Raw genomic sequence first — 57,671 nt, forward strand, 5'->3', positions numbered from 1 at the left:
ATGGTGGCAAAGGCCAAGCCCGCCAGCGCCACGCGCCGCCAGTCGACGCCGGGCGCGGTGAGCGCGATAAAACCCGCGACGGCCGCGCAGAGCGCCGCGACATGATGCGGCACCCACATCACGCTGTTGAACCAGGAGGTGACCTGCTCGTCCCAATCGCTGAAATGCAGGAAGAGAAAGTCCGCGCTTCCCCCGCCCGCGACATAGACCGTCATGAGCGGCAGGAAATCGAGGCCCGTCGCAAGGAGCAGCGCCAGCAGCAGCGCATTGCGCGCGCGGGGCCGCGTCTCTGCGGCTCCGATTGCCGTTTCGGCGCCGCTCTGCGCAAGCGCCGCCCGCGCGAGCGCGAAAAGCGCGAAACCGATCAGCGGCGCGCTGGCGTAGACGGCATGACGCGCGGCGACGCCGAGCGGCGCGCCGATGACGGCGACCAAGGCGGGCAAGGTGTAGAACAGGTAGTAATAGGCCATCGCCCGGCCCGGATCGTAGAAGGTTGGGTTCCAGGGCGGCGCGCCGGACTGGGCCAGAGACCAAGTCGCCGCGGCGTGCTTCACATAGTCGACGGCGAGCAGCGAATGCTGCAGCTTGCCGACGCCCGGCATGTCCACGATGAGCGTCGTCGCAAAGACGATCCAGAGCAACCCGGCGACGACCCAAGCGGGATGCAGCGCAGAGGGCGTCGCTCCCGGCCGCGACAGCGCCGCCCAGCCGAGCGCCGCCAGGGCGAGGGCGGCGGCGGTCATTGACCCCGGCCCCAGGCGGGCGGCGAGATCGAGGATCACGGGGACGCAGCCGAAGCCGCAGATCAGCGACAGGCGGAGACGCTCGAGCCGCGAGCCTTCCGCAAATCCGGGGAAACGCAGCCGGTCGGCAATGGCCGCGCCGGCGCCGCTTACGATGAGCGACAGGAGCGCGAAGGCTTCGAGGGTGGCGCAAATTTCACTCAAGGCGATGCCCATGCGCGTCCCGAAGCGTCCATTTTTCCGCAAAAACCGCGCCTATTATGACGGCGACAGCTTAAGGCCCTGTTTATCGGTACAGGGCGTGGCGAGCGCCGCGGAGCGCTCGCGTTAACCATGCGGCCAGAAGAGGGTGGCCGACCCAGACGCCTCGGATCGCCGCGCACGTTCCGACGGGGCGGCCCGGAATGAAACATTTTGCTTAACGCGCGCCCGGTTTGCCTCTTGCGCCAAGGAACGCCGCGCCATCGCAGCCGGCCAGATCTTGTCGCGCGCAGGGATGCGTCCCAATATTTGGGCTGAACGAAGGGGCAACCTGCAGGAAAAGCGATTCGTCCATGCTACGTTCGCGCTTGTGCCGTTTGGTAAACGCCCGCGCTGCGGGGACATCGAAAAGGCCCTCTATCCGCGATTGACAAAAGCGGCCCCGCGAGTCCCTCCGCCCCCGCGCGCTTTCAAAGAGAACCCGGCTAATATCTACCAAGAATGGTTCGCACACCGACAGGCGACACCATATCTTGTCAGAACGAAGCATGACTCACTGCGAGTCAGCGATTCGGCCGCGATTCGTTCGCTGGCTGTTCAGAAGGTGAATTCGCACTCCGTCGAAAGTTCCGTTATGAGACGGCCGCGCCGGCGATGACCGCGCCCGGGGTCAGAAAAAAAGAAAAGCGACAAATTCTCATGCCGCCGCTCCCGCCTGGAAGCCGCGCCGCCGCCCATGGGGTCGCGGCGGTGCTCGGCCCCACCAACACCGGCAAAACCCATCACGCCATCGAGCGGATGCTCTCCTTTCCCACGGGGATCATCGGCCTGCCGCTGCGGCTCCTGGCGCGCGAGGTCTATGGCCGCGTGGTCGCCAAAGTGGGCTCCGAGGCCGTCGCCCTCATCACCGGCGAAGAGAAGATCAAACCGCGCGCGCCGGCCTATTGGATCTCGACCGTCGAGGCGATGCCGCGCGACATCGACGTCGATTTCATGGCGATCGACGAGATCCAGCTCGCCGCCGATCTGGATCGAGGGCACATTTTCACGGACCGGCTGTTGCGCTGGCGGGGGCGCCAGGAAACGCTGCTGATCGGCGCCGACACCATGGCGCCGCTGATCGGCGAGCTTTTCCCCGGCGCGCCGATTTTCTCGCGCCCGCGCCTGTCGCGGCTGACCTTCGCCGGCGACAAGAAAATTTCCCGCCTGCCGCCCAAGACCGCCATCGTCGCCTTCTCGGCCGAGGAGGTCTACGCCATCGCGGAATGGATCAAGCGACAAAGGGGCGGGGCGGCGGTGGTGCTCGGCGCGCTTTCGCCGCGCACCCGGAACGCGCAGGTCGAGCTCTTCCAATCCGGCGACGTCGATTACATCGTCGCGACCGACGCCATCGGCATGGGCCTCAATCTCGACGTCGATCATGTGGCCTTCGCCTCCGACCGCAAATTCGACGGCTGGCGCTATCGCCGCCTCACCCCGGCGGAATTCGGCCAGATCGCCGGGCGCGCGGGTCGCCATATGAGCGACGGCGCCTTCGGGGCGACCGGCCGCTGCCCGCCGTTCGAGGAGGAGCTGATCGAGGCGCTGGAGGACCACCGCTTCGATCCCGTCCAACTCCTGCAATGGCGTAACAGCAATCTCGATTTCTCGTCGATTCAGGCGCTGGCCCATTCGCTCGACAAGACCCCGGACCATCTGCGCTTCACGCGCGCCCCCATCGCCGTCGACCAGTTGACCCTGGACGCGGCGAGCCGCGACGAAATCGCGCAGAAGAACGCCAAGACCCCAGCCGATGTCGCAAGGCTCTGGGAAGCCTGCCAAATCCCCGATTATCGCAAGACCTCGCCGGCCGCCCACGCCGATCTCGCCTTATCGGTCTTTTCTTTCATCGCGAGGCGCGGCAAAATTCCCCCCGATTGGATGGCGAAACATATCGACGCCGTGGACCGGGTCGACGGCGACATCGACACGCTGTCCAATCGGCTTGCGCAGGTCCGCACGGTCAGCTTTATCTCGAACCATTCTGGCTGGCTCGATGACGCCGAGCATTGGCAGAGCGTCGCGCGTCGGGTAGAGGACAGCCTGTCCGACGCGCTGCACGCCCGTTTGACGCAGCGTTTCGTCGATCGCCGCACCAGCGTGCTGATGCGCCGTTTAAGAGAGAATGCGATGCTCGAAGCCGAAATCAACGCCGCCGGCGACGTGCTGGTGGAAGGCCAGCATGTCGGGAGCCTCCAGGGCTTTCGCTTCACGCCCGATCCGGGGGCGGCCGGCGAAGCCGCCAAGACCCTGAATGCGGCGGCCCAGAAGGCCCTTGCCGGGGAGTTCGAGGCGCGCGCCACCCGCGTCTTCGACGCCGTCGACGACGCCTTCGTGCTCGGCAATGACGGCGTCATCCGCTGGCTCGGCGAGCCTGTGGCGAAAATTGCGGCCGGCGCGGGGGTGCTCACGCCCACGACCCGCATCCTCGCCGACGAGCAGCTTACCGGCGCGGCGCTGGAAAAGGTTCAGACCCGCCTCAATCTCTGGCTGGCGCAGCATGTGAAAAAGCTGCTCGGATCGCTGGAGACGCTGGAAAAGGGCGAGGGGCTCGAGGGCGTCACGCGCGGCGTGGCCTTCCAGATCGCCGAGGATCTCGGCGTGCTGGACCGCGCCCGCGTCGCCAAGGACGTGAAGGCCTTCTCCCAGGAGGACCGCGCCGCCCTGCGCAAGCTCGGCGTGCGATTCGGCGCCTATCACATTTATCTGCCGCTGCTGCTGAAGCCGGCGCCGCGCGCTTTGGCCTCGCTCCTCTGGGCGCTGCAGCACGGCGGGCTCGATACCGTGAAGGGGCTCGAGGAAGTGCCCCATCTCGCAGCCTCGGGCCGCACCTCCTTTGGGGCCGATCCCACGATCCATAAGGGCTTCTATCGCGCCGCGGGTTTCCGCGTGTGCGGCGAGCGGGTGGTGCGCGTCGATATTCTGGAGCGCCTGGCCGACCTCATCCGCCCGGCGATCGCCTATAAGCCCGGCGTCACGGCGGGCGAGCCGCCGGCCGGCGCGGCCGATGGCGAGGCTTTTGTCGTCACCGTCGCCATGACCTCGCTCACCGGCTGCTCGGGCGAGGCTTTCTCATCCATCCTGAAATCGCTCGGCTATGCCTCTGCGCAACGCCCGGGTCCGGCCATCACCGTGCCGCTGATTCCGGCCGCCTCGACCGAACCGATCGCGCCGAAGCCGGCGGCCGAGGAAGAAGCCGCCGCCGAGGCAGTGAGCGAAACCGCTGCCGAGGCGACGCCTGAAACGCCGGCGGAGCCCGTCGCGGAAGCCCCGGTGGAAGCGGCCGTCGAGGTCGCAGCCGAAGCCGCCGCCGTTGATGCGCCCGTCGAGGCGGCTGCGGTCGAAACCGCCGCAGAGGCGCCCGCCGCCGCAGAAGCGGCGACGCCGGAAGCGCCCGCGACGATCGAAGTCTGGGCGCCGCAGCGCCACGCCCATGCTGGCCCGCGCCGCCATCAAGGCGCGCCTCAGCGCGGACCGCGTGAGGGCGCCGAGGGCGAACGCCGCCCGCCCCGCCGCGACCGTCCGCGCCAGCCGGAAGGCGCTGCCGCCGCGGAAGGCGCGCCCCGCCCGGCCGGCAAGCCGCATTTCGACAAGCCGCGCTTCGACAAGCCGCGGCCGGACCGGGGCCCGCGCGACGATAGGCGCGGCCGGCCGGGCGGCGGTTTCGCGGCCCCCGAGAGACGCGAGCGCCAGCCCGATCCGGATTCGCCCTTCGCAAAACTGGCCGCGCTCAAGGCGGAGCTGGAGAAAAAGGGCAAAGCCTAAAAGGCGAGCGGCGGGATTCCAGTCAAATTCTTGACAAGAAGTGAGCGGAATGAATTTTCGCTCACGGCGAACGAAAAGCGTTGTGCAAAATTTTGGAGAAGGCTGGCGCTTTCTTCGAGTCTGCTTAAGCTATGGTTGTAAAACGGTTTTTTGGCTGCGTTCGCAGGCGGCCAAAATCGTCGGGCCGGAGAAGGACTGAATGATCAAAATCCTGCCTGTCATCATGTGCGGGGGCTCAGGGACGCGCGTCTGGCCCGAGTCACGAGAGAGTCTTCCCAAGCAATTTATTCCGCTCGTTGGCGAGCGCTCAACCTTTCAGACGACCATGGCGATGCTGGCCGATCCGGCCTTCGAGAAGCCGATCGTCATCTCGAACAGCGACTATCGCTTTCTGATCAACGACCAACTGCGCGCGATCGGCGCGGAGGCGGACGTCGTGCTCGAACCCTCGCGCCGCGACTCGGGCCCGGCGGTCGCCGTGGCGGCCGGCCTCGCCGCGCGCCGCGCGCCCGAGACGATTGTTGTCGTGCTCGCCGCCGACCATGTGGTGCGCGACCGCGAGGGTCTCGTCGCGCTCTGCAAGAAAGCCGCCGAAGCCGCCGCCGAGGGCTATATCGTCACGCTCGGCGTCAAGCCCGATCATCCGGCGACCGGCTACGGCTATCTGCGGCCGGGCGCGCCGCTGCACGAGGGAAGCGAGGTTCTCAAGCTCGACGCCTTCGTCGAAAAGCCCGATCGCGAGACGGCGGAGCGCTATATCGACGCCGGCTATTTCTGGAACAGCGGCAATTTCATCTTCCGCGCCGACGTCATGCAGGCCGAAATCGCGCATTTCGAGCCCGAAATTTCCGAAGCGGCCGAGGCGGCGATCGACGGCGCGGCGCGGGATCTGGATTTCTGCGTGTTGAACGCGGAAGCCTTCGCCCGCGCGCCCAAGAAGTCGATCGACTACGCCGTGATGGAGAAGACCGAGAAGGCCGCGCTGATCCCCGCCGACATCGGCTGGTCGGACGTCGGCACCTGGCGCGCCGTCTGGGAGCTCTCAGAGCGCGACGAGAATGGCAATTCGGTGCGCGGCCACGGCGTGGTGATGGACGCCAAAAACGTCCATGTGCGCTCCGAGGAGGCGCTGACCACGGTCGTCGGCGTCGACGACGTCATCGTGGTGACAACGCAGGATGCGGTGCTGGTGTTGAACCAGGAGCACGGCGATAAGGTAAAGAATCTCGTCGACGAGCTGAAGACACAGAACCGCCGCGAGGCGGCGGCGCATAAGCGCATCTTCCGCCCGTGGGGCTATTATCAGTCGATCGACGAGGGCCAGCGCTATCAGGTGAAGCGCATCGTGGTGAAGCCGGGCGAGCGCCTGTCGCTGCAGAAGCACTTCCACCGCGCCGAACATTGGATCGTGGTGCGCGGCACAGCCGAAGTCGGCCGCGACGACGAAGTCCATCTCGTGCACGAGAATGAGTCGATCTATCTGCCGATCGGCTGCAAGCACCGCCTGATCAACCCCGGTAAGATCGATCTGGAGCTGATCGAGGTGCAGACCGGCTCCTATCTCGGCGAGGATGACATCGTCCGTTTCCAGGACGTGTATAATCGGGGATAAAAGGACCGCGCGCCTTCGGGAGCGCATTCAAGCCGAGCGAGCCTGAAGGCTCGCGGTCCGCGGGGCTGCAGTGTCCGATACGCTCGTCAAAATCTGCGGCCTGTCTTCGCCCGAGACCCTGCTCGCGACAATCGCCGCCGGCGCCGATATGGCCGGCTTCGTGTTCTTCGAGAAAAGCCCGCGCCATATCGATCTCGAAACGGCGCGCACGCTGGGCGCGTTGGCGTCGGGGCGCATTCGCAAAGTAGCGCTGACGGTCGACGCCGCGGATGACGCGCTGGAGACGATCGTCGACCACCTAGCGCCCGACCTCCTGCAGCTGCATGGGCATGAAACCCCGGCGCGCGTCGCCGCGGTGAAGGCCCGCTTCGGCCTTCCCGTGATCAAGGCGATCGGCGTCGCGACCGCCGAGGATGTGGCGGCCTCGAAATCCTACGAGGATGTCGCCGATATTCTGCTGTTCGACGCCAAGCCGGCGCCGAATGCCGCCGTCCCCGGCGGCGCTGGGGTCGCCTTCGACTGGGATTTGCTGCGCAACATAAGCGCGAAACATTGGATGCTGTCGGGCGGCCTCGATTCCGAGAACGTCGCCGAAGCGCTGCGCCGCACTGGCGCGCCGGCGGTGGACGTGTCGTCCGGCGTCGAGCGTGAGAGGGGCGTCAAGGACGCTGGTAAGATCAACGCCTTTCTTGAGGCCGTTCGCTCGCTTTGATTTGGAGCCGGAAGGCTCTAAAGGTTCTCGCCAGAAAAGAAGAAACCTGCGGTTCTACCCCCTCCCCAACCCTCCCCCGCTACGCGGGAGAGGGAGTCCGGTTCGTGGCGCGGCGTGCCGCCCAGCCAACGACGATCGTGAGCGTCCCCTCTCCCGCTTGCGGGGGAGGGACAGGGAGGGGGTCGCCGCCGCCTTTAACGAGGATCGCGCCCGTGACCAAGCCGCTTCCCAATTCCTTCCGCGCCGGCCCGGACGAGAACGGCCGTTTCGGCATTTTCGGCGGCCGTTTCGTCGCCGAGACGCTGATGCCGCTCGTGCTCGATCTGGAGCGCGCCTACAACGAAGCCAGGAACGATCCCGCCTACCACGCGGAGCTCGCGCATCTTCACACGCATTATGTCGGGCGTCCCTCGCCCCTCTATTTCGCTGAACGCCTGACCGATCATGTCCGGCAGAACGCGGAAGAGGGAAAAGGCGCGAAAATCTACTTCAAGCGCGAGGAGCTGAACCACACCGGCTCCCATAAGATCAACAATGTGCTCGGGCAGATTTTGCTCGCCAAGCGCATGGGCAAGAAGCGCATCATCGCCGAGACGGGCGCCGGCCAGCATGGCGTCGCCACCGCCACCGCCTGCGCGCGCTTCGGGCTCGAATGTGTCGTGTACATGGGCGCCGTCGACGTCGAGCGGCAAAAGCCCAACGTCTTCCGCATGAAAATGCTGGGCGCGACGGTGAACCCGGTGCAGTCCGGCGCGCGCACGCTGAAGGACGCGATGAACGAGGCGTTGCGCGATTGGGTGACCAACGTCTCCAATACTTTCTATTGCATCGGCACGGCGGCGGGTCCGCATCCCTATCCGGGCATGGTGCGCGATTTCCAGTCGATCATCGGCAATGAGACGCGCGCGCAAATGCAGGAGGCGGAAGGGCGCTTGCCCGATTCGCTCGTCGCCTGCATCGGTGGCGGCTCCAACGCCATCGGCCTGTTCCACCCCTTCCTCGACGATCGCGACGTCGAGATTTACGGGGTCGAGGCAGCCGGCCACGGCGTCTCTGTGCCGAACGGCCATGCGGCGTCGATCGCCGGCGGTCGGCCCGGCGTGCTGCACGGCAACCGCACTTATCTGCTCATGGACGACGACGGACAGATTCTCGAAGGCCACTCGATTTCGGCGGGCCTCGATTATCCCGGCGTCGGCCCGGAGCATAGCTGGCTGCATCAGACCGGCCGCGTGAAATACCTCAACGCCACGGATAAGGAGGCGCTCGCCGCTTTCCAGATCTGCTCGAAACTGGAGGGCATCATCCCGGCGCTGGAGCCCTCGCACGCGATCGCCAAAGTGCTCGAGCTGGCGCCGCAGAAGCCGCAGGACCATCTGATGGTGATGAATCTGAGCGGCCGCGGCGACAAGGACATTTTTACTGTCGCGGAGGTTCTCGGCGAGATGTGACTGTAAGCATTAGGCTATTTTGGCTCTGGATTCCCGGTCGGGCTTTCAGCCCGCCGGGAATGACACATCCCAAGGCGAGCTGTCCAAGCGGCAAAGGTTTGAGGCACATTGCGCCCTCATCCTTCCCAAGGTCGAGGGCGCGCCGGTCACCGCGCAGGCTCTTCCGGCTCGCTGAGACCGAAAAGCCGGTTGCCTGTTCGGCGAATCGCCGGCAGGCGCGGATCGTTGGGGTCCTCCAGCAGCCATTGCGCGCCGACGACCGCGCAATATTGCACGAAGGCGAAGGACATCGGATCGTCGATGTCCGGGCGCATATGCGTCAGCAGGCACGCAAGCCCCTCGATTCGCGCGCAATCGACCTGGTTCAATATCTCGCGCACGATCGGCTCGCTCGCCGCGAGACGGCGGATTTCACGCTCGAAGCGGAAATCGAGCTCGAAGGGCTGCTCGCGCATCAGCGCGCGGATTTCCGCGTCGGTTTGCGCGGCCTCGTAACGTTTGCCCGCAATTTCGATGACTTGCGTGCGCCAGCGCTCCATCAGGGCGCGCAGGAAGGCGTCGCGGTCTTCGAAGTGGTGGTAGAAGCTGCCGCGCGTGCGCCGCGCCGACGCGGTGAGGCGATCGATCGTCAGCGCCGCCGGCCCTTCTTCCGCCAGCAGCTTTGCGGCGAGCGCCAGCCAGTCTTCCTTTTTGAAACGACTCATACAGTTAGGCTCGCACAGCGCGCGGCTCTTGCCAAAAACATACTGTGAGGTATGGTATTGCTATTGCCAATTTCATCTGGGGCGACCCGCGATGTTTTACGACTCCGATTTTATGCCTTTCACACCCAATGAGCGTCCGAGCCTTCGCTCGATGCAGCGTAACTTCCTCGAAACCTGGCCGCCCGCAGCCTATCGGGAGGGATTCTGGTCGTTGCGGGGTCTTTGGCCGATCATGCCGAAAACGATCTTCCTGACGGACCCCGCCCTGATTGAAGAAATGCTGCTCACGCGTGCGGAATTCTTCCAACGCGACATAATGACGGTTCAAGCGCTTGCAGGAGCAATCAACAAGGGCTCGTTGTTTTTTGCGGAGGGGGCCGACTGGAAATGGCAGCGGCGCGCTTTGGCGCCGGCGTTCCGGCACGAAAATCTTCTGGCGCTGACGCCGATTTTCACGCGCTGCACGGGGGAGCTTTGCCAAGCCTGGCGGCGGGAGCGGCCGACCAGGCCGATCGACGCCATGAGTGCGATGTCGGAAGTCACTTTCTCCATCATCGAAAGCGCCATTCTCGGCGCGCAGGGGACCTTCGACCGCGAGCGATTTCTCGCCGCGTTCACGCGGGCGCTTTCCGGCGTCAGTTGGCAGCGCATATTGGCGCTGCTCAGCCTGCCGAACTGGCTGCCCTTCCCGGGATCGTCGCAGATCAACCGCGACATGCGCTACCTCTATGACGAAACCGCGCGGATCGTCGCGGCGCGCCGCGCCACCCGCGCCCATACGCTTGCGATCGTCGATCTGATGCTCAACGCGAGCGATCCCGAGAGCGGCAGGGCGATGACGGATTCCGAGCTCATCGGCAATCTCTACGGGCTGATGGTCGCCGGACACGAAACCTCCGCCGTGGCGCTCGGCTGGAGTCTGTGGCTCCTCGCAAAGGATCAAGCGTCGCAGGAACGGCTGCGCGCGGAGGTCCAAGAGATCGCCGGCGCCGACGATATCGGGCCGGAGACGGTCGAGAGGCTGCAATTCACCAAACAGGTCGTTCAGGAGGCGATGCGCCTCTTCCCGCCCGCCGCCGCCATCGGCCGCCAGCCGCGGGAAGATACGACGCTGGGCCCGCATAAGGTTCTTGAGAAGGAGCCGATCTTTGTCGCGATCTGGGCGCTGCATCGTCACGAGAAATTATGGGACCAGCCGAGCGCCTTCGATCCCGACCGTTTCACGCCCGAAAAGGCCAAGGCGCGCCACCGTTGCGCCTATTTGCCCTTCGGCGCGGGCCCGCGCATCTGCATCGGGATGAGCTTCGCGATGCTGGAAATGACAGCCATTCTCGCGACGCTGGTTAGTGATTTTCGTTTCACAACGGTCGACGGCCATCGGTTGGAACTCGCCCCTGACTTTACGACGCGGCCAAGGGGAGGCCTGCCGCTGTGGGTGACGCCGGTTTGATGGCGGCGCGATGGATTTCGCGTCGGAAGCGGTTGCCGCGCCGGCGCCGAGCTTGTTCTGAGCGATGTTGCAGCGAACCTCGCAACTGCTATAGTTCCGACTGTGACAAACGTTTCGACATCTCCCCGCACCCTTTGGTGGCGCTCCTTCTAGGAGCGGCAGGGAACGTTTGTTTTGAAGACGAACCAAAGCCGCCGGTCGAGGCGGGCTCGTTTGTCTTCTATGATCCCAATTTCGCACTGGCGGCTCCACGCGAGAAATGAGACCGTCATGCGCGATTGCGAAAACGCCACCCCCGTCATTCTGACTGGCGACCGTCCGACCGGGCCTTTGCATCTGGGCCACTACGTTGGGACTCTCAAGAACCGTATCGAGATGCAGACGAGCCATCGACAATTCGTGCTCGTGGCTGATGCGCAAGGGCTCACAGACAATGCGGATAATCCTGACCGCATTCGGCGAAACGTTATCGAGGTCTGTCTAGATTATCTCGCCGTCGGCATCGACCCTGCCTACACGACAATCTGCCTGCAGTCCGCCATATCTGCGCTGAGCGAGCTGACGGTGCTTTACCTGAACTACGTCACCGTCGCCCGCTTAGAGCGCAACCCAACGATCAAAGACGAGATTCGGGCGCGCGGCTTCGGCCGCGACATTCCGGCCGGATTTTTATGTTATCCCGTCGCTCAAGCCGCCGACATCACGGCTTTCAAGGCGACGCTTGTGCCGGTAGGCGATGACCAAGTCCCCATCATCGAGCAAACCAACGAAATCGTCAGGCGCATAAACTGCCAGGCAGGTTGCGAGATCCTGTTGGAGGCAAAGGCGGTCGTGCCCAAGATCGGGCGGCTCCCCGGTGTCAGCGGAGAAGGAAAGATGAGCAAATCGCAAGGCAGTGCGATCTATCTCTCGGCTTCCCGCGCCGAAATCGAGTCGGCGGTCCGCCAAATGTACACTGACCCAGGCCATCTTCGCGCGTCGGACCCCGGCAAAGTCGAGGGCAATGTTGTCTTTACCTATCTCGACGCTTTCGACCCAGACGTTGACGCCGTGGCCGATTTGAAGGCGCGCTACCGTCGGGGCGGCTTGGGCGATGTGGCGCTCAAGCAGAGGCTCGTGGATGTTCTCGAGACTTTGATCGCTCCGATCCGAGAACGTCGCGCTGCGCTCGCCCGTCACCCGGACGACGTGCTCGATGTTCTCCGGCAAGGGACAAAGGCCTCAAAAATTACGGCGCAACAGACCCTCGACGAAACGAGGGAGGCATTGCGACTATCTGCCTTAGTGTGACGGCTTCCAGAACTAAAGCGCGGGGCGACTTTGGGCGGCGCTTGCGACGACCTTCGACGCCCCGCCAGGCATTCTCCTCAAGCTAATCGGGGCCGGCGAATGGGAACCACCACCAGAATATCCTCCTGCGCCTGCGGGCGCGTGCGTTGCGAGGCCATCGGCGAGCCGATCCTGAGCGCGGTCTGCTATTGCGCGGATTGCCAGGAAGGCGGCCGGCGGATCGAAGCGCTCCCCAACGCAGCGCCTGTCTGCGACCGTGACGGCGGCACGCCCTATCTGACTTACCGCGACGATCGGTTCCGTTGCGTCTCCGGCGCCGATCTTCTCCAAGATCATCGGCTGAAACCCAATTCATCGACGCGAAGAGTGGTCGCTTCCTGCTGCAACTCCGGCATGTTCGTGAAATTCGACCCCGGTTTCTGGGTGTCGACCTATCGGCTCCGATACGGCGGCGACCTGCCGCCCATCGAAATGCGGACTCAGATACGGCGCCGAAAGTCCGAGGAGGAACTGCCGACCGATGCGCCCAGCTACCGGGGATTTCCGCTGAAGCTTTTCTTGAGATTGGCCGCGGCGAGAATCGCCATGCTGACCGGACATTAGGCCGGCAAACCCGAGATTTGCGGATGCTCCTTCCAGTTGCGTCCCGGGCGAAATGGCGGCATGTAGGGCGCAAATTTTTCCACAGGCGCGCCCTCGAGGGCCCTATTCCAAACAGGACAGCAATGACCGCAGCCGTCGCGACGAAACTCGATCCCCAAAGCTGGCTCGCCAACGCCAAGGAGGCGCTCGCCGCCGTCGAGGCGCTCTATAATGACGCGCTCGCCAGCGTGCGCGCCCGCGTGACGAAGGACGGCAAGCTTTCCAACGAGCTGATCGAGGCCGACCAGCACGCCGCCCACGGTCTCTCCTGGTTCGCGACCTATGTGCAGGGCCTCAAGGAGCTCATCGACTACGCCGAGCGCCTTTCCGGCGAGGGCGCCTATGGCGAGACGGAAGAACTCCTGAACCAGATCGGCTTCGCCGAGCTGCTCGCCCAGGTCTATGGCGGCATTCCGATGAGCCAGGGCGAATTCGTCCGCCTCTCGGATTTCGGCCTTTCCTCGGCCAAGGTCGCCGCCGCGCGCCCGGCCTGCGTCGACGCGCTCATTCTTTCGGGCAATACGCCGGCGAACCGCGCCCGCCTTGCCGAGCTGATCGACCATCATTCCGCTGCCGAGACCGTCGGCGCCACCGGCCTCGACGAGACGCTGGAAGCCATCCGCAGCGAGATGCGCAAATTCGCCGCCGACAATGTCGTGCCCTTCGCCCATGAGTGGCATTCCAAGAACGCCTATATTCCGCTCGAGGTGATCGGCGGCCTCGCGGAGCTGGGCGTCTTCGGCCTCACCATTCCGGAGGAATATGGCGGCTCGGGCATGGGCAAAATCGCCATGTGCGTCGTCTCCGAGGAGCTGTCGCGCGCTTATATCGGCGTCGGTTCGCTCGGCACCCGCTCCGAGATCGCGGGCGAACTTATTCTCGTCGGCGGCACGGAAGCGCAGAAGCAGAAATATCTGCCGGGCATCGCGGCGGGCGAAATCCTCCCCACAGCCGTTTTCACCGAGCCGAACAACGGCTCCGACCTTGCGAATCTGCGCACCCGCGCCGTGCGCGAGGGCGACGTCTACAAGGTCACCGGCAACAAGACCTGGATCACCCATCCGGTCCGCGCCGACATCATGATGCTGCTGACCCGCACCAATCCGAATGAGAAGGGCTACAGGGGCCTCTCCATGTTCGTCGCCGAAAAGCCGCGCGGCACGGATGAAAATCCCTTCCCCGCGAACGGGATGACCGGCGGCGAGATCGAGGTGCTCGGTTATCGCGGCATGAAGGAGTTCGAGATCGGCTTCGACAATTTCGAGGTGCCGGCCGAAAACCTGCTCGGCGGCGAGGAGGGCAAGGGCTTCAAGCATCTCATGGAGACCTTCGAGTCCGCCCGCATCCAGACCGCCGCCCGCGCGCTGGGCGTGGCGCAATGCGCCCTCGACCTCGGCCTGAAATACGCGAAGGAACGCATCCAGTTCGGCAAGCCCTTGTTCGCCTTCCCGCGCGTCTTCAACAAGATCGTGTCGATGGCGGTGGAGGTTCACATCGCTCGCCAGATCACCTATTTCGCCGCGCGCGAGAAGGACGAGGGCAAGCGCTGCGACCTGGAAGCCGGCATGGCGAAGCTGCTCGGCGCCCGCGTCGCCTGGGCGGCGGCGGACAACGCCCTGCAGATTCACGGCGGCAACGGCTTCGCGCTGGAATATCCGGTCTCCCGCGTCCTCTGCGACGCGCGCATCCTCAACATCTTCGAGGGCGCGGCGGAAATTCAGGCGCAGGTCATCGCAAGGCGCCTGCTGGAGGGCTAACGCCATCTCTGCTTGAAGAGACCGCCTTTGGGTCTTTGTCGCCCCCGGCGGCCTGAAAGCCCGACCAGCGATCCAGAGCCACAAAAGCGCTGCTTTTGCTCTGGATTCCCGATCGCCCGCTTTGCGGGCGTCGGGAATAACAGCGCAGTTGGAACGCTATTTGCGGGGTCCCTTACGGGGCCCCGTTTTTTGTTGGCTAGCCGACAGCTTTGTCGGCTCGCTGTCGCGTGCTCTGCACAATGTTTTTGCAGTGCGACAACATGGCGCGGAGCGTTGTTATCCTTCGGGATAGCTTTTGGAGGCGGGTTGGAATTTACTCTGGCGAAAGCTTCTCGGCGCAATATATGTTGCAACGCACAAGCAGCGCGACATACATGAGCTAGAAGCTGGCGCGTCCACGAGCGGGAAAGGTTTTTCCGGCACGATGGTGACGGGCCAAGGAGGTCACTATGTTGGAAACAGTCAAAACATATCTCCAGGATTGGTCGGACGCCTGCGAATACGCGAATGAATGCGCCCCGGATCTCTCCTTCCTCGGCAATGGCGAGCCCTTCACGGCGCTGCTGTTCGTTGCGGCCGTCTGCTATCTAGCCTGGGCGATCAACGAGGCTGGCATCAAGCGTCGCGTGGTCTCGCTTGCGGCTGTCGCGCCCCAGGCCGCTGGCGATCTGAAGGCGGTTGTCGAAAAGCTGACGCCAGCCCCTGCGGCGGCCCCTGAGAAGCTCGCCGCCTGATACAGATGAGACGTGGGTGGGCGCGTCCTTTCGACGCGCCACGGCCACGCTTGCTCTCCCTCCCTCCAGCCGCCACATCCAAGGCGTGAGCTTTTGTGAGCGAGGGACGCTATGACCGCAGTTGCTGTCCATAATGGCGCGTGGGTTCTGATCGGCGACGGCCGACGCGCGCTGTTCTTCTCCAACCACGGCGACGCCGAGATTCTCGACCTGCGCGTGATCGAAACGCGCGTCGAAGAAAATCCGCCGACCCGCGAGCAGGGGTCGGATGCGCCGGGCCGCGCCTTCGCCGCCGCTGGCTCTCATGCGCGCAGCGGCATGGGGAATGTGGACTGGCATGAGCTCGAAGAAGAGCGCTTCGCCCGCGCCATGGCCGACCGCATCAACGCCGCCGCCGAAAGCGGCGAGATGAAGGAAATCGTCATTGTCGCCCCGCCCCGGACATTGGGCGAAATCCGCAAGGATCTGAGCGCCAAGGCGCAGAGCAAGGTCGCCGGCGAGCTGGACAAGGATTTGACCAAGCACCCGCTGCCGGAAATCGAGAAGGCCCTGGCGTTGAAGCCGCAGGCTTGATCTCAGAGCGCGGACGCTCGCAAGGCGAGCGCTGAAAAACCAACCGTCATGGCCGGGCTTGTCCCGGCCATCCACGCCAAGGGGCGCGGCCTACTAAGGGGACGGGTCCGAAACCCCCAGCACTGGGCCCAACCACCCACATGAGCTGGCGCTGCGCGGCGTGGATGGCCGGGAGGAGCCCGGCCATGACGCGGGAGGGTAGTGACGATGTGCCGGGGGAAGGGCTCGGCTAAGCCCCTTCCTATTTGCGGACGAGAAGGTCCGGCCGCCTTGCCCGTGTGAGCTTCAAAGCCTCTTCATGGCGCCATTTGGCGATCTTCGCATGGTCGCCGGAGAGCAGGATGTCTGGTATCGCGCGCCCCTCGACGTCGCGCGGCCGCGTATACTGCGGATATTCCAGAAGGCCGCCCTCGAAGCTCTCCTCTTCCCCGGAAAGCTCCTCGCCCATCACGCCCGGCAGCAGCCGCACGCAGGCGTCCATGAGCGCCAGCGCCGCGATCTCGCCGCCCGAGAGAATGTAATCCCCTATCGACACTTCCTCGAGGTTTCGCGCGGAGATGATGCGCTCATCGACGCCCTCGAAGCGCGCGCAGAGGATAATCGCGCCGGGCCCCTCCGCCAAAGCGCGCACCCGCTGTTGTGTGAGCGGGAGGCCGCGCGGGCTCATGAGCAGCCTGGGTCGCGGATCGTCCACGGGAGCCGCCGCGTCGATCGCCGCCGCGAGAACATCGGCGCGCATCACCATGCCGGGGCCGCCGCCTGCGGGCGTGTCGTCCACGGCGCGATGGCGGCCCAAGCCGTGCTCGCGGATCTGTTCCGTCTCCAGCGCCCAGACGCCCCGCGCCAGCGCGTCGCCGGCAAGCGAGTGGCCGAGCGGGCCGGGGAACATTTCGGGGAAAAGGGTGAGGATGGTCGCGCGCCACATGGGGGGCTTATGGCACGCCTGCGGCTGCGGGAGAATGGGCGATCGGTTATGTGGTCTCGTCGCGGAGATTTGCTGAAATGAATTTTTTGAGACTCGAGGTCAGAGGTCCGATCTGGAAATATCCCGGCCCCGGAGGCTGGCATTTTATCTCTCTCGACGGCGAGGATTCCAAAAGGCTGAAAGAAGAGCGGAGAATCAATCGCACCGGCTTCGGCTATGTGCCCGTCACAGTGACGCTCGGTTCCAGCGCCTGGGAGACGACCTTGTTTCCGTCGAAGGAGGGTCCCTATCTGCTCGCGATAAAGGCGAGCGTGCGCGCCAAGGAGCGGGTCGGAGTCGGCGACGAGGTTGCGGCAAAATGCGTCGTCAGGCTCTCTGATCCTCGCCCGGACGCCTTTCCGTAGGTCAGTCGGCCGGGCCTTCGATTTCCGCCGGCGGCTCGACGACGACCCGACCGCCCGCAACATCGACGATCGGAACCACCGCCTTGGTGAACGGCAGCAGGATCGTCTCGCCCTGCGGAGGTTGGATTTCGAGAATATCCCCCGCGCCAAAATTGATGAGGCCGACGACGTGGCCGATCAATTCGCCGTCACGCGTCTCGGCGCGCAGCCCGACGAGATCGGCAAGATAGAATTCGTCTTCGTCTTCCGGCGCCGGAAGCTTTTCGCGGGCGATGTAAAGCTCGACGCCCGTGAGCCGCTCGGCGGTCGAACGGTCGGCGACGCCCTCGACGCGCGCGACGAGCATGTCCTTGCCCTGCGGGCGGACGGATTGAAGCTTGAAGGTCTTGCCGCCGCTTTTATCGGTGAGCAGGCCGTAGGAGCCGATCGCGAGGGGATCAGCCGTGTGGCTTTGCAGGCGAATTTCGCCGCGCACGCCATGCGGCGCGCCGAAACGGCCGAGAAGGACGAGGTTGGGTTTGGTCATGGCGGCTTGGCCCCCTCCCTGCCCCTCCCCCGCTTACGCGGGAGAGGGGACGCTCGCGATCAGCATTGTGAATGAAGGCCACGACGTGCTCCCTCTCCCGCGAAGCGGGGGAGGGTTGGGGAGGGGGCAAAAAGCGATAGATTACGCAGCCGCGTCCGCAGCAGCGGCGGCGGCTTCGGCCGCGGCGGCGGCGCGTTCCTGGGCCTTCTTCTTCGGCTGGGCCTTCTCGGGATTGTTGCGGGCCTCGCGTTTCACCACGCCGGCGGCGTCGAGCAGACGGGCGACGCGGTCGGTCGGCTGCGCGCCCTTGGCGATCCACTCCTTGGCCTTCTCCAGATCGAGAATGACGCGGTCGGCGGCGTCCTTGGCCTTCAGCGGGTCGAAGGTGCCGAGCTTCTCGATGTAGCGGCCGTCGCGCGGCGAGCGGGAGTCGGCGACGACGACGCGATAGAAGGGGCGCTTCTTGGCGCCGCCGCGGGCGAGACGAATTTTGAGCGACATGTCAGTTTCCTTGTGAGTCTTTCGATTACTTTTTCTTTCCGAACGGGTTGAGCCCGCTCAGCAGTCCGCCGCCGAGCCCCGGAAGGTTCGGCTTCTGCGCAAGGAGATCGGCCGGGGGAGCGGCCGGAATGCCGGGGGCGCCGGGAGGGGCGCCGCCGAGCTTCTCCTGCAGTTTCTGCAGCTCCTCCTGCGAGGGCATTTGCATGCCGCCGGGGCCGAGCCCCATCATCTGCGCGGCCTTGCCCATGAGCCCGCCGCGCTTGCCGGCGCCGAAGGACTTCATGAGATCCGCCATCTGGCGATGCTGCTTGAGGAGCTTGTTGATATCCTCCACTTTCATGCCGGAGCCGGCGGCGATGCGCTTCTTGCGCGAGGCCTTGAGCAGATCCGGATTGCGCCGCTCCTGCGGCGTCATGGAGAGGATGATGGCGCGCTGGCGCTTGATGACCTTGTCGTCGAGATTGGCCTTGGCGAGCTGGTCCTTCATTTTGCCGACGCCCGGCAGCAGGTCCATCATGCCGCCGAGGCCGCCGATCTTCTCGACCTGGGCGAGCTGGTCGCAGAGGTCCTGAAGGTCGAACTTGCCCTTGGCCATGCGCGCGGCGGTCTTGCGCGCTTCTTCCGCGTCGATGGCGGCCGCCGCTTTTTCGACCAGGGCGACGATGTCGCCCATGCCGAGGATGCGGTTGGCGATGCGGCTCGGCGAGAATTCGTCGAGCGCGTCCATCTTCTCGCCGGTGCCGATGAGCTTGATCGGCTTGCCGGTGACGAAACGCATGGAGAGCGCCGCGCCGCCGCGGCCGTCGCCGTCCATACGCGTCAATACGATGCCGGAGAGGCCCACGCGCTCGTCGAAGTTCTTGGCGAGATTGACCGCGTCCTGGCCGGTCAGAGAGTCGGCGACGAGCAGGGTCTCATGCGGATTGGCGTAGGACTTGATGTCCGCCATCTCCTGCATGAGCGGCTCGTCGATATGGGTGCGGCCGGCGGTGTCGAGCATCACCACGTCGTAGCCTTGCAGACGCGCGGCCTCCATGGCGCGACGCGCGATCTGCAGCGGAGTCTGATTGGGCTCGATCGGCAGCGTGTCGACCTCGACCTGGCGGCCGAGCACGGCGAGCTGCTCCTGCGCAGCGGGGCGCTTCACGTCGAGCGAAGCCATCAGCACGCGCTTGTCGTGACGCTCCTTGAGCCGCTTGGCGATCTTGGCCGTGGTCGTGGTTTTGCCGGCGCCCTGCAGGCCGACCATCATGATGGCGACGGGCGGGCGGGCGGCGAGGTCGATCGGCTGCGCCGTCTCGCCCAGCGTCTCGATCAGCACGTCATTGACGATCTTGACGACCATCTGGCCGGGGGAGACGGATTTGATGACGCCGGCGCCGACCGCGCGGTCGCGCACCTTGTCGGAGAAGGAGCGCACGACATCGAGCGCGACGTCGGCCTCGAGCAGCGCGCGGCGGATTTCGCGCAGCGCCTCGTTGACGTCGGCCTCGTTCAGCGCGCCACGGCGCGTGAGCTTGTCGAATACGGCGGAGAGCTTGTCGGAAAGGCTCTCGAACATTTTGTCACTCCTGCAGCGCCTGCGTCAGCCGCCGCGCCAAAGCAAAACGCGCCCGGGGGCGCATCGCGCTGCCGGGCGTTGGCCTGCCGCCTCACGGGACGGCTCGGCTGGTCGAACTTTTTTCTCTTTCGAGATCAGCGCGCTTTTTAGGAGCGTCGGGGCGCGTCTGTCAATGGCGGCGGATCAGCGCGTTCCGCCGAGCCGCTGCAGCAAGCCGAGATTCTCAAAAAACATCTCCCGCGCCGTCGGGCTGATGGCGGCATGGCCTTCGTCGGCGACGTAGAGAAGCTCCAGCTCCTTGAGCCGGGCGAATTGTTCTTCGGCGAGACGCGCCGCCTCCTCCATGCCGCCCGAGCCCGCGCCGTCGCGGATATAGCGGGCGAGTTCGATCACATTCTCGGGCGTCGGGTCCGGCGGAAGGCTCATGGTGGCTTCGCTCCTGTACGAAGGAAGCCTGGGCGGAAAATCCTAAACGCGCCGGTGTGCGGAATATATAAAAAGCTTACGATCGGGTGCGAGGCATTCCCGTGGTTTATCCGGGCTTTCCGCACCGCAATGATTTTTATGAACCAGCGCCGTCATTGCGAGCGAAGCGAAGCAACCCAGGACCGCAATAGCTGCCCTGGATTGCTTCGTCGCTGCGCTCCTCGCAATGACGGCGGTCACTGGTTTTCCGCCCCTCCGGTAAGAAACGGGAGGGGAAGGCGTGAAGGCCGTCGATCAGAGACCGTAGATCCTTGCGAAATCCGCATCCTTGGCGGCGACCTGCTTGGCGAGGTCGACTACGACCTTGCACTGCTTCCAGGTGGCGTCGTCCTGCATGCGGCCGTCGATCATCACCGCGCCAGTGCCGTCGGGCATCGCCTCCAGCACGCGCTTGGCGAAGGCCACTTCCTTCGGATCGGGCGAGAAGACGCGCTTGGCGATCTCGATCTGGGTCGGATGCAGCGACCAGGCGCCGGCGCAGCCGAGCAGGAAGGCGTTGCGGAACTGGGACTCGCAGGCCGGGCCGTCGGAGAAATCGCCGAACGGGCCGTAGAAGGCCTTGATGCCGGCCGAGGCGCAGGCGTCGACCATTTTGGCGATGGTGTAGTGCCAGAGGTCCTGCTGGAAGGTCGCGCGCAGGCCAGCGCCCGGATCGGCGTCGGCGATGACCTTATATTCCGGATGGCCGCCGCCCACGCGGGTGGTCTTCATGGCGCGCGAGGCTGCAAGATCGGCCGGCCCGAGCGAAATGCCGTGCATGCGCGGGGAGGCCGCGGCGATGGCGTCGACGTTCTTGACGCCCTCAGCGGTCTCCAGAATGGCGTGAATGAGGATCGGCTTGGTCACGCCGTTCTTGCCCTCGAGCTGGGCGAGAAGCTGGTCCAGATAGGCGATGTCCCAGGGGCCTTCGACCTTGGGCAGCATGACGACGTCAAGCTTGTTGCCCACTGCGCCGACGATCTCGATCATGTCGTCGAGCGCCCAGGGGCTGTTCAGCGAATTCATGCGGGTCCATAGGCCCGTCGAGCCGAAATCGGTCGACTTCGCCATCTCGATGAAGCCAGCGCGGGCGGCTTCCTTGGCGTCGGCAGGAATCGCGTCCTCGAGATTGCCGAGCACCACGTCGACCTGCTTGGCGATTTCCGGAACCTTGGCGCGCATTTTTTCGAGATGCGGCGGCACGAAATGGATCATGCGCTCGACCTTGACCGGCAGCTCGCGATAGGGAGCCGGCGCGCCAATGGCCAGCGGACGGTAGAACTGATTAGGCAGTTTCATGCGGGAAAGCTCCGTCACGCGCGTTCCCTTTTAGGACGAGCGGCCGAAGGGCCGAAGGGACGCGGAAAAGACGGGGTCGAGCTAGCGCAGACGGGACGGATTGGCAATGGCGCGGCGAAAAGCGCGTGAGGAACGACCATCCGGGGCTTTCCGCATGGCGCGCGCGAGGCCATGATACGCAATAGGACCCCGCCGGATCATCCAATCCTCATGACACGACCCAGTTGGCGAGCTGACCCGAGCGAGATCGCGGCGATTGTTTCGGCCCGCCACGGCGATCCCTTTGGCGTCCTCGGGCCCCATGAGACCGGCGACGGCCTCGTCATTCGGGCGTTCATCCCGGGCGCCGAGAAGGCGAGCGTCGAGAGTCCGCAGGGCCAGCCCGTCGCCGCGCTCGAGCGCGTTCACCCGGACGGCTTTTTCGAGGGGCTCGCCTCTATAGACCCAGGCGCGCCCTATGTTCTGGCGGCGTCGAACGGTCAATCACAGTGGCGCTTCGCCGACCCTTACGCCTTCCCGCCCTTCCTCGGCGCGATGGACGACCATCTCTTCATCGAGGGCGCGCATCGGAAACTCTATGAGCGTCTCGGCGCCCATGTCGTGAGGCATATGGGCGTCGAGGGAACCAATTTCGCCGTCTGGGCGCCGAACGCCAGGCGCGTCTCCGTCGTCGGCGATTTCAACCAGTGGGACGGACGGCGCGCGCAAATGCGCAAGCGCGTCGATAGCGGCATTTGGGAGATCTTCCTTCCCAGCGTCGCCGCCGGCGCGGTCTATAAATATGAGATCATCGGCCGCGACGGAAATCTCCTGCCGCTGAAGGCCGATCCTTTCGGCTTCGAGGCGGAGCTGCGCCCCTCGACGGCTTCCGTCGTCGCCTCCGACGCGCCGCATGACTGGGGGGACGAAAAGCACCTGCGCGCGCGCGCCGCGCGCGACCCGCGCCGCGCGCCCATGTCGATCTATGAGGTTCACCTGCCCTCCTGGCGGAAAGCAGATGGTTGGCGCTTCCTCACCTATGACGAGCTTGCCGATCAGCTTGTCCCTTACGTCGCCGATCTGGGCTTCACCCATATCGAGCTTCTGCCGATCAACGAGCATCCGCTCGACGCCTCCTGGGGCTATCAGCCGATCGGCCTGTTTGCGCCGACGCGGCGCCACGGCGACGCGGAAGGGTTCAAGCGCTTTGTCGACCGCGCGCATCAGGCGGGACTCGGCGTCATTCTCGACTGGGTCCCCGCGCATTTTCCGACCGACGAACATGGCCTCGCGCAATTCGACGGCGGGCCGCTCTACGAGCATCCCGATCCGCGCCGCGGCTTTCACCCCGACTGGAACACGGCGATCTATGATTACGGCCGGCGCGAGGTCGCAAATTTCCTGATCGCCAATGCGCTCTACTGGTGCGACCGCTTCCACATCGACGCTCTACGCGTCGACGCCGTCGCCTCCATGCTCTACCTCGATTATTCGCGCGAGCCGGGCGCATGGGCGCCCAATCCCGACGGCTCCAACGACAACAAGGACGCGGTCGCCTTTCTTCAAAACTTCAACACGCTCGTTTACGGGCTTTACCCCGGCGTCGTGACCATTGCGGAAGAGTCGACTTCCTGGGCCGGCGTCACGCGGCCGGTCGACAGGGGCGGGCTCGGCTTCGGCTTCAAATGGAACATGGGGTGGATGAACGACACGCTGCGCTACATGTCGTCCGATCCGGTCTATCGCAAATGGCGGCACAATGAGATCACCTTCGGCCTGCTCTACGCATTCGCCGAAAATTTCGTCCTGCCGCTCTCGCATGACGAGGTCGTCCATGGCAAAGGCGCGATCGTCTCGAAAATGCCCGGCGACGAATGGCGGCGCTTCGCGGGCGCACGCGCTTATTACGGCTTCATGTGGGGCCACCCCGGCAAGAAGCTCCTCTTCATGGGGCAGGAATTCGGCCAGACAAGCGAATGGGATTATGCGCGCGAGCTCGAATGGGGGTTGCTGGCGCACGCCTTCCACAAGGGCCTGCGCGATTTCTTGCGTGACCTGAACCGCCTCTGTCGCAAACACGAGGCGCTCCATGCGCGCGATTGTGAGAGCGAGGGATTTGAATGGGTCGCGGTCGACGACGCGGAGTGTTCCGTCTTCGCCTTTCTGCGCTACGGCGCCGAACGTACGCGGCCGATTCTCGTCGTCTCAAACTTCACGCCCGTGCCGCGGCCCAATTACCGCCTGGGCCTGCCCTACGCGGGGCGTTGGCGTGAAATCCTCAACTCGGACGCCAGCCATTACGGTGGCTCCGGGCAAGGCAATCTTGGCGGGGTGGAAGCGAAGGAAGAGGGCTTCGCCGGCTTCCCGGCGACGGCCGAGATCCAAATCCCGCCGCTCGCCACTTTATTCTTCGAATTCGAAAACGACGGACTAAAATGAAGCTCGAATCGCATCTTTCGCGAACTGGACGTGACTGATGGCCGCCTATGACAATCCGCCGTACGCGCGCCACGCCATGGCCTATGTCCTCGCCGGCGGGCGCGGCTCGCGGCTCATGGAATTGACCGACCGGCGGGCCAAGCCCGCGGTCTATTTCGGCGGCAAATCGCGCATCATCGACTTTGCATTGTCCAATGCGCTCAACTCGGGCATTCGCCGCATCTGCGTCGCGACGCAATATAAGGCGCACAGCCTCATCCGCCATTTGCAGCGGGGCTGGAGCTTCTTTCGCGTCGAACGCAACGAGAGCTTCGACATTTTGCCGGCGAGCCAGCGCGTTTCCGAAGACCACTGGTATCTCGGCACGGCGGACGCCGTCTATCAGAACCTCGATATCGTCGAAGGCTACGATCCCAAATTCATCGTTCTTCTTGCGGGCGATCACGTCTACAAGATGGATTACGAGCACATGCTCAAACAGCATGTGGAGCAGGGCGCAGACGTCACCATCGGTTGTCTCGAAGTCCCTCGAAGCGAAGCGTCCGGCTTCGGCGTGATGCATGTCGATCAGAACGACAGCATCATCTCATTCATCGAAAAGCCTGCCGATCCGCCCGCCATGCCCGGCCATCCAGACCGCGCGCTGGTCAGCATGGGCATTTATGTCTTCGAGGCGAAATTTCTCTACGAGCAGCTTCGCCGCGACGCGCAGGACCTCGGCTCCACGCATGATTTCGGCAAGGACATCATTCCTTACATCGTGAAGCACGGCAAAGCCGTCGCCCATCATTTCTCCCGCTCCTGCGTGCGCGCGGCGAGCGAGCAGAACGCCTATTGGCGCGACGTCGGCACTGTCGACGCCTATTGGGCGGCCAATATCGACCTCACCGATTTCGTGCCCCAGCTCGATCTCTATGATCGCAACTGGCCGATATGGACCTATGCGGAAATCACGCCGCCTGCGAAATTCGTGCACGACCAGGTGGGCCGCCGCGGACAGGCGCTTTCTTCGCTCGTCTCCGGCGGCTGCATCGTCTCCGGCTCGACGCTGCGTCGCTCGTTGCTTTTTACCGGCGTGCGCGTGAACTCCTACGCCTCGGTCGAGAATGCGGTGATTCTTCCTTACGTCGATATCGGCCGTTCGGCGCGGCTCGCCAATGTGGTGGTCGATCGCGGCGTGCGCATTCCGCAGGGCCTCGTCGTCGGCGAAGACCCCGAAGAGGATGCACGGCGCTTCCGCCGCACCGAGCAGGGCATCTGCCTCATTACACAGCCGATGATCGACAGGATTGCGTCATGAGCGCGCGCGTTCTCGCCGTCGCCTCCGAGATGAGCCCGCTCGTCAAAACCGGCGGGCTGGCCGATGTCGTGGGCGCGCTGCCGGGCGCGCTTGCGGGTGAAGGCGTCGAGACGCGCACGCTCATCCCCGGCTATCCGGAAGCGCTTGCGGCGCTCGGCGTGGGCGAGACGGTTCTTTCTTTCGACGATCTCTTCGGCGGGCCCGCATGGGTGCATGCCGGGCGTCTGGGCGCAAGCATCGTCTATACGCTCGTCGCGCCGCATCTTTATGCGCGCGAGGGCGGGCCTTACACTGACGAGAATGGCGTCGATTATCCGGACAACGCCTTCCGCTTCGCGGCGCTCGCCTGGGTCGGCGCGCAGATGGCGCAGGGCGCGCTCGCCGATTTTACGCCGGATGTCCTGCATGCCCATGATTGGCAAGCGGCGCTTGCGCCCGCCTATCTGCATTACAGCGGCAGGCCGCGGCCGGCGACGATCGTCACGATTCACAACATCGCTTTCCAAGGGCAGTTCGCGAAGGAGCTGCTCACCGAGCTGCGCCTGCCGCCGCAATCCTTCCAGATGGAGGGCGTGGAATATTACGGCGCGATCGGCTTTCTCAAAGCCGGCCTGCAGCTTTGCGACCGCATCACCACCGTCTCCCCGAGCTATGCGCAGGAGATCGAAACGCCTGAATTCGGCATGGGGCTCGATGGCCTGTTGCGCGCGCGCGCCGATGTCGTGAGCGGCATTCTCAACGGCGTCGATGAGGACGTGTGGAACCCCGCCACCGACGAGCGTATCGACGCGACCTATGACGCCGCGACCATATCGGCTCGGGCGAAAAACAAAGCGGCGCTGCAAGTGCGCATGCATCTCGACGCTGATCCCGACGCTTTTCTCCTGGGCGTCGTCAGCCGCATGTCCTGGCAGAAGGGGCACGACCTGCTGCTCGCCACTCTGTCGTCGCTCATGGCGCGTCATGCGCAGCTCGCCTTGATCGGCACGGGCGAGAAGCATCTCGAAGAAAGCTTCCTCGCCGCGCGGGACGCCTATCCCGGCCGCGTCGCCGTGTGGGTTGGATACAGCGAGGATCTGGCGCATCTCATTCAGGCGGGCGCCGACGCTTTCCTCGTCCCTTCGCGCTTCGAGCCATGTGGGTTGACGCAGCTTTACGCCTTGCGCTACGGCGCTGCGCCGATCGTCTCGCGCGTCGGCGGATTGAAGGATACGATCATCGACGCGAATGAGATGGCGGTCCAGGCCGGCGTCGCCACAGGTCTCCAATTTTCACCGCCGACGGCGGAGGCGCTCGACCTCGCGCTTCGCCGGGCGCAGGAAATTTTCAGGGACAAGGACACGTGGCGCAAATTACAATTGAACGGCATGAGCACGGACGTCTCCTGGCGCCATCCGGCGAAACGCTATGCGACGCTGTATCGCGAGGCGATCGCCTCACGAAGCTGAGGGGCTCCTTACCCCCTCCCTGTCCCTCCCCCGCTAAAGCGGGAGAGGGGACGCTCACGATCGGCATTGTTCATGAAGGTCGCAATGTAGCTCCCTCTCCCGCGAAGCGGGGGAGGGCTGGGGACGGGGCCTGATGCGCATCTCCCCCGGCGCCCCGGAACCATTCGGCGTCACGCTCGACGATACGGGCGCCAATGTCGCCGTCTTCTCGGCCCATGCCGAAGAAATTCATCTCTGTCTTTTCAATGAGCGCGGCGCCGAAACGCAGCGCGTTCGGCTCCCGGCAAAAACCGGCGACGTCTTTCACGGACATTTCGAAGGATTGAAAGAAAGCCAGCGTTACGGCCTGCGTGCTTACGGCCCTGACGCCCCGCATGAGGGCCATCGCTTCAATGGCGCGAAGCTTCTCATCGATCCTTACGCGCTCCTGCTCGATCGCGCGACTACGCTGCATGAATGCATGTTCGCATCCGGCGCGGCCGCTCAGGCAGACAGCGCGCCTTTCGTCGCCAAAGGCGTGATGACGCGCCCACAAGCGGCGACGCCTTCGCGCCCACGCCATTCGTGGCGCGACACGATCATCTATGAGATGCACGTTAAGGGCTTCACTGCGATGCACCCGGATGTGCCGCCGCAATTGCGCGGCACATTTGCGGGCCTCGCGCATGAGGCGTCCATCGCGCATTTCACAAAGCTTGGCGTCACCACGCTCGAGCTCTTGCCCGGCGCCGCCTGGATCGACGAGCGCCATCTGCCGTCGCTGGGCCTCAGGAATTACTGGGGCTACAACCCCATCGCCCTGATGGCCCCCGATCCGCGTCTCGCGCCGGGCGGATGGCGCGAGGTGCGCGAAGCGGTCGACGCGCTGCATGCGGCGGGCCTCGAAGTTATCATCGACGTCGTCTTCAACCATACGGGCGAGAGCGACGAATTGGGGCCAACGCTATCGTTGCGCGGCCTCGACAATGCGAGCTATTACCGCCTCGCCGAGGATCGCGCCCGCTATGTGAACGATGCCGGCTGCGGCAATATCCTTGCCTTCGACCGCGCGCCTGTCGTGCGTCTCGCCATGGATGCGCTGCGCGCCTGGGCAATCTATGGCGGCGTCGACGGCTTTCGCTTCGATCTCGCGACGACGCTGGCGCGTCTTCCCTCGGGCTTCGACCGCAACGCGCCTTTCCTCGCTGCGCTGCTGCAGGACCCGATTCTGCGCGACTTGAAGCTTATCGCCGAGCCTTGGGATATGGGCCCCGGCGGTTATCAGCTCGGGCATTTTCCGGCCGCCTTTGCCGAATGGAACGACCGCTATCGCGATTGCGCGCGGCGCTTCTGGCGCGGCGACGCTGTGGGCGTGGCGGAGCTTGCGACCCGCTTCGCCGGCTCGCAGGATTTCTTCCCGCGCCGCGGCCCCTCTCGCAGCGTCAATTTCATCACCGCCCATGACGGCTTTACGCTGCGCGACCTCGTTTCCTATGCGCGCAAGCACAATGCGGCGAATGGCGAGAACAGCCAAGACGGAACGAACGAAAATTTCTCCTGGGACAATGGCGCCGAAGGCGAGACCGACGAACCGAGCATCTGTGCGGCGCGCTTGCGTGACCAACGCAATCTCTTGGCGACGCTGCTGCTCTCGCGCGGAACGCCCATGCTCTCCATGGGCGCGGAGCTGGGCCATACGCAAAGGGGCAACAACAATTCTTATGCGCAGGACAATGAAACAAGCTGGATCGATTGGGCGGCGGCCGATCCTTCGCTGATCGATACGGCTGCGCGGTTAACAAGGCTGCGCAAGGCGCATGTCGCCCTGCGTGACGATCGCTTTCTCGACGGCGGCGCGCATGACGGCGCCCTTCTTCCCGACGTCGAATGGCTCGGCGCCGACGGCGCGCCGATGCGTGACGAGGATTGGCGACGCGGCGGCGCCGAAGCGCTCATTGCGTCTCTCTATGCGAATGACGACCGCGTTCTCGCGATCTTCCACCGGGGCGCTTCGCCTTTGGAGGTAACGCCGCCCCCTGCGCGCGACGGGTATGAGTGGCGCGTGGTTTTCGACGCTTCTGACAGCGTCATGGGTCTGAGCGTTTCGGACAGGTTGACGGCGTCGGCGCGTAGCGTCCTGCTTCTCGTCGAGGAAAAAAACGCCGCGCGCCGCGCGCCTGCTCGCGTAGACGACGCCATGCTCGTGCGTCTTGCCGAAGCCGCCGGAGTCTCGGCGCATTGGCGCGACGTCGACGGCGTGGCGCATGACGTTCCGCGCGAGACGCTCTTAAATCTTCTGCAACGCCTCGGTTTGCCGGCGCAGAGTCGCGCCGAAGCGATAGACAGCCTCGCTCGCCTCGCCGCGATGCGCGATCGACGCGCGCTTCCGCATCACGCCGTCGCGCGCGACGGAGAATCAATTAATCTGCGCTTGGCGGCCCCTGATGGGCGCACGCCATGGCATCTTGTCTTATGGGATGAAGCCGGGCGCGATGAGCGCAACGTTAAACTCTCGGCGCTCTCGCCCTATGCATGGCGCGGCGTTGATGGCCGCATCAATCATGGATATCGCGCGCAATTGCCGGCGCTCCCATCGGGTCGGTATATTTTGCACGGGGAACAAGAAAACCTTGCGTGCCATCTGATCGTTTCGCCCGCGCATTGCTATCTGCCGCAGGATCAGCACAGCTTCGGCGTTTCCGCGCAGCTCTATTCCTTGCGTCGCGACGGCGATCAGGGGATCGGCGACTTCACGACGCTCGCGCGGCTCGCGCGAAACAGTGCCGAGGCCGGCGCGGCGCTGGTCGCGATCAATCCGCTACATGCGCTCTCTTTCCAGGATCGTTCGCGCGCGAGCCCCTATTACCCGTCCGACCGGCGCTTTCTCGATTCGCTCTACATCGATCTCGAAAGCCTTCTTGGCGACGGCTTCGACGAAGCAACCGCGCGTGCGCTGTCGACGCGCGACATGGTCGATTATCCCGCCGTCCATGTGTTGAAACAGCAGGCGCTCGAAACAGCATTCGCGCGTTTCGATGCGCTTGCGCATCGGCAGCAAGACCACGCGCTCGTGGCCGATTTCACGAAATTCGTCGTGGGCCGCGGCGAGGCGCTCACGCGTTTTGCTTTGTTCGAAACGATCAGCGAAGCGCGCAGCGGCGCAGATTGGCGCCACTGGCCGCAGGAGCTGCGCGACGGCGCGCCAACTGCGCTCGCCGCTTTTGCTCTGGAGCACGCAACGCGCATCCTCTTCCATCGCTTCCTGCAGTGGATCGCCGATCGCCAATTCGCACAAGCGGCGCAAGACGCGCGGGACGCGGGCCTTTCGCTCGGCGTCTGCCGCGATCTCGCCGTCGGCGCCGCGCCCGACGGCGCCGAAAGTTGGAGCAAGGCCTCTCGCCTCCTGAGCGGCTTCTCCATCGGCGCGCCGCCCGATCCCTTCAGCCGCGAGGGCCAGAGCTGGGGGTTGCCGGCGCCCGACCCGCTGGCGGTGGAGAAAGACGCCGGCGCGGATTTTGCGGAGCTGCTGCGCGCAAATATGCGTCACGCCGGGGCGTTGCGCATCGATCACGCGATGGGGCTGGCGCGGCTTTTTCTTGTGCCCGAGGGCGAGAAGGCCGCCATGGGCGCCTATGTCTCCTATCCACTCGAGACCTTGCTGGCGCAGCTTGCGTTGGAGAGTCAGCGCGCGCGCTGCATGGTCGTCGGAGAAGACCTCGGCACGCTGCCCTGGGGCTTCCGCGAACGGCTGGAGGCGGTGGCTGTGCTGAGCTATCGCGTCGTCTGGTTCGAACGCGCCGGTGAAAGCTTCATCCAGCCGAGCGAATATCCGGTAAAGGCCATGGCTTGCGTCTCTACCCATGATCTTCCGACGCTGGAAGGCTGGTGGCGCGGCGTGGATATAGACGAAAAGGAAAGGCTTGCGATTCTCACCTCTGAAGCGGCGACGGCCGAGCGCGTCGCCCGCGCAAAAGACAAGCGCGCGATGCTCGACGCCTTGCGCGGCGAAGGCCTGTTCGACGCCGCTGCGGAAGATGTCGCGTTCGACGACGCGCTCGCGATGGCGCTCCATCATTTCGTCGCCCGCGCGCCGTCCCTGCTCGCCATGGCGCAGCTCGATGATCTGGCTGGTGAAAGCGTCGCCGTCAATCTTCCCGGTACAGACGTTGAGCGGCTGAACTGGCGGCGCAAGCTCGGCCCTTCGGTGGAAAAGCTTTTCTCCGCGCCCCGCGCGGCGGCGATCATCGCTGGGATTCGCCGCATTTCGGTCTAGATTGAGTCGGCATAGTCTCGGCAATCCACAAAACAGGGGCCTTTAAGCGCGCATGGGATGGGCGAATGAGCAATTGCGAACAGGCGAGGGGCGCGGTCTCTTCATCGTGCTGTCGCTGGCTGCCGCCGTCTCCGCGCAGGCGGAGGAAAAACCGGTAAACTCCGCCGATCCAATTGATCTTTCGTCCAAGCGCCTGGAGCTGCGCGGGGTCGAGACCACGATAGACGAGGCGAGGGAGCGGGCGAAGAAGCTCGAGGGAGAGCTCGCCGCGCATGCCGCCATACGCGAAAATCTCAACAAAGTGCTGCTCGACGCCACCGGCCGGCTGCAGGAGACGGAAGAGCACGCAGCCCAGATCGAGGAAAGGCTCGCCAAGCTCGCGGGCGACGAGAAGAAAATCGTCGACTCGCTCGAAAGCCGCCGCGCCGCGATCGGCCAGGTGCTGATGGTTCTCCAGCGCATGGGCCGGCGCCCGCCGCCGGCGCTCCTGGCCCGCCCGCAGGATATTCTCGACGCGCTTCGCGCCTCGCTGGCGCTGGGCGATATGCTGCCGCAAATGCGCGCGGAGGCGCGCGCTCTGCAGAGCGACCTCGCCGAGCTTGTCCGTCTTCGCGAAATCGCCCGCCATGAGCAGGACCGCCTCACCGAAGAAAAGAAGGGGCTCTCGGAGCAGCGCGCGCGGCTCGGCGAGTTGATCGCCATGCGACAGGAGGCGATCGAAACCGCGCAATCTGCGATGCAGAAGGAGGCCGCGCGCGCGGCGACTTTGGCGCGCCAGGCGTCGAGCCTGAAAGATCTTATCACGCGCATGGAGGCCGAAAGCGAAGCGGCCCGCAAGGCGGCCGAGGCCGCGCGCAAGGCCGATGAGGAGCGAGCGGCGGCGCAGGCGAAGCTCAGCGAGGAGCAGCGCCGCAAGGCGCTGGCGGCGCCCTTCAAGGATGCTGCGCGCCTTGCGCCTGCGGTTTCCTTTGGCGATCTCAAGGGCAAGCTGAACTTCCCGGTGGCGGGGCTGGTGCTCAAGCGCTTCGGCGCGCCGGACGGTTTCGGCGGCAAGGAAAAAGCCTATTACATCGGCGCCCGGGACAATGGCGTCGTGGTCGCGCCCTGCGACGGCTGGGTTCTGTTCTCAGGACCTTACAGGAGCTACGGACAACTCTTGATCCTAAACGCAGGCGGCGGCTATTATGTCGTCCTGGCCGGCATGAATCGCTCTAATGTGAACGTCGGACAATTCGTCCTGGCGGGCGAGCCGGTGGCCAGCATGGGAGACGGAGCCGCGCAGACGGCCGCAACCGTCGCGATCGGCGCGAAACAGCCCATTTTGTATGTCGAGTTCCGCAAGGACGGTAACTCGATCGACTCGAGCCCATGGTGGGCCAAGTCAGACAGTCGGAAGGTCGGCGGATGATTCGCAAAACTGCTCTAATCGCAACCGGAATCGCCATCGGAGCCGGAAGCGCGACGCTCGGCCAACAGGCCCGCGCTCTGATCGGCACGCCGGCCGCCGCCGCGACCACCGCAGACACATATAAATTCCTCAGCCTCTTCGGCGACGTGTTCGACAAGGTCCGCGCCGATTATGTCGAGAAGCCCGATGAGCAGAAGCTCGTCGAAAACGCCATCAACGGCATGCTCACGTCGCTCGATCCGCATTCGAGCTATCTCGACGCCAAGGGCTTCAAGGACATGCGGACCCAGACCGAGGGCAAGTTCGGCGGTCTGGGCATCGAAGTCACGCAGGAAGACGGCCTGGTGAAGGTCGTCACGCCGATCGACGACACGCCGGCCTCGCGCGCGGGCATCATGTCCGGCGACCTCATCGGCGCCATCGACGACGAGAACGTCCAGGGCATGACGCTCAATCAGGCCGTCGACAAAATGCGTGGCCAGATCAACACGCCGGTCAAGCTGACGGTCTACCGCGGCAAGGACAAGGACAAGATCGAGGTCAAGATGACCCGCGCCGAGATTCACATCAAATCGGTGCGCTCGCGGACCCAGGACAATGACATCGCCTATGTTCGCATCTCCCAGTTCAACGAGGAGACGGCGGACGGCCTGCGCAATGCGATGGCCAAGGCGCAGCAGGAGATCCCGGCCGACAAGTTCAAGGGCTATATCATCGACCTGCGCAACAATCCGGGCGGCCTGCTCGACCAGTCGATACAGGTGGTCAACGCCTTTATCGACAAGGGCGAGATCGTCTCGACGCGCGGCCGCAACGCCGACGAGACCCAGCGCTACAACGCCCGCCCCGGCGATCTCTCCAAGGGCAAGCCGGTCGTGGTGCTGATCAACGGCGGCTCGGCCTCGGCCTCCGAGATCGTCGCCGGCGCGCTGCAGGATCATAAGCGCGCGACGCTCATCGGCACGCGCTCCTTCGGCAAGGGCTCGGTGCAGACCATTATCCCGCTCGGCGGCGCGGCTGGCGCGCTGCGGCTCACGACGGCGCGCTACTACACGCCGGCGGGCCGTTCGATCCAGGCCAAGGGCATCGATCCCGACATGCAGATCCTGCAGGAAGTGCCGGACGAGCTGAAGGGCAAGGACGACACCAAGGGCGAGGCTTCGCTCAAGGGCCATCTCAAGAATGGCGACGACGAGAAGACGGGCTCGCAGGCCTATGTCCCTCCGGACGAGAAGAAGGACAAGCAGCTGAACGCGGCGATCGAGCTGCTGCATGGCAAGTCCCGGGCGCAGATCATGGCCGAGCAGACCAAGGAAGTCGCCAAGGACTCGACAAAAGCCCCGACCAAGGCCAATTAAGCGGGGCGGACAGGGCTAAAGAAGCGGGCGCTGCGGGAAAGCGGGGTCCGCTTTCTCATTTCTGGGGGTTGAGCGCCGCTGCTCTGATTTCCCGATCGCGCTTCGCGCGTCGGGAATGACAGCGGGCGATTATCGAAGGATCCGACGTTCTCGATGCCGAATATCCTCGACTACGCCAATCCGACGCGCTTCCTCAATTTTGCGCGCATTGTCCTGCCCTGGCTTTCCGGCCTGACGCTCATTCTGCTCGCCGTCGGGCTCTACGGCGCTTTCACCGCGCCGCCCGACTACCAGCAGGGCGAGACGGTGCGGATCATGTATATCCATGTGCCGTCGGCTTGGCTGGCGATCTTTGCTTATGTGGTGATGACCTCGGCGTCGCTCGGCGTTCTGGTCTGGAAGCATCCGCTCGCCGACGCCGCGCAGAAGACCGCCGCCTCGCTCGGCGCGGCCTTCACCTTCGTCTGCCTCGTCACCGGCTCGCTGTGGGGCAAGCCGATGTGGGGGACCTATTGGGTGTGGGACGCCCGGCTCACCTCGATGCTGGTGTTATTCCTGCTCTATCTCGGCCTCATCGCCGTGCGGCAGACGATGGACGACACCCCGCGCGGCGCGCGCATCGCCTCCATCATGACGCTTGTCGGCGCTATCGACATTCCCATCATCAAATATTCGGTCGATTGGTGGAACACGCTGCATCAGCCCGCTTCCGTCTTTCGCATCGGCGGGCCGACGATCTCGGGCTCCATGCTGTGGCCGCTGCTGGTCATGGCCCTCGCCGGGACGCTCCTGTTCCTGACCCTGCATTTCATGGCCATCCGCAATGAAATCCTGCGCCGCCGCCTCGCCCGCCTCTCTTTACAGGCGCTGCAGGAGGCGGCTCGGGACGAAGGCGAGGCGCCCACGCTCGAGGCTGCGCAATGAGCGAACATCAAATTTTTGTGGCGCTCGCCTATGCGATCGCCTTTCTGACGATCGGCGGCAGCGCCGCGCGCATCATCCTCGACTACCGGCGCCTGAAGGCAGAGCTTGCCCGCTTCGGCACCAAGGGCCAGCGGGATGAAGGAGGCGCGGCGTGAGCGAACCCGTCATCGCCCAGCGTTCGCCGCTGCGTTTTCTGCCGCTCATCCTTTTCGCCCTGCTCGCGGCGCTGTTCCTCATCCGGCTCTTTACCGGCGACGCGTCGCGCATCCCTTCGGCGCTGATCGGCAAGCCCGCGCCGACCTTCAACCTTCCCGCCCTGGATGGCTTGAAGGACACGCCCGGCCTTTCGACCGAAGACCTGCGCAAGGGCCATGTCAGCGTCGTCAATATTTTTGCCAGTTGGTGCGCGCCCTGCCGGCAGGAACATCCCGTGCTGATGGCCATGGCGCGGGACGAGGCGCTGAAGGAAAAAGGCGTCGAAATCTACGGCCTCTCCTATAAGGACGAGCCCGCTAATGCGTTGGGTTTCCTGCAGGCGGGCGGCAATCCCTTCCAGCGCATCGGCGTCGACCCGGCGGGACGCACCGCGATCGGCTTCGGCGTCTATGGCGTGCCGGAGACCTTCGTGATCAAGGGCGACGGAACCATCGCCTATAAATTCGTCGGGCCATTGTCGCCGTCGGCGGTCGCAACAACGCTCTTGCCGGAGATCGAAAAGGCGATGGGCAAATAAGCCTATCGCCGCTCCGAGAGGCGCGCGCCGTCGCGGGGCAGTTTCGATCCCTTCTGGAATTCCACGCCAACCAGCGTTTGGCGGCGCCAGACCACCCGGACGACGTGTTTCGCATTGCCGGCGTGGAGGATGAAGCTATCGGGCAAGGTCGCGCCCAAGCCGTCGATCTTGGCGCCCGTCGTCGAGATGTCCACGATCCGGCAGGGAATCGCCGGCTCCATTCCGCCCGGATCAGCCCAGACATCCGCGTATGACTTGAGCCGCGGAGCGGCGCGCCTGTCCCTTAGGGCAGCGGTCTGCTGTCGGGATCTGTCCGAGAAGGCGGCGGCCATGGCGTCTCGCGGCAAGCAGTTCGGCAAGACAGCAATGATACCCCAAAAGCCGTTTACGCCTTCCTCAAGAAAATCGCTAAATAGCGGTAGCACTTTGCCTTACGGCGCCTTCAGGAAAAGCCCCACCGTCAGCATGGATCCGATGACGACGATGAAAATCCGCAGGATTTTCTCGTCTATTCGATGAATCAGGTGGGCGCCGCCGACGCCGCCGATCGTCGCCCCCGCCGCCGTGACGAGCGCTTGCTCCCAGTGAAGATCTGGCGAAAACAAGAAGATAACGACAGCCGACGCGTTCATCACGCCGGCGAGCACGTTTTTGGTCGCGCTGGCGATGCGCACCGCCTGACCGGCCATGGTCAGCGCCGCAACCATCAGGAACCCGGCGCCGCCGCCGAAATAGCCGCCATAGGTGGCGATGAGAAATTGAATGAAGCCGGCGCCGGCGGGAGAAAGATGGCCATCCGCCTCTCCGGGCCGGCGGAAGAAACTGCCCCAGGCGAACAGCCCCGTCGCGAAAAGCACGAGCCAGGGCACGAGCCGGGCGAAAAGGCCGCGCGGCGTCTCCAAAAGGATGACTGCGCCGATGGCGCCGCCGATAATGCTGATGACAAAAAGCCAGCCCAAAGTGAGCGCGCCGATGCCTTTGGCGTGGCTGCGTCCCGTCCAGCCGGTTGCGACCTGGGCCGGAAAGAGCGCGACGCAGGAGGTGATGTTCGCCGCAAGGGCGTCCATGCCGGTGAACATCAGCGTCGGCAAAATGAGGAAGGAGCCGCCGCCCGCAAGCGCATTTTGCGCGCCCGCCCAGGTCGCGACGGCGAAAAGCAGAAGGTAGGCCATAAAGGGGCTATGTCAGGTCCCAGGCCGCATGGCAAGCGGCTCAGGAATGATGGGTCACCTCTTGTGCAAGACCGGCGGCGATGAGGCGCACCAGTGTCTCCAATTGTGCGTCGAGCGCCTCGGCGGGCGTCTCCTCGAGCTTCCCTTCGAGGCCGAGCGCCACGACGCCATGGACCGCCGAGAAAAGCGTGCGGGCCAGTCGCGCGCGGGACTTTTCGTCACAATCGGGCAAGAGCGCCGCCAACGGCGCCTCCAGGCGCCCGAATAATTGGTTGCGTTCGTCGGCATACCAATCCGGGACCCGCGCGCCCCCCGAAAGGCGATGCTCGAAAAGCGCGCGCCAGCTCGGCTCCTCGCGGCGGGCGAAATCCAGATAGGCGCGGGCGAGCGCCTGCAGCGCGTCGGAAGGGTTCGCGCGGCTCAAGGCTTCATCCAGCGAGTCCGCCAGCCGCTCCAGCGTCGAAAGATTGACGCGCAAGATCAGCTCGTCGAGATCGTCGAAAGCCGTGTAGATCGCGCCGAGCGCGCAACCGGCCTCGGAGGCCAGATCGCGCGCCTTGAGCCCGCCGAGCCCGCGCGCGGCGACGGAATGGCGGGCAACATCCAGCAGGCGCTCCCTGAGCTTTAGGCGTCGCTGCGTTCCGGCTTCGGTTCTGGTCTCGCTCACCGGATCTTCCTTTCGAGGCCGCCAGGCTGCCGCCGCGGCGAGAAATGGTCGGGAAGGCGCCGCGTGGAGGCGAGCGGCGTTCTTCCGGTGTTTCAAAACCGCGCAACCTATTGAGCGGTTCCAGACTTGCGCATGTCCTAGAGCACAGCCCCGAGCCGCGTTCAATGTTTTCTTGAACGCTGTTCACAGAGGTGCTAAGAGGGGTGTGTGAACGTTGTTCAGCCACGCTCAGGGAAGAACCCGAATGCTAAAGACCGTCGTCACATTGCTCCGGGGAAAGGCTTTCGACGCCGAGGAACGGTTCGCCGACCGCCATGCGCTCGCCATCCTCGATCAACAAATGCGCGACGCCGCCCTGGCGATGGAACGCGCCAAAAAGGCGCTCGCTTTAGCGAGCGCGCAGGACAAGACCGAGGTGCGCAAGCTCGACGCGACGCGGGCGCAGATCGCCGAGATTGAAACCCGCGCCGTCGAGGCCTTGAAGGCCGGGCGCGAGGACCTCGCCCGGAAAGCCGCTGAAAATATCGCAGACCTCGAAAGTGACGCGAAGGCGGCCGAAAAGGCCCGCGCGCTGTTCTCGGCCGAGATCAAGAGCCTCGAACGTCACCTGCGCGACCAATCCGCCCGCCTTGCCGAATTGGAGCGCGGCAGGCGGATCGCCCGCGCGGCCGAGGCTGTCCGGGTCGCCCGTCGCGGAAGGCTCGAAGAGGCGCCTTGCGGTCAATCGACCCTTTCGGAGGCTGAAGCCACATTGGCGCGGCTGCGTGAACGGCAGGCGGAAGCCCGCGCCGCCGAAGCTGCTCTCGATGATCTGGACGCCCACGACAAAGCCCAGGACCTCAACGCGGCCCTCGCCGACGCCGGCTTCGGCCCACCGGTGAAGCCGCGCGCGGCGGATGTCCTGGCAAGGCTGAAAGAAAAGGCCGGCGTGGCATGAGCCCGCCCGCCGGCCTCGTCTCCTGAAAGCAAGGGCCCCAACTACAATACCGGTAGAAAAGGAAATCGAAAATGTCCGCGCAACCGATCAAACATTCCGCCGCCTTCGTTGGCTTCTCGTATGTTTCCTTTGGCATCGCCGCGCTGATGGTGGGCGGCGGCGTCTTCGTCATGCCGATCGACCATTGGATGAAAGGCTTTCTCATCATGGGCGTGGTGATGCTCGTGCAATCCTGCATCATCCTCACCAAGACGATCCGCGACAATGTCGAGGCGGAAAAGCTGCTCAACCGCATAGAGGACGCCAAGACCGAGCGCCTTCTGATGGACGTCTCCAAAGGCGTCTCCGCGTAGATTTTCGTAATCGGCCGGCGGTCTTGACCGATCCTTAACAGGCTCTGTTCAATTTTCGCCGGCCCAGCCCTTTGGATTGACCGCCATGTCGCAATCGCTTCTGGCCACCCGCCGCTTCGCGCCGCTCTTCTGGCGCCAGTTCTTCGCCGCCTTCAACGATAATTTCCTCAAGAATGCGCTGGTTCTGATGATCCTCGCGCAGATCGGCGGCGAAAAGGGCGCGTCTCTCGTCACGCTCGCCGGCGCCATTTTCATCGCGCCCTTCTTCCTGCTCTCGGGGATCGCGGGCGAGATGGCGGATAAATTCGACAAGGCGACCATCGCGCGCCGCCTGAGCCTCGCCGAAATCGGCGTCGCCGGGCTTTCGGCCGCGGGTTTCTATTTCTCGGACGTGACGACGCTTTTTGTGGCGCTCGCGCTCTTTGGCGTCACCGGCGCGCTGTTTGGCCCGGTCAAATACGGCATTTTGCCGGATCATCTCACGCGCGAGGAGCTGCCGGCCGGCAACGCCCTCGTCGAGAGCGCGACCTTTCTCGCCATTCTCGCCGGCACCATCGCCGGCGGCCTCGCCATGCAGGCGCATGACGAGGCCTATGGCGCCCTCGCCTTTGTGGGCGGCGTCATGGCGGTGGCGCTTGCGAGCTACGCCGCGGCCTGGTTCATCCCCTCGACGCAAAGCGCGGCGGCGGATCTCAAGATCGACGCCAATATCTTCCGCTCGACCTTCAGGCTGATGAAGGCGCTGCGCGCCGAGCGGTCGCTGCGCAGACTTACGACAGTGACGAGCCTCTTCTGGCTCTATGGCTCCATCGCCATGTCGCTGATGCCGCCGCTCGTCACGCAGTCTCTGCATGGCGCCGAGAGCGTCGTCACGCTCCATCTGACGATTTTCGCCGTCGCCATCGGCGCGGGCTCGGGGCTTGCCGCCTTTCTGCTCAAGGGCCGCATCGTCCTGCTGCCTGCCGCAATCGGCGCCGCCCTCGTCGCCATCGCGTCCTTCGATCTTGGCGTCGCCGAGCTCTCGCGCTTCGCGGCGGAAAGCCCCACGCTCGGAATCGCCGATTATTTCAACCAGCCCGGCGCGCTGCGCGCCTCGCTCGCCCTCGCGCTGCTCGCCCTCGCCGGCGGGCTGATGATCGTGCCCTCCTTCGCCGCCATACAGGCGCAGAGTCCGGCGGATCAGCGCGCCCGCACCGTCGCGGCGGTCAATGTCCATAACGCCGCCTATATGGCCGCGGGCGGCGCCGGCGTCGCTTTTCTGCAGGCGCAGGGCGTGACCCTGGCGCAGCTTTTCCTCGGCATGGGCGCGGTCGCTCTGCTGTCGGCGATCTGGATTCGCTACGCCGTGGTGAAGAATCCGATCCTCGACTTATTATCGATTATTTTTCGGTCCTTCTACCGGCTCGAAGTGAAGGGGCTCGACAATCTGGAGAGGGCGGGACCCAACCCGATCATCGCCCTCAACCATGTCAGCTTCCTCGATGCGGCGGCGATCCTCTCCGTGCTGCCCAAAGACCCCGTCTTCGCCATCGACCACGGTATCTCCCAGCGCTGGTGGGTGAAGCCCTTTCTCAAACTCACCCGCGCCATTCCGCTCGATCCCGCGAAGCCGCTCGGCACGCGCACGCTCATCAACGCGGTGAAGGCGGGCGAGTCTCTCGTGATCTTCCCCGAGGGGCGTCTCACCGTCACCGGCGCGCTGATGAAGGTCTATGACGGCGCCGGGCTCATTGCGGAAAAATCCGGCAGCCTTGTTCTGCCGGTAAAGATCGAGGGCCCGGAGGCGACCATCTTCTCGCGCCTGACGCGCGAACAGGCGCGCCGCCGCCTTTTCCCCAAATTCACCCTCACCATGCAGGAGCCCGTGCGCCTCACGGTCGACGAGGAATTGAAGGGCAAGGCCCGGCGCATGGCGGCGGGCGCGGCGCTCTATCAGATCATGTCGGATCTGATCTTCCGCACGACCAAGCAGGACGAGACGATTTTCGAGGCCGTCGTGCGGGCGGGCGACAAGCATGGTTTATCGCGCATCGCGCTGGAAGACCCGCTGAGCGGCGCGCTCACCTACAAAAGGATTCTCATCGGCGCACGCGCGCTCGGCGAAAAAATCGCGAAGATCGATAGCGCGGGCGATTGCGTCGGGATCATGCTGCCGAACGCCAATGCGGCGGGCGTCACTTTCCTCGCGGTGACGTCTGCCGGGCGCGTTCCCGCCATGATCAACTTCACCGCCGGCGCCGCAAATATTCTCTCCGGCTGCGAAGCGGCCGGCGTCAAAACCATTCTCACCTCGCGCGCCTTCATCGAGAAGGGCAAGCTCGAGAAGCTCGTCGCCGCGCTCGAAGAGAAAGTGACGCTCGTCTATCTCGAAGAAATGCGAGCGGGCGTCACTTCTTTCGACAGACTGAACGCCTTTCTGCGCTTCAAAAAGCCGGTCGTCGCGCGCAACGCGGGCGATATGGCCGCCGTGCTCTTCACCTCCGGCTCGGAGGGCGCGCCCAAGGGCGTGGCGCTGTCGCACGCCAATATGCTCGCCAACGCCGCGCAGGCGGCGGCGCGCATCGACTTCGGCCGCCAGGACAAGGTGTTCAACGTGCTGCCGGTGTTTCACTGCTTCGGGCTGACGATCGGCTTCATGCTGCCGCTCATCTCCGGCGTGCCGGTCTATTTCTACCCCTCGCCGCTGCATTATCGCATCGTGCCGGAGATGATTTACGACACAAACGCCACGATCTTCTTCGGCACCGACACCTTCCTTGCCGGCTATGCGCGCAGCGCCCACGCCTATGACTTCCGCTCGATCCGCTATGTCGTCGCCGGCGCGGAGCCGGTGAAGCAATCGACCCGCGACCTTTGGAGCGAAAAATTCGGCGTTCGAATCCTCGAAGGCTATGGCGTCACCGAGACGGCGCCGGTTCTCGCGCTCAACACGCCGATGTTCAATAAATTCGGCACCGTGGGCCGCATCATGCCGGGCGTCGAGGTCAAGCTCGAGAGCGTGCCGGGCGTCGAGGAAGGCGGCCGCCTGCTCGTGCGCGGCCCCAATGTGATGATGGGATATCTCATGGCCGACAAGCCCGGCGTGCTGCAGGCGCCGGAGGACGGCTGGCACGACACCGGCGACATCGTCACGATCGACGCGCAGGGTTTCGTGACGATCAAAGGCCGCGCCAAGCGCTTCGCCAAAATCGGCGGCGAAATGGTGTCGCTCGCAGCCATTGAGCAGCTCGCCGCCGAGCTCTGGCCCAAGGCGCTCTCCGCGGCGGCGACCGAGATCGACCCGCGCAAGGGCGAGCGTATCGTGCTCGTCACCCAGCAGAAGGACGCGACGCGCGCCGATTTCGCAGCCTACGCCAAATCAAAGGGGGCGTCGGATTTGTCGATCCCGGCGGAGATCATGGTCGTCGAGCACGTGCCGCTGCTGGGCTCGGGCAAGCTCGACTTCGCGGCGGTGACGAAAATGGTGCGCGACCGCAACCGCTATCTCGGCGGCGGGCCGCGTCTGCCCAACGGAGTGCTGGGGCGGATTGATGGGAATGTCGCGGTTGTGGGGTGAACCCCCTCCCTGACCCTCTCCCGCTTTGCGGGAGAGGGGACGCTCACGATCAACATCGTCTAAGAGGGCCCGCGACTGCTCCCTCTCTCGCGTAAAGCGGGGGAGGGTCAGGGAGGGGGCAATGCGCTACTCCCAAAACGGCTCAAGCTTCCTCAACCGCTTTTCGCTCCTCTTCGCATGCGCCACGCCGGCCTGCGCCGCATGGGCGAACCAGCCGCGCACAAAGCCCGAGGCGCGCAGAGCGTCGCCACCCTCGGCGTCGATCTCGTCGAGCAGCGTATTCGCCGTCTCCATGTCGTTGTAATCGCCGAGCCCGTCCTGCATCTCCGCGAGCGTGGCGGAGAATTCTTCGGCGTCATCGGCATCTGAAAACAGGCTCTCGAAAAACTCCGCGCCATAGCGCGCTTTTTTGAGAGCGATGCGCACCTGGTGCCGCTCCTCCGGCGTCAGATCGGCAAGACCCTTGGCCTTCTTTACAACGCGCTTGCGCAGCTTCGTGAGCGCCGCTGCCGCGAAGTCCTTCGCCGAACTCTCTTCGCGCGCCTGAGGCTGCGCGGTCCACTCGCGCTTGGCGATCGCCTCGCGAAAATCGGCAAGAAAAGCGCGCGCCTTCCGGCCCTCGACTGCCGCGCGCGCAGCGCGATAGGCGATTATGCGGCGCGTTTCGATCGCGGCGAGAAGCGCCTCGTAACTCGCATCGCCCTGGAGCGTTTCGCCAGGGCCTTCCGCAAGCATGTCGAGAAACACGTCCCAATTGCGCGCCCGTCCGAGAACGCCCGCAAGCGCCTTGGCCCGATCGCGCGCGGCCGCGAGGGCAGAGCCCGACAGCGCGTCGCGGAACGTCCCGATCCCCGCCCGCAAACGCCGCAGGGCCACGCGCATCTGATGGACGCTTTCGGCCGACTCATCAGCCAGAAAGACGGGCGCATTGGCCTCGAAGTGGTCGAGCGCCGACGAAAAGACGCAGACCGCAGCGTCCTCGACAGAGTCGGTTGCAAGCAGCTTCACAGGCCGGGCCTTCTGTGGCCCTGCCGGCATGACGGGCTCGAGACGCAGGTCCGCGGCCGGGGCGATCGCCTCGGGAGAGACGCCATGGGGCGCGGGCCGTTCCATGCTTGCTCCTGTCGGAATTGCCGAAGATTTTGGTTGTCGGGCGCATCAGGTCAAGTGCGGCGCAGCAATAAAGCGTCGCCATACTTGATTAAGACGCCCGCGCCTGCTTTATCGCGGCGCACCATTCGCACAAGGAGGCAAGAGTAAATGTCCGTATGGCCCGTCTATGGCAAAATCACCGGCCCGATCGTTCTGATCGGCTTCGGCTCCATCGGACGCGGCATCTTGCCCCTGATCGAGCGCCATTTCGACTTCGACAAGAGCCGCTTCACCGTCATCGATCCGGTCGATACGCATCGCCGGCTGCTCGATGAACGCGGCATTGCTTTTCTCCAAGAAAAGCTCACCCCCGAGAACTATCGCGAAGTGCTCACGCCCCTTCTGACGAACGGCGGCGGACAGGCCTTCATCGTGAATCTCTCGGTCGACGTCTCCTCGCTCGACATGATCAAGCTCGCCCGCGAGCTGAAAGCGCTTTACGTCGACACCGTCATCGAGCCCTGGCCGGGCTTCTATTTCGACAAGAACATGGGCAATGAGGCCCGCACCAATTACGCGCTGCGCGAGACCGTTCTGGAAGAGCGCCGCAAGAACCCGGGCGGCACGACCGCCGTCTCCTGCGTCGGCGCCAATCCCGGCATGGTGTCCTGGTTCGTCAAGCAGGCGCTCGTCGACATCGCCAAGGACACGGGCGTCTTCGACAAGGAGCCGACGACCCGCGCCGAATGGGGCGCGCTGGCGCAAAAGCTCGGCGTCAAGGGCATCCATGTCGCCGAACGCGACACACAGCGCGCGCGCGGCCCCAAGCCGCAGAATGTCTTCGTCAACACCTGGTCGGTCGAGGGCTTTGTTTCGGAGGGCATGCAGCCGGCCGAGCTCGGCTGGGGCACGCATGAGAAATCGCTGCCGGACATCGGCCGCACGCATTCCACCGGCTGCGGCGCAGCGATCTATCTGCTCTCGCCCGGCGCCAACACTCGCGTGCGCAGCTGGTGCCCGACGCCGGGCGCGCAATTCGGCTTCCTTGTCACGCACAATGAAGCGATCTCGATCGCCGATTTTCTGACCGTGCGCGACGGCGCGGGCAATGTCGCCTATCGCCCGACCTGCCATTACGCCTATCATCCGGCCAATGACGCCGTTCTGTCGCTGCACGAAATCTTCGGCGCGGCCGGCAAGATGCAGCCGAGCTGGAAGATCCTCGACGAGAACGAGATCGTCGACGGCATCGACGAGCTTGGCGTGCTGATCTTCGGCCACGCCAAGAATGCTTATTGGTACGGCTCGCAGCTCTCGATCGAAGAGACGCGCGATCTCGCACCTTATCAGAACGCGACCGGCCTGCAGGTGTCCTCCGCCGCGGTCGCCGGCATGGTCTGGGCGCTGGAGAATCCGGAAGCCGGCATCGTCGAGGCGGATGAGGTCGACTACAAGCGCTGCCTCGAAGTGCAGCTGCCCTATCTCGGGCCGGTAAAGGGCTATTACACCGACTGGACGCCTCTGGAAGGCCGCCCCGGCTTGTTCCCCGAGGACATCGACGAGAGCGATCCCTGGCAGTTCAAGAATATTCTGGTGCGTTGATCGCCGGCGTCACGCCCTCGACTTCGCAACGAAACGCATGGAGGCGGCGCGCGAGCGCTGCCTCTTTTTTGTCTGAATTCTCAAGGCCCTACCGGGAATCCTGAACGACCACCCGCCGTCATTGCGAGGAGCAAAGCGACGAAGCAATCCAGGGCAGCCACTGCGGCTCCTGGATTGCTTCACTTCGCTCGCAATGACGGCGCTCGTCTGCTTTTGATCCCTGCTGGCCCGCCAGCCCGCCGGGGGAAAACTCCGATGCGAGCCGTCCAAAGCGGGACGTGCTCATCCCCGCCGCCCGAGGCTTAACTTCATCTTAAACCCTCTTGCATGCGCCGAGATTGTTCTTTATTTGTTCCTTATTCGCGCTATGTTCCGCTTCGGCAGGTCGAGCCGCAGCGGGGCAACGAGTCCCCAAAGTCGCGATCACGGGAGGCCGGTCCCGCCGGCCTCCCCTTAGGGGCCGTTTTGTCGGGAGTGGATCATGGGTCGGCTCGCTGAAATCTCGACGGATGCGCAGGCGCAAATCGGCGCGCTGGTCGAGCCCGAACGGCGGCGCGGGCGCGGTTCGCTTTCCAAGCGCAGCGGCCGCTATGAGAAGGAACTCCGCGAAGAGACCGACGACGGCTGGGGCTCGCTCGAGACCCTGGAGGCGCTGAAGACCAATATCCACGTCGAGAAGCCGCGCTCGATCATCACGAAGAACGATTCTCCCGACATCGCCTTCGACCGCTCGATCAACCCCTATCGCGGCTGCGAGCATGGCTGCGTTTATTGTTTCGCGCGCCCGACCCACGCCTATATGGGCTTCTCGCCTGGGCTCGATTTCGAGACCGAAATTTTTGTAAAAGAAGGCGCGGCGCAGCTTTTGGAGCGCGAACTCTCGGCTCAAAACTACGCGCCGAAAGTCATCGCCATCGGAACGAACACCGATCCGTATCAGCCTTCGGAAAAGCGCCATCGCATCATGCGCTCTATTCTGGAAGTGCTGGCGCGCGCGAAACATCCGGTCGCAATCGTGACGAAATCGACGCTCGTCTTGCGCGATCTCGATCTTCTGGCCCCGATGGCGCAAGACGGGCTCGCCAAGGTCGCTTTTTCGGTGACGACGCTCGATGCGCGCCTCGCCCGGATCATGGAGCCGCGCGCCGCCACGCCCGAGCGCCGGCTCGACGCCATGGAAAAGCTCGCCGCCGCCGGCGTGTCGGTCGCGGTGATGGCGGCGCCGATCATTCCCGCCGTCAATGACGACGAGATCGAGGCGATCCTCACCCGCGCCCACGCGGCGGGCGCGCGTGAAGCGGGCTACATCATGCTGCGCCTGCCTCTCGAAGTTCGCGATCTTTTCAGCGAGTGGCTGGTCGCTAATTTTCCGGACAAGGCACGCCGCGCCCTGTCGCTCGTGCGTTCGACGCGCGGCGGCAAGCTGTACGACCCAACCTTCGGCAAACGCTTCACCGGGGAGGGGCCATATGCGTGGATGCTCGGCCGCCGCTTCGAGCTTGCGGCCAAGCGACTCGGCTTTTCGAGCTCGACCTTCAAATTGCGCACCGACCTCTTCGAGCCGCCGCGCCGGGGTCCGCAGCAGCTCAGCCTCTTTTGAAGGGGAGAGCCGCGAATTTTTCATTGCCAATAAGACGACCAACCGCTTTTTTGACCGCCATGCGCAAGAGAGACCCTAATCGTTCCTGGCCCTGTCATTCTGGCGTCGCGCAATGAGCGCCGGCCCCGACTTCCGCATTGAAGGCCGGTTGCACCGGCAGGGCATCTGGCCTGTCGCCGGCGTTGACGAAGTCGGACGTGGACCGCTCGCCGGGCCCGTCGCCGCCGCCGCAGTCATTCTCGATCCGAAGCGGCTACCGCGCGGCTTGGACGACTCCAAAGCCCTGACGCAGAAGGAACGGGAAGCCGCTTTCGAGCGGATCATGGAAAAAGCGATCGCCGTCAGCATCGCCTTCGTCACGCCCGCTGAGATCGACGTCATCAACATCCGACAAGCGTCGCTCGCCGCAATGATTCGCGCAGTCGCCACCCTGTCTCACGCGCCCGCCTATGTGCTGGTCGACGGCTCCGACCCGCCGCGGCTTTCTTGCCCGTGTCGCGCAATCGTCAAGGGCGACGCCTCGACTCTCTCTATCTCCGCCGCGTCTATCGTCGCAAAAGTGGCGCGTGACGCAATGATGCGGCGACTTGCCGCACATTATCCAAGCTACGGATTCGAGACCAATGTCGGCTATGCGGCGCCGCGCCACCTCGAAGCGCTACGGGAGAACGGCCCAACCCCCGCACATCGCATGAGCTTCTCGCCGCTCCGCGAGAAAGTATAAACGAAACCTTAAAGCTAAGTTTCTTATTTCATTAAGATTTCCGTCCGAAAAAGAGACGCCTCCCAACACCGTTCCTATACGCGGCCTTTACCTCGATCCGGCATCTTCGCAACTGTTGGTAGCGTATGTGGTGTTGAGTTCATGAGTAGCGCGCGCGTCGGGGCGGCCCGCCTCAAATCCCGGATAAAGGTCACGCGTACCGGGACATCCATCGCGGAGCCGCTCCACGCGCAGCCTGCTCGAAATACGATATTGCGCGGCGATTGCGCCAAGCTGATGCAGACGCTGCCCTCGGAGAGCGTCGATCTCGTCTTCGCCGATCCGCCCTACAATCTCCAACTCGCCAATAGACTGACGCGTCCCGACCAGAGTGTCGTCGACGCCGTCGACGACGACTGGGACAAATTCGCGGATTTCTCAGCCTATGACGCCTTCACGCGTGAGTGGCTCGCGGCCGCCCGACGCGTCATGAAGCCCACGGCCACGATCTTCGTCATCGGCTCCTATCACAATATTTTTCGCGTCGGCGCGATCATGCAGGATCTCGGGTTCTGGATCCTCAACGACATCGTCTGGCGCAAGAATAATCCGATGCCGAATTTCCGTGGGCGTCGCTTCACCAATGCCCATGAGACGATGATCTGGGCCGCGCGCGACCCTGCGGTGAAGAGCTACACCTTCAATTACGAAGCGTTGAAGGCCGGCAATGAGGATTGCCAGATGCGGTCGGATTGGCTCTTGCCGATCTGCACGGGCTCCGAACGCCTGAAGGATTCTGAAGGCCGCAAGGCGCATCCGACGCAAAAGCCGGAGACGCTGCTCGCGCGGGTCCTCCTGTCCGCCTCCAATCCCGGCGATCTCGTCCTCGATCCATTCTTCGGCACTGGCACGACGGGCGCGGTCGCGAAACGTCTGCGCCGGGATTTCATCGGGCTCGAGCGCGAAGACGGATATGCGCAGGCGGCGGCCGCGCGCATCGCCGCCGTCGAGCCGCTTTCCGAAGACGCGGTGGCGCTTGCGCCATCCAAGCGCGCCGAACCGCGCATTGCCTTTGCGAGCCTCGTCGAAGCGGGTATGATCGCGCCCGGCGCGGTGTTGATGGACGTCAAAAGACGCCACACGGCCATTGTGCGCCCCGACGGCGCCGTCTCGCTTTCGGGTTTCGTGGGTTCAATCCACAAGACCGGCGCGCTGGCGCAGGGCCTACCGGCGTGCAATGGCTGGACCTTCTGGCATTACGAGACGAACGGCCGCCTTGCGCCAATCGACGAATTGCGCGCCCAGGCCCGCGAGTCGCTCCGCGAGGCCGCGGAATAAAGCACCGACCCCCTTGTTGGACCGCCGGCCTTCAGCCCCGCCTTTCAAAAGATTGCTGAAAGTAGTGTCGACGCCCCTCGTGCTTCGAGACGCCTGCTGCGCAGGCTCCTCAGCATGAGGGGCTTTCTATAACTGCGACAGATTGCTTATAGTCCTCATCCTGAGGAGCTTGCGTCTCGAAGGGTGTGGCCGCCTCGGCGGTTTGCAAACAAACAAGCGCTTCCCGGAGGCGTGCGGTCCATTCGCTAGACGAGGAACCCGCCGTAGAAGCCGACGAGCAGCACGACGCCGATGAAGGCGCGATAGGCGACAAAGGGCCAGGCCGAAAAGCGCTCCAGAATGCGCAGCAGGGTCCAGATCGCCGCGAAGGCCGAGATCGACGCCACGAGGAGGCCGAGCGACAGCACCGACCAACCGTGAAAATCGAGATGCGCCTTGTGCAGCTCCCATAGCTCCTTGACGCCGGCAAGCGCGATGGCAGGCAGGCCGAGCAGGAAGGAGAAACGCGCCGCCTCTTCGCGCTTGAGATCCAGAAAGAGCGCCGCGGTCAGCGTCGAGCCCGAGCGCGATACGCCGGGGATGAGCGCGCCGACCTGGGCGAAGCCGACGATCAAGGCGTCTTTCAGGCTCACATGGTCGAGCGTGCGCTTGTGATTGCAGTAAAGCTCGGCGAGCGCGAGTAGAGCGGCCATGACGATGCAGGAAATGCCGATGACCGGAAGCGAACGCAGCGGCGAGCCGCAGGTGTTGAGCGTATGCGACAGCAGAATCCCGGCAAGCCCGATCGGCACGGTCGCGAAGCCAATCCAAAGGACGAAGCGGAAGGTCCAGTCGTTGAAATCACGCCGCCGAATTGCGCCAACGGAGCCAATCGCTAACGCGCGTATGTCGCCCCAGAAATAGCTGACCACCGCGGCGAGCGCTGCGAGCTGCATGGCGGCCGAGAAAGCCGAGCCGGGGTCCTTCCAGCCGAGCAGCGCGGGCACGATGCGCATATGCGCCGTCGAGGAGATCGGCAGCAGCTCGGAAATGCCTTGGACGACTCCGAGCGCCGCCACCTTCATATAGCCGAGATCGACGAAACCCGTATCGAGACCATTGGTGCAAGCCGTCGCCATTTTCTCTCCGCCGGAATGGGGCGCGGGGGCTCCGCGCGTGGGCGCCACGGAATATTGACCATGCGCGGTTGTGGTTAATGGAAAGAAAACGCGGCGCAACGGGGGCAAGAGAAATGGGGGCAAGCGAAAGGCCCCCGCGCGCGCCGCTAAATCCGGCTTATTTGAACAGCGCCATCGCTTTCAACAGCGTGATGGACACGCCCCAGGCGAGCGGAATGCCGACCGCGAGCCAGGAGAGGATCAGGACCGGCGACAGGTGGGGCGCCGCGCGGCTGGCGATCGGGGCAACAGGATCGTGGGGCTCCAGCCCCTCCTCGAGGAAATCCTCGAAATCGGCGTGGGTCTCTTCCTCTTCCTGCTTCACCGCAGCGACGCTGGTCTTCTTCTCGGCCGCGACCTCTTCATCGGTCATATAATATTTCTCGGCGACCGGCCGAACGAGGAGATTGCAGACGAGCCCCGCCAGCAGCAGGGCGGCGAGCACATACATTGTCTGGTTGTAGGCAGCCTCGCGCGGCACGCCGATCGAAAGCTGATATTCGCGGATGTAGTTCACCAGCACCGGGCCGAGCACGCCCGCCGTCGACCAGGCGGTGAGCAGCCGGCCGTGAATGGCGCCGACGTAATGCGTGCCGAAAATATCCGCGAGATACGCCGGAATAGTCGCGAAGCCGCCGCCATACATGGTGATGATGACGGCGAAGAGCAGAACGAACAGGAAGATCAATCCGCCCTTCGCTGCGAAAGGCGCGGCGGCGTAGAGGCCCAGGCCGAGCACGAAGAAGATCGCATAGGTGCCCTTGCGGCCGAAGGCGTCGGAGGCCGAGGCCCAGCCAATGCGCCCGCCGATGTTACACAGGCTCAGGAGGCCGGTGAAGCCGGCGGCGATGGCGGCGATCTGCTTCTTCTGGTCGGCGTTCAAGGCGTCGAAGCCGAGGTCGAGGCCGATGAGCCTGCCGCCGAAGACCTCCTGCAACATGGGCGACGCCATGCCGAGCACGCCGATGCCGGCCGAGACATTGAGGCAGAGCACGCCCCAGAGCAGCCAGAATTGCGGGGTCTTCCAGGCGACGTCGAGATGGACGTGGCGATGGGTGACCATGGCGTTGGCGGCGGGCGCCGGCGGCGTCCAACCCTTGGGCGCCCAACCGTCGGCCGGCACGCGATAGCCCAGCGAGCCGCTGACCATGAATATGAAATAAATGCCGGCGAGCGCCACGAAGGTCTGCCAGACGCCGGGCGAGGTCGGCGTCGCGAAATAGCCCATTAACCGATCCGCGAGCGGCGCGCCGATCATGGCGCCGCCGCCGAAGCCCATGATGGCGAGGCCGGTCGCGAGGCCGCGCCGGTCGGGAAACCATTTGATGAGCGTCGAGACGGGCGAGATATAGCCCAGACCGAGGCCGACGCCGCCGATGACGCCGGAGCCGAGCCAGAGCATCCAGATCTGGTGAAGGTAAATGCCCAGCGCCGAGATCAGCAGGCCGCCGCACCAGCAGAAGGAAGCGGCGAGGCCGGCTTTACGGGGGCCGGCCGTCTCCAGCCAATGGCCGAAGATCGCCGCCGAGGAGCCGAGCAGAACGAAGAACAGCGTGAAGGTCCAGCCCAGCATGCTGATCTTCCAGTCGCAATTGGTTGCGACGATCGTCTGGAAGAAGCCCATGTCGGCCGGGCATTCCTTCGGCGCCGCGCCGCCGACGATGCGTGACAGCGGCAGCCAGAAGACCGAGAAGCCATAGGCCATGCCGATGCAAAGATGCACGGCGAGGGCGGCTGGCGGAACGAGCCAGCGGTTGAACGTCGGCGAAGCGATGGAGCGCTCGCGGCTCAGGAAACTTGGTTGCGGCGCAACAGCGACGTCCATCTCTCGACCTTTCACGGCGCGGGATGGCGCCGAATTGACGCGAATGAAAAGCAAAGGCGCTTGGTGGCTTGCTTCATATCGCGCCGCGAAAGATTGATCAATGAAGCGGGAGCTTTTGAGCCCGCGAAAAGGCGGGTAGGCGAGGGATGCCCCCTCCTTAGCCCTCCCCCGCTTCGCGGGAGAGGGGGTAGAGCGTCGCTTTTGCCAAGATTGCTGGTCCCGAGAAGTAGCGATTTCCCGCTTGAGCCCGGGCCTACTCCCTCTCCCGCGATAGCGGGGGAGGGTTGGGGAGGGGGCCTTACGCCACCGTTTTCTCGATGATGCGCGCGAGGTCGGTCATGATGACGTTGAGGTCGTAGTTCTTGGGCGTATAGACCGCCGCCACACCCGATTCGAGCAGGAGCTTCTCATCCGCCGGCGGGATGATGCCGCCGACGACGAGCGGCGCCGAGACGCCCTCCTCTTTCATCAGCCGCATCACCTCATGGGCGAGCGTCACATGCGAGCCCGAGAGGATGGAAAGGCCGATGCAATGCGCGCCCTCCTTTTTCGCAGTCTCGACCAGCTCGGCCGGGGTGGAGCGGATGCCAGCATAAATCACGTCGAAGCCCGCGTCCCGCGCGCGCACGGCGATCTGCTCGGCGCCGTTCGAATGGCCGTCGAGGCCCGGCTTGCCGACCAGGAATTTCGCGCGCTTGCCGATCTTCTGCGAGACGCGCTCGACCTCGCCGCGCACCACGTCGAGCTGGCCGCCGACCTGGCGCGCGGTGGAGGAAACGCCCGTCGGCGCGCGATATTCGCCGAAGACGCCGCGCAAAACATTGCCCCATTCGCCTGTCGTCACGCCCGCCTTGGCGGCGGCGATCGACGGTTCGACCATGTTGCGGCCTTCCTTGGCGGCGCGGACAAGCTCCTCGATGGCGGCCTGCGCCGCCTTGTTGTCACGGGCCGCGCGCCAGGCCTCGAGCCGCGCGATCTGCTCGGCCTCGACGCCCTCCGGCACGACCATGATCGAATCTTCCCCGGTGGCGAGCGGCGACGGCTCGGTCGAGGTGAATTTATTGACGCCGACGACGGTCTGCTCGCCGGCCTCGATCGCCTCGAGGCGCGCGGTGTTGGACTCCACGAGCTTCGACTTCATATAGCCGATCTCGACGGCCGCCGCGGCGCCGCCCAGCGCGTCGATCTTCTTCAGCTCGGCCTTGGCCTCTTCCTTCAGCTCGGCGACCTTGCGGGCGATCTCCGGGTTGCCGTCGAAGATGTCGCCATATTCCAGAAGGTCGGTCTCATAGGCCATGATCTGCTGCATGCGCAGCGACCATTGCTGATCGAAGGGACGCGGCAGGCCGAGCGCCTCGTTCCAGGCGGGAAGCTGCACGGCGCGGGCGCGGGCGTTCTTGGAGAGCACCACCGCCAGCATCTCGATGAGAATGCGATAGACGTTGTTTTCCGGCTGCTGCTCGGTGAGGCCCAGCGAATTGACCTGCACGCCATAGCGGAAGCGGCGTAGCTTCTCGTCCTTCACGCCATAGCGTTCGCGGGTGATCTCCTCCCACAGCTCGGTGAAGGCGCGCATCTTGGAGAGTTCCGTGACGAAGCGCATGCCGGCGTTGACGAAGAAGGAGATGCGGCCGACGACCTGGCCGAAATCCGCCTCTGAAAGACCGGCGGCTTTCACGCCGTCGAGGATCGCCACGGCGGTGGCCAGCGCATAGGCGAGCTCCTGGGCCGGCGTCGCGCCCGCTTCCTGCAGATGGTAGGAGCAGACGTTCATCGGGTTGAACTTGGGACATTCCTTCGTGGTGAAGAGAATGAGGTCCTGCGTCAGGCGCAGCGACTGCTTCGGCGGGAAGACATAAGAGCCGCGCGAGAGATATTCCTTGATGATGTCGTTCTGCGTCGTGCCCTGCAGCTTGGCGCGCGGCGCGCCCTGCTCCTCGGCGGCGGCGATATAGAGCGCCATCAGCCACACGGCGGTGGCGTTGATGGTCATCGACGTGTTCATCTCGGCCAGAGGGATGCCGTCGAAGAGGGTGCGCATGTCGCCGAGATGCGAGACCGGCACGCCGACCTTGCCGACCTCGCCGCGCGAGAGGATGTGGTCGCTGTCGTAGCCGGTTTGCGTGGGCAGATCGAAGGCGATGGAAAGACCCGTCTGGCCCTTGGCGAGATTGGAGCGATAGAGCCGGTTCGACGCCTCGGCGGTCGAGTGACCGGCGTAGGTGCGGAACATCCAGGGCTTATCGCGGCCAGCGTTCCGGGTCTTCTCGGCAGACTTGTCGTTCATCGGGTTCCTCCTCGCCGCTGCGATAGCACAGAGGGGCGTTTTGACAAGTCAGGGCTTAGACCAGCGCCGCGGAAACCCTCACTCCCGCGCCTTCGCCTGCTTCTGCGCCTCCTCCGGCCACAGCTCGCGCAGCGGCATCGGCAGGTCCGAGACGACCTTCGCGGTTTCGTTGAAATCCAGCTCCCGCCACATCACCGCAAAGACCGCCCGCGCGGCGGCGCCGGGGCTTAGAGGGAAGCCCGGCAGCAGCTCGCGCGCGATCCTCTCCTCGAATTGCTCGACCCGGCGTTGGACGTCCGGCTTGTCGGCGAGCCGATAGCCTTCGAAGTAAAGCCCGCGCACCAGCATCGGAAGCTGCGCGCCGAGATGCATCGCCTGTTCCGGGGTCAGCCGGTCGCGAAGCGCATGGAGCACGGCGCGCAGCGCGCCATAGGCGTGCGGTCGGTCGCCCAGCTTGTGATCCTCCGCCAGGCATTTGAGCCAGACATTGGTCAGCTGAACCGTGTGATCGAGCGCGGATACCTGGGTGTCGCTCATGACGCGCGCCTTTCAAAAGCCTTCGCCCCGCGCCCAATCTGCCCCAACGTCCAGAATTATGCGTCGCCCGCGCGCCCGCAAGCTGGGGCGGGCGTCCGGTCGCCTTAGTTAAGTCTCTGAACGGCGCTTTAAGGGGAGCTTCACCCCAAAGAATTCCCCGTATATGAATGCGCCCGGCGGGACGGCGACCGCGAAGAGGCCGTCATCCCTGAAGGAAATTCGACCGACGGGCCGCCGAGACGAAAGAAGCGCCCGAGGAGACGCGACGTTGACCGATAAAAAAGATCTTTACGAGTTGGGTGAAATTCCGCCGCTCGGCCATGTTCCCAAGAACATGTACGCCTGGGTGGTGCGCAAGGAGCGTCACGGCCCGCCGGATCAGGCGATGCAGCTCGAGGTCGTGCCGACCTGGGAGCTCGACAGCCATGACGTGCTCGTCCTCGTGATGGCGGCCGGCGTCAATTACAACGGCGTCTGGGCGGCGCTCGGCGAGCCGATTTCGGTCCTCGACGCGCACAAGCACCCCTATCATATCGCCGGCTCCGACGCGGCGGGCATCGTCTGGGCCGTCGGCTCCAAGGTGAAGCGCTGGAAGGTCGGCGACGAGGTCATCGTCCACTGCAATCAGGACGACGGCGACGACGAGGAGTGCAATGGCGGCGATCCGATGTTCTCGGCCTCGCAGCGCATCTGGGGCTATGAGACGCCGGACGGCTCCTTCGCCCAGTTCTGCCGCGTGCAGGACCGCCAGCTGATGCAGCGCCCCAAGCATCTCACTTGGGAAGAATCGGCCTGCTACACGCTGACGCTCGCCACCGCCTATCGCATGCTCTTCGGCCATGAGCCGCATGAGCTGAAGCCTGGCCACAATGTGCTGGTGTGGGGCGCCTCGGGCGGCCTCGGCGTCTTCGCGGTGCAGATTTGCGCCGCCTCCGGCGCCAACGCCATCGGCGTGATCTCGGACGAATCCAAGCGCGATTACGTGATGTCGCTCGGCGCCAAGGGCGTGATCAACCGCAAGGATTTCAAGTGCTGGGGCCTGATGCCCAAGGTCAACTCGCCCGAATATGTCGAGTGGACCAAGGAAGCGCGTAAATTCGGCAAGGCGATCTGGGACATCACCGGCAAGAAGGACGTCGACATCGTCTTCGAACATCCGGGCGAGGCGACCTTCCCGGTCTCCTGCCTCGTCGCCAAGCGCGGCGGCATGGTGGTGTTCTGCGCCGGCACCTCGGGCTTCAACATCACCTTCGACGCCCGCTATGTGTGGATGCGCCAGAAGCGCATTCAGGGCTCGCATTTCGCGCATCTGAAACAGGCGGCCGCCGCCAACCAGTTCGTGATCGACCGCCGCGTCGACCCCTGCATGTCGGAGGTCTTCGCCTGGGACAAGATCCCGCTGGCGCATATGAAGATGTGGAAGAACGAGCACGCCCCCGGCAATATGGCCGTGCTGGTCAACGCCCCCGAGCCTGGCCTGCATACGGTCGAGGACGTGGTCGAGGCCTATAACAAGAAGAAGTGAACCCCGCTTACGCGGGGCCACCCTCCCCATAAGGGGCAACCTACTTCGTCATGGCCGGGCTCGTCCCGGCCATGACGGACTCCCGCAGCCGTGAAGGGGATCGATAGCTCTCGCTAGCGTTCACCGCTCCCTATTTCTGCGCCGCGATGCACTTTCCAGCGATCTCTCTCAGCCGCTTCCCCCGTTCGGCGTCGTCCGTCACGCCAACGAGCGCCTGACTGCGCGTCGCCTCCTCGGCCGTGCAGACGCAGGCGTCGTGGCAGAAGCCCTGCTCGGCGCCCTCTTCGCGACAGCTTCTGACGCATTCGGCGACAAAACTGCTGGCTGGCTCCTGCGGCGGCGCAATCATGACGAGGCCGGTGAAAACCGCGAAGAGCATGGGCTGGTGCACAAGATAGATCAGTAGGCTGTTGCGGCCCGCATAGGCTAGCCAAGCCTTTTCTTTTCGCGCAGCGAGAGGGGTGGGGGCTTGCCGCGCCAGCCACGCCGGGGGCAGTCCCGCCTCGACCGAGGTCTCGACCGGCTTCCCCTCATCCCCCCCCGCCTTCTCCCCATAAAGGCGGCGAACGATCAGCCGCCCCGCCCCGACGCCCAAAATCATCGCCCCGGCCCAGGGAAAGAACGGACGCCAGTCCTGTGTGTACGGCTCGGTGGTCGAGAGCCCGAGCCATTGCAGCCAGCTCGAATTGAAGGCCGGCGCAGCCAAAACATGCGGCGCGGCGAAAAACAGGACGCCCGCAACCAGCGCTGCAGGCCAGGGCAGGAAGAGAAATCCGACCGCGAGCAGGCTCGCCGCCGCGATGCAGTGAAGAATGCCGAAAAAGACGAAGGCGCTCGGGAAGACGATATAAGTGCCGACGCTCACCAGTCCCGCCGCGCCGGCGACGATGGCGAAGCGCCGCCAGAAGGCCCGCCACTGCACCCCGTTGCGGTGCGCCAGCGCGAGCGACACGCCGGCGATGAAAAGAAACGAAAAGGCGATCGCATGGCCGAAGGCCTTCACCGGCGCCGACCATGGGATCGACGCGGCGATATAGCCGAAATGGCCGAGATCCCAGGTGAGGTGAAAGGCGACCATCGCCAGCACGGCGAGGCCGCGCGCGGCGTCGAGCGCGCCCCAGCGCCCGACGGTCATTTGCCCGTAACGCCCTGGAACTTGCTGAACACCATATCCGGCGCCGAGAGATTGTGGCGCGAGGGCAGATGCCGTCCGACCCAGACTTCCGTGGCGCTGGCGCCGGGGAAGTCGATGACCGGGGCTTCCGCCCAACCCTTGCCGCGTTTCGAGCGCCAGGCGACGATCGCCGCGTCGCTCATCGTCTCCATCGCATACATCGAGCGCAGCGCCGCGAAGGGCCGCCCGCCCGCGATTGCATCGTCGAAGGAGACATCGAGCGTGAGCCGCTCCTGATCGATGCTCTTCAAAGAGACTTTCGCCTCGCCGCCACGCTTGAATTTCAGCGTGAAGCTGCGCGTCTTCGGATCGAAGACGATCTCCTCATAAGCGACGATCGGGCGTTCCTGCGTCTCGACGGGGCCGACGAGGAAGGAGGAGCCATAGGCGGTCCAGCGCATATCCTCGAAGGGCAGCGGCCGGGCGCGCCAATAGCCGTCCGGCGGATAGAAGACCATGATCTCCTCGGCGCGCTCGCGATACCACATCCAAACCTGGATGAGATGGAAGCCCGTCTCCACCTGGTCGCCGATGCGGATCGGCACGTCGTTGGGCCGCCAAAAGGAGGGGAAGGTGTAGCCGGTCATCCAGAATTCCGGCGTCTCCCAGAAAGTGCGCCGGCGCGCCTGGGCGAAGAATTTCGGATCATGGGAGAGGTCGCAGCTCGACCAGTCGGGCGCCCAGCGGTCCGAAACGATCGTATTGATGTAGGACGGATGGACCGCCTGTATTTGCAGGCCCCGGATGCGCGGCGAGACGAAGTCGAGCTCGATATTGTCCTTCTCGGCGCAGAGCTCCTGCACGGATTTGTTCTCGACGCGCACTTGCAGCTCGTCGAGCTGTTCCTGCGCCGAGGGCTGGGCGAAAGCGGGCGTAGCGGCGAGCGCGCCGGCGCCCATGAGAAATCGGCGGCGATCGAAAGACGTCACGGGGCTTCCTCGAAGGTGTTCG

Annotated in this window: 46 protein-coding genes (1 of these 46 only partly in view); 28 read left to right on the forward strand and 18 right to left on the reverse strand. The window is 64.6% G+C overall.

Translation table 11 applies throughout. The features are described from left to right. Nucleotides 1-989: the start of a hypothetical protein gene (locus tag OGR47_RS00320; RefSeq protein ID WP_246729582.1), read on the reverse strand. 1,051 nt of this gene lie to the left of the window's left edge; the window shows 989 of its 2,040 coding nt (coding positions 1-989); it begins with the start codon at nt 987-989; the stop codon falls past the left edge of the window. A gap of 654 nt (nt 990-1,643) precedes the next feature. Here OGR47_RS00320 and OGR47_RS00325 point away from each other — a divergent pair. The 4 genes from OGR47_RS00325 (at nt 1,644) to trpB (ending at nt 8,523) form a co-directional block, all read left to right on the forward strand. Next, complete coding sequence (locus OGR47_RS00325; RefSeq protein ID WP_165049586.1) at nt 1,644-4,748, forward strand: helicase-related protein; 3,105 nt, start codon at nt 1,644-1,646, stop codon at nt 4,746-4,748. Nucleotides 4,749-4,947: 199 nt separating this feature from the next. Continuing rightward, nucleotides 4,948-6,360 (forward strand): mannose-1-phosphate guanylyltransferase/mannose-6-phosphate isomerase, encoded by a 1,413-nt coding sequence (locus tag OGR47_RS00330; protein ID WP_165049588.1) that lies wholly within the window; start codon nt 4,948-4,950, stop codon nt 6,358-6,360. Between the two features lie 70 nt (nt 6,361-6,430). Next, on the forward strand, nt 6,431-7,072 hold the full coding sequence (locus tag OGR47_RS00335; RefSeq protein WP_165049590.1) for a phosphoribosylanthranilate isomerase: 642 nt from the start codon (nt 6,431-6,433) through the stop codon (nt 7,070-7,072). A 212-nt stretch (nt 7,073-7,284) separates the two neighbouring features. After that, nucleotides 7,285-8,523, forward strand: a complete 1,239-nt coding sequence (gene trpB, locus OGR47_RS00340) for a tryptophan synthase subunit beta (RefSeq protein ID WP_165049592.1) — start codon at nt 7,285-7,287, stop codon at nt 8,521-8,523. Between the two features lie 146 nt (nt 8,524-8,669). Here the strand turns inward: trpB and OGR47_RS00345 are convergent, their stop codons facing one another. Beyond that, the gene (locus OGR47_RS00345) at nt 8,670-9,227 is read right to left on the reverse strand and encodes a TetR/AcrR family transcriptional regulator (RefSeq protein WP_165049594.1); all 558 of its coding nucleotides are present in this window, start codon (nt 9,225-9,227) and stop codon (nt 8,670-8,672) included. A gap of 91 nt (nt 9,228-9,318) precedes the next feature. Between OGR47_RS00345 and OGR47_RS00350 the strand changes: the two genes are divergently transcribed. The 6 genes from OGR47_RS00350 to OGR47_RS00375 all read left to right on the forward strand — a co-directional run bounded on the left by OGR47_RS00350 (nt 9,319) and on the right by OGR47_RS00375 (nt 15,673). Next, the gene (locus OGR47_RS00350) at nt 9,319-10,677 is read left to right on the forward strand and encodes a cytochrome P450 (protein WP_165049596.1); all 1,359 of its coding nucleotides are present in this window, start codon (nt 9,319-9,321) and stop codon (nt 10,675-10,677) included. A gap of 270 nt (nt 10,678-10,947) precedes the next feature. After that, on the forward strand, nt 10,948-11,967 hold the full coding sequence (gene trpS, locus OGR47_RS00355) for a tryptophan--tRNA ligase (protein ID WP_165049598.1): 1,020 nt from the start codon (nt 10,948-10,950) through the stop codon (nt 11,965-11,967). A gap of 99 nt (nt 11,968-12,066) precedes the next feature. Continuing rightward, nucleotides 12,067-12,570, forward strand: coding sequence for a GFA family protein (locus OGR47_RS00360; protein WP_165049600.1), 504 nt, complete (start codon nt 12,067-12,069; stop codon nt 12,568-12,570). 122 nt (nt 12,571-12,692) lie between these two features. Next, nucleotides 12,693-14,366, forward strand: a complete 1,674-nt coding sequence (locus tag OGR47_RS00365; protein WP_165049602.1) for an acyl-CoA dehydrogenase family protein — start codon at nt 12,693-12,695, stop codon at nt 14,364-14,366. 449 nt (nt 14,367-14,815) lie between these two features. Further along, nucleotides 14,816-15,100 carry a hypothetical protein gene (locus OGR47_RS00370; RefSeq protein WP_246729583.1) on the forward strand — a complete coding sequence of 95 codons (285 nt, stop codon included), beginning with the start codon at nt 14,816-14,818 and terminating at the stop codon, nt 15,098-15,100. A 111-nt stretch (nt 15,101-15,211) separates the two neighbouring features. Further along, nucleotides 15,212-15,673 carry a host attachment protein gene (locus OGR47_RS00375; protein ID WP_165049604.1) on the forward strand — a complete coding sequence of 154 codons (462 nt, stop codon included), beginning with the start codon at nt 15,212-15,214 and terminating at the stop codon, nt 15,671-15,673. Between the two features lie 241 nt (nt 15,674-15,914). Here the strand turns inward: OGR47_RS00375 and trmD are convergent, their stop codons facing one another. After that, nucleotides 15,915-16,598, reverse strand: coding sequence for a tRNA (guanosine(37)-N1)-methyltransferase TrmD (trmD, locus tag OGR47_RS00380; RefSeq protein WP_165049606.1), 684 nt, complete (start codon nt 16,596-16,598; stop codon nt 15,915-15,917). Nucleotides 16,599-16,675: 77 nt separating this feature from the next. On the opposite strand from trmD, the gene OGR47_RS00385 reads away from it, so the two are divergent. Next, on the forward strand, nt 16,676-17,002 hold the full coding sequence (locus OGR47_RS00385) for a DUF1905 domain-containing protein (protein ID WP_165049609.1): 327 nt from the start codon (nt 16,676-16,678) through the stop codon (nt 17,000-17,002). 1 nt (nt 17,003) lies between these two features. Here OGR47_RS00385 and rimM read toward each other — a convergent pair whose 3' ends face one another. The 5 genes from rimM to OGR47_RS00410 form a co-directional block, all read right to left on the reverse strand. After that, the gene (rimM, locus tag OGR47_RS00390; RefSeq protein ID WP_165049611.1) at nt 17,004-17,528 is read right to left on the reverse strand and encodes a ribosome maturation factor RimM; all 525 of its coding nucleotides are present in this window, start codon (nt 17,526-17,528) and stop codon (nt 17,004-17,006) included. 141 nt (nt 17,529-17,669) lie between these two features. Continuing rightward, nucleotides 17,670-18,029 carry a 30S ribosomal protein S16 gene (gene rpsP, locus OGR47_RS00395; protein WP_165049614.1) on the reverse strand — a complete coding sequence of 120 codons (360 nt, stop codon included), beginning with the start codon at nt 18,027-18,029 and terminating at the stop codon, nt 17,670-17,672. A 25-nt stretch (nt 18,030-18,054) separates the two neighbouring features. Beyond that, the gene (gene ffh, locus OGR47_RS00400; RefSeq protein ID WP_165049616.1) at nt 18,055-19,590 is read right to left on the reverse strand and encodes a signal recognition particle protein; all 1,536 of its coding nucleotides are present in this window, start codon (nt 19,588-19,590) and stop codon (nt 18,055-18,057) included. Nucleotides 19,591-19,773: 183 nt separating this feature from the next. Next, nucleotides 19,774-20,016: a hypothetical protein gene (locus OGR47_RS00405; RefSeq protein WP_165049618.1), complete on the reverse strand. Its 243-nt coding sequence runs from the start codon at nt 20,014-20,016 to the stop codon at nt 19,774-19,776. 294 nt (nt 20,017-20,310) lie between these two features. Next, nucleotides 20,311-21,354, reverse strand: coding sequence for an HpcH/HpaI aldolase/citrate lyase family protein (locus OGR47_RS00410; RefSeq protein WP_165049620.1), 1,044 nt, complete (start codon nt 21,352-21,354; stop codon nt 20,311-20,313). A gap of 210 nt (nt 21,355-21,564) precedes the next feature. Between OGR47_RS00410 and glgB the strand changes: the two genes are divergently transcribed. The 9 genes from glgB (at nt 21,565) to OGR47_RS00455 (ending at nt 35,195) form a co-directional block, all read left to right on the forward strand. After that, on the forward strand, nt 21,565-23,772 hold the full coding sequence (gene glgB / locus OGR47_RS00415) for a 1,4-alpha-glucan branching protein GlgB (protein ID WP_165049623.1): 2,208 nt from the start codon (nt 21,565-21,567) through the stop codon (nt 23,770-23,772). 37 nt (nt 23,773-23,809) lie between these two features. Beyond that, entirely contained in the window at nt 23,810-25,072 is a 1,263-nt protein-coding gene (gene glgC / locus OGR47_RS00420) for a glucose-1-phosphate adenylyltransferase (protein ID WP_165049625.1), read from the forward strand. Continuing rightward, entirely contained in the window at nt 25,069-26,520 is a 1,452-nt protein-coding gene (gene glgA / locus OGR47_RS00425; RefSeq protein WP_165049627.1) for a glycogen synthase GlgA, read from the forward strand. Before glgC ends, glgA begins: the two co-directional genes overlap by 4 nt. A gap of 133 nt (nt 26,521-26,653) precedes the next feature. Beyond that, nucleotides 26,654-30,772, forward strand: a complete 4,119-nt coding sequence (glgX, locus tag OGR47_RS00430; RefSeq protein ID WP_165049630.1) for a glycogen debranching protein GlgX — start codon at nt 26,654-26,656, stop codon at nt 30,770-30,772. A gap of 52 nt (nt 30,773-30,824) precedes the next feature. Then, nucleotides 30,825-32,180, forward strand: a complete 1,356-nt coding sequence (locus OGR47_RS00435; protein WP_165049632.1) for a murein hydrolase activator EnvC family protein — start codon at nt 30,825-30,827, stop codon at nt 32,178-32,180. Beyond that, entirely contained in the window at nt 32,177-33,538 is a 1,362-nt protein-coding gene (locus OGR47_RS00440; protein WP_165049634.1) for a S41 family peptidase, read from the forward strand. The genes OGR47_RS00435 and OGR47_RS00440 overlap by 4 nt, the downstream gene beginning before the upstream one ends. A 153-nt stretch (nt 33,539-33,691) precedes the next feature. After that, nucleotides 33,692-34,462, forward strand: coding sequence for a heme ABC transporter permease (locus tag OGR47_RS00445; protein WP_165049636.1), 771 nt, complete (start codon nt 33,692-33,694; stop codon nt 34,460-34,462). Then, entirely contained in the window at nt 34,459-34,617 is a 159-nt protein-coding gene (ccmD, locus tag OGR47_RS00450) for a heme exporter protein CcmD (RefSeq protein ID WP_165049638.1), read from the forward strand. The genes OGR47_RS00445 and ccmD overlap by 4 nt, the downstream gene beginning before the upstream one ends. Further along, nucleotides 34,614-35,195: a DsbE family thiol:disulfide interchange protein gene (locus tag OGR47_RS00455; protein ID WP_165049640.1), complete on the forward strand. Its 582-nt coding sequence runs from the start codon at nt 34,614-34,616 to the stop codon at nt 35,193-35,195. The genes ccmD and OGR47_RS00455 overlap by 4 nt, the downstream gene beginning before the upstream one ends. A gap of 2 nt (nt 35,196-35,197) precedes the next feature. Here the strand turns inward: OGR47_RS00455 and OGR47_RS00460 are convergent, their stop codons facing one another. The 3 genes from OGR47_RS00460 to OGR47_RS00470 form a co-directional block, all read right to left on the reverse strand. Beyond that, nucleotides 35,198-35,416 (reverse strand): hypothetical protein, encoded by a 219-nt coding sequence (locus OGR47_RS00460; protein WP_216697871.1) that lies wholly within the window; start codon nt 35,414-35,416, stop codon nt 35,198-35,200. Between the two features lie 210 nt (nt 35,417-35,626). Then, nucleotides 35,627-36,367, reverse strand: coding sequence for a sulfite exporter TauE/SafE family protein (locus OGR47_RS00465; protein ID WP_165049644.1), 741 nt, complete (start codon nt 36,365-36,367; stop codon nt 35,627-35,629). A gap of 40 nt (nt 36,368-36,407) precedes the next feature. Beyond that, nucleotides 36,408-37,034 carry a TetR/AcrR family transcriptional regulator gene (locus tag OGR47_RS00470; RefSeq protein ID WP_165049646.1) on the reverse strand — a complete coding sequence of 209 codons (627 nt, stop codon included), beginning with the start codon at nt 37,032-37,034 and terminating at the stop codon, nt 36,408-36,410. Nucleotides 37,035-37,278: 244 nt separating this feature from the next. Here OGR47_RS00470 and OGR47_RS00475 point away from each other — a divergent pair, with 244 nt between their 5' ends. The 3 genes from OGR47_RS00475 to OGR47_RS00485 all read left to right on the forward strand — a co-directional run bounded on the left by OGR47_RS00475 (nt 37,279) and on the right by OGR47_RS00485 (nt 41,880). Beyond that, nucleotides 37,279-37,971: a PspA/IM30 family protein gene (locus OGR47_RS00475; RefSeq protein WP_165049648.1), complete on the forward strand. Its 693-nt coding sequence runs from the start codon at nt 37,279-37,281 to the stop codon at nt 37,969-37,971. Nucleotides 37,972-38,042: 71 nt separating this feature from the next. Continuing rightward, a complete protein-coding gene (locus OGR47_RS00480; RefSeq protein WP_165049650.1) occupies nt 38,043-38,324 on the forward strand; it encodes a YiaA/YiaB family inner membrane protein in 282 nt (93 codons plus the stop codon). Between the two features lie 85 nt (nt 38,325-38,409). Beyond that, nucleotides 38,410-41,880, forward strand: a complete 3,471-nt coding sequence (locus OGR47_RS00485) for an acyl-[ACP]--phospholipid O-acyltransferase (protein ID WP_165049652.1) — start codon at nt 38,410-38,412, stop codon at nt 41,878-41,880. 126 nt (nt 41,881-42,006) lie between these two features. On the opposite strand, the gene OGR47_RS00490 is transcribed toward OGR47_RS00485, so the two are convergent. Further along, nucleotides 42,007-42,993 carry a CHAD domain-containing protein gene (locus OGR47_RS00490; protein ID WP_165049655.1) on the reverse strand — a complete coding sequence of 329 codons (987 nt, stop codon included), beginning with the start codon at nt 42,991-42,993 and terminating at the stop codon, nt 42,007-42,009. Between the two features lie 147 nt (nt 42,994-43,140). On the opposite strand from OGR47_RS00490, the gene OGR47_RS00495 reads away from it, so the two are divergent. The 4 genes from OGR47_RS00495 to OGR47_RS00510 all read left to right on the forward strand — a co-directional run bounded on the left by OGR47_RS00495 (nt 43,141) and on the right by OGR47_RS00510 (nt 48,215). Continuing rightward, nucleotides 43,141-44,574 (forward strand): homospermidine synthase, encoded by a 1,434-nt coding sequence (locus OGR47_RS00495; RefSeq protein ID WP_165049657.1) that lies wholly within the window; start codon nt 43,141-43,143, stop codon nt 44,572-44,574. A gap of 481 nt (nt 44,575-45,055) precedes the next feature. Further along, entirely contained in the window at nt 45,056-46,174 is a 1,119-nt protein-coding gene (locus tag OGR47_RS00500) for a PA0069 family radical SAM protein (RefSeq protein ID WP_165049659.1), read from the forward strand. A gap of 112 nt (nt 46,175-46,286) precedes the next feature. After that, a complete protein-coding gene (locus OGR47_RS00505) occupies nt 46,287-46,898 on the forward strand; it encodes a ribonuclease HII (protein WP_165049661.1) in 612 nt (203 codons plus the stop codon). A 141-nt stretch (nt 46,899-47,039) separates the two neighbouring features. Next, nucleotides 47,040-48,215, forward strand: a complete 1,176-nt coding sequence (locus tag OGR47_RS00510) for a site-specific DNA-methyltransferase (RefSeq protein WP_165049663.1) — start codon at nt 47,040-47,042, stop codon at nt 48,213-48,215. Between the two features lie 245 nt (nt 48,216-48,460). Here OGR47_RS00510 and OGR47_RS00515 read toward each other — a convergent pair whose 3' ends face one another. The 4 genes from OGR47_RS00515 to OGR47_RS00530 form a co-directional block, all read right to left on the reverse strand. After that, the gene (locus tag OGR47_RS00515; RefSeq protein WP_165049679.1) at nt 48,461-49,333 is read right to left on the reverse strand and encodes an undecaprenyl-diphosphate phosphatase; all 873 of its coding nucleotides are present in this window, start codon (nt 49,331-49,333) and stop codon (nt 48,461-48,463) included. A gap of 157 nt (nt 49,334-49,490) precedes the next feature. Further along, nucleotides 49,491-51,197 (reverse strand): OFA family MFS transporter, encoded by a 1,707-nt coding sequence (locus tag OGR47_RS00520; protein WP_165049681.1) that lies wholly within the window; start codon nt 51,195-51,197, stop codon nt 49,491-49,493. Between the two features lie 298 nt (nt 51,198-51,495). Continuing rightward, nucleotides 51,496-53,484 carry a protein meaA gene (locus tag OGR47_RS00525; protein ID WP_165049683.1) on the reverse strand — a complete coding sequence of 663 codons (1,989 nt, stop codon included), beginning with the start codon at nt 53,482-53,484 and terminating at the stop codon, nt 51,496-51,498. Between the two features lie 78 nt (nt 53,485-53,562). Further along, nucleotides 53,563-54,021, reverse strand: coding sequence for a DUF2267 domain-containing protein (locus OGR47_RS00530; RefSeq protein WP_165049685.1), 459 nt, complete (start codon nt 54,019-54,021; stop codon nt 53,563-53,565). A 268-nt stretch (nt 54,022-54,289) separates the two neighbouring features. Here OGR47_RS00530 and ccrA point away from each other — a divergent pair, with 268 nt between their 5' ends. Next, nucleotides 54,290-55,546 carry a crotonyl-CoA carboxylase/reductase gene (gene ccrA, locus OGR47_RS00535; protein ID WP_165049687.1) on the forward strand — a complete coding sequence of 419 codons (1,257 nt, stop codon included), beginning with the start codon at nt 54,290-54,292 and terminating at the stop codon, nt 55,544-55,546. A gap of 130 nt (nt 55,547-55,676) precedes the next feature. Here the strand turns inward: ccrA and OGR47_RS00540 are convergent, their stop codons facing one another. Together OGR47_RS00540 and OGR47_RS00545 are read right to left on the reverse strand one after the other, a co-directional pair. Continuing rightward, nucleotides 55,677-56,681: a heparan-alpha-glucosaminide N-acetyltransferase gene (locus tag OGR47_RS00540; protein WP_165049690.1), complete on the reverse strand. Its 1,005-nt coding sequence runs from the start codon at nt 56,679-56,681 to the stop codon at nt 55,677-55,679. Then, nucleotides 56,678-57,619: a hypothetical protein gene (locus OGR47_RS00545; RefSeq protein ID WP_165049847.1), complete on the reverse strand. Its 942-nt coding sequence runs from the start codon at nt 57,617-57,619 to the stop codon at nt 56,678-56,680. Before OGR47_RS00545 ends, OGR47_RS00540 begins: the two co-directional genes overlap by 4 nt. Nucleotides 57,620-57,671: the final 52 nt, after the last annotated feature.

It is taken from the genome of Methylocystis sp. MJC1 (assembly GCF_026427715.1).
Taxonomy (GTDB): Bacteria; Pseudomonadota; Alphaproteobacteria; order Rhizobiales; family Beijerinckiaceae; genus Methylocystis.

What these genes read in the sequence shown, in the direction of transcription:
- OGR47_RS00365 (WP_165049602.1), top strand. Translation starts at nt 12,693, where the DNA reads ATGACCGCAGCCGTCGCGACGAAACTCGATCCCCAAAGCTGGCTCGCC.
- OGR47_RS00530 (WP_165049685.1), bottom strand. Translation starts at nt 54,021, where the DNA reads ATGAGCGACACCCAGGTATCCGCGCTCGATCACACGGTTCAGCTGACC.
- OGR47_RS00410 (WP_165049620.1), bottom strand. Translation starts at nt 21,354, where the DNA reads ATGAAACTGCCTAATCAGTTCTACCGTCCGCTGGCCATTGGCGCGCCG.
- ffh (WP_165049616.1), bottom strand. Translation starts at nt 19,590, where the DNA reads ATGTTCGAGAGCCTTTCCGACAAGCTCTCCGCCGTATTCGACAAGCTC.
- OGR47_RS00500 (WP_165049659.1), top strand. Translation starts at nt 45,056, where the DNA reads ATGGGTCGGCTCGCTGAAATCTCGACGGATGCGCAGGCGCAAATCGGC.
- OGR47_RS00345 (WP_165049594.1), bottom strand. Translation starts at nt 9,227, where the DNA reads ATGAGTCGTTTCAAAAAGGAAGACTGGCTGGCGCTCGCCGCAAAGCTG.
- OGR47_RS00540 (WP_165049690.1), bottom strand. Translation starts at nt 56,681, where the DNA reads ATGACCGTCGGGCGCTGGGGCGCGCTCGACGCCGCGCGCGGCCTCGCC.
- OGR47_RS00330 (WP_165049588.1), top strand. Translation starts at nt 4,948, where the DNA reads ATGATCAAAATCCTGCCTGTCATCATGTGCGGGGGCTCAGGGACGCGC.
- OGR47_RS00525 (WP_165049683.1), bottom strand. Translation starts at nt 53,484, where the DNA reads ATGAACGACAAGTCTGCCGAGAAGACCCGGAACGCTGGCCGCGATAAG.
- glgX (WP_165049630.1), top strand. Translation starts at nt 26,654, where the DNA reads ATGCGCATCTCCCCCGGCGCCCCGGAACCATTCGGCGTCACGCTCGAC.
- OGR47_RS00445 (WP_165049636.1), top strand. Translation starts at nt 33,692, where the DNA reads ATGCCGAATATCCTCGACTACGCCAATCCGACGCGCTTCCTCAATTTT.
- rpsP (WP_165049614.1), bottom strand. Translation starts at nt 18,029, where the DNA reads ATGTCGCTCAAAATTCGTCTCGCCCGCGGCGGCGCCAAGAAGCGCCCC.
- OGR47_RS00370 (WP_246729583.1), top strand. Translation starts at nt 14,816, where the DNA reads ATGTTGGAAACAGTCAAAACATATCTCCAGGATTGGTCGGACGCCTGC.
- OGR47_RS00465 (WP_165049644.1), bottom strand. Translation starts at nt 36,367, where the DNA reads ATGGCCTACCTTCTGCTTTTCGCCGTCGCGACCTGGGCGGGCGCGCAA.
- OGR47_RS00485 (WP_165049652.1), top strand. Translation starts at nt 38,410, where the DNA reads ATGTCGCAATCGCTTCTGGCCACCCGCCGCTTCGCGCCGCTCTTCTGG.
- OGR47_RS00405 (WP_165049618.1), bottom strand. Translation starts at nt 20,016, where the DNA reads ATGAGCCTTCCGCCGGACCCGACGCCCGAGAATGTGATCGAACTCGCC.
- OGR47_RS00325 (WP_165049586.1), top strand. Translation starts at nt 1,644, where the DNA reads ATGCCGCCGCTCCCGCCTGGAAGCCGCGCCGCCGCCCATGGGGTCGCG.
- OGR47_RS00440 (WP_165049634.1), top strand. Translation starts at nt 32,177, where the DNA reads ATGATTCGCAAAACTGCTCTAATCGCAACCGGAATCGCCATCGGAGCC.
- trpS (WP_165049598.1), top strand. Translation starts at nt 10,948, where the DNA reads ATGCGCGATTGCGAAAACGCCACCCCCGTCATTCTGACTGGCGACCGT.
- glgA (WP_165049627.1), top strand. Translation starts at nt 25,069, where the DNA reads ATGAGCGCGCGCGTTCTCGCCGTCGCCTCCGAGATGAGCCCGCTCGTC.
- OGR47_RS00490 (WP_165049655.1), bottom strand. Translation starts at nt 42,993, where the DNA reads ATGGAACGGCCCGCGCCCCATGGCGTCTCTCCCGAGGCGATCGCCCCG.
- OGR47_RS00360 (WP_165049600.1), top strand. Translation starts at nt 12,067, where the DNA reads ATGGGAACCACCACCAGAATATCCTCCTGCGCCTGCGGGCGCGTGCGT.
- OGR47_RS00350 (WP_165049596.1), top strand. Translation starts at nt 9,319, where the DNA reads ATGTTTTACGACTCCGATTTTATGCCTTTCACACCCAATGAGCGTCCG.
- OGR47_RS00515 (WP_165049679.1), bottom strand. Translation starts at nt 49,333, where the DNA reads ATGGCGACGGCTTGCACCAATGGTCTCGATACGGGTTTCGTCGATCTC.
- rimM (WP_165049611.1), bottom strand. Translation starts at nt 17,528, where the DNA reads ATGACCAAACCCAACCTCGTCCTTCTCGGCCGTTTCGGCGCGCCGCAT.
- OGR47_RS00520 (WP_165049681.1), bottom strand. Translation starts at nt 51,197, where the DNA reads ATGGACGTCGCTGTTGCGCCGCAACCAAGTTTCCTGAGCCGCGAGCGC.
- OGR47_RS00475 (WP_165049648.1), top strand. Translation starts at nt 37,279, where the DNA reads ATGCTAAAGACCGTCGTCACATTGCTCCGGGGAAAGGCTTTCGACGCC.
- trmD (WP_165049606.1), bottom strand. Translation starts at nt 16,598, where the DNA reads ATGTGGCGCGCGACCATCCTCACCCTTTTCCCCGAAATGTTCCCCGGC.
- OGR47_RS00460 (WP_216697871.1), bottom strand. Translation starts at nt 35,416, where the DNA reads ATGGAGCCGGCGATTCCCTGCCGGATCGTGGACATCTCGACGACGGGC.
- OGR47_RS00505 (WP_165049661.1), top strand. Translation starts at nt 46,287, where the DNA reads ATGAGCGCCGGCCCCGACTTCCGCATTGAAGGCCGGTTGCACCGGCAG.
- OGR47_RS00510 (WP_165049663.1), top strand. Translation starts at nt 47,040, where the DNA reads ATGAGTAGCGCGCGCGTCGGGGCGGCCCGCCTCAAATCCCGGATAAAG.
- OGR47_RS00435 (WP_165049632.1), top strand. Translation starts at nt 30,825, where the DNA reads ATGGGATGGGCGAATGAGCAATTGCGAACAGGCGAGGGGCGCGGTCTC.
- ccmD (WP_165049638.1), top strand. Translation starts at nt 34,459, where the DNA reads ATGAGCGAACATCAAATTTTTGTGGCGCTCGCCTATGCGATCGCCTTT.
- OGR47_RS00495 (WP_165049657.1), top strand. Translation starts at nt 43,141, where the DNA reads ATGTCCGTATGGCCCGTCTATGGCAAAATCACCGGCCCGATCGTTCTG.
- OGR47_RS00375 (WP_165049604.1), top strand. Translation starts at nt 15,212, where the DNA reads ATGACCGCAGTTGCTGTCCATAATGGCGCGTGGGTTCTGATCGGCGAC.
- glgC (WP_165049625.1), top strand. Translation starts at nt 23,810, where the DNA reads ATGGCCGCCTATGACAATCCGCCGTACGCGCGCCACGCCATGGCCTAT.
- OGR47_RS00480 (WP_165049650.1), top strand. Translation starts at nt 38,043, where the DNA reads ATGTCCGCGCAACCGATCAAACATTCCGCCGCCTTCGTTGGCTTCTCG.
- glgB (WP_165049623.1), top strand. Translation starts at nt 21,565, where the DNA reads ATGACACGACCCAGTTGGCGAGCTGACCCGAGCGAGATCGCGGCGATT.
- OGR47_RS00545 (WP_165049847.1), bottom strand. Translation starts at nt 57,619, where the DNA reads ATGGGCGCCGGCGCGCTCGCCGCTACGCCCGCTTTCGCCCAGCCCTCG.
- OGR47_RS00385 (WP_165049609.1), top strand. Translation starts at nt 16,676, where the DNA reads ATGAATTTTTTGAGACTCGAGGTCAGAGGTCCGATCTGGAAATATCCC.